Below are 57,671 nucleotides of genomic sequence, written 5' to 3'. Positions count from 1 at the left end.
CCAAAAACGGCTACTAATAAAGGTCCTACAAACTCTAATGTAACTCCTAAACCAACTGGAATTCTTTCTATCGCCAGATAAAAAATTAAGTTCATTGCTCCCAAAGACAAACCATAAGGAATTACAAGTTTCCATTGTGGAGGTGTAATCATTCGTAAGTTTGGTCTGTAAACTAAAAATAATATTATTGCAGAAATTCCTATACGTAATGATGCAGTTCCCGCTGCACCAATAACAGGGAATAAACTTTTTGCAATGGCCGCTCCACATTGTACACTTAATATAGCTAAGATAATTGCTGGTAGTGGAGGGATATTTATTAGTTTGTTTTTCATGAGAAGGATTCAAAATATGAGGGCGCGAAATTACAAAAAAACTAACGTACAATTTTGTAATAAAAGTTAAATGATTTGTAATCTTTTATTTAATATTTCACAGGAAAAAAGCTACAATAAATTTTAAATGTTTTTATACGAAAATATTTGCTAATCTTTTCTTCGGATTCTATTGATAGTTGTTAAAACTTAATTCGTCCTTGTAGCTAAGAGCCTCATTATTTGTAGTTCTCAATAAGACATTTACATAATAATTTGTGTAATAGGTAAGTGTTGCAACAGTTTTTTGTTGTTGAAGCTATGTGTTTCTAAATATATTTTTCAAACATAAAAGGAATAAGAAATTTATATAAATTAGTGGTATTATTTTGTTTATGAAGTAATTAGAGTATGTAAAGTTATCTAGTATTGTTTAATTCTTTATCCCAAAGTGCAAAATGAAAGCTAAGTTAAAAGATAAGATACCAGTTTTGTTGATGATTTTTCTACTAGTTAATTTAGGTTTTTCGCAATCTAAAACGAATGATTTAAAAACAGATAACCCGTTAAAAACTAGATTGGACTCGGTAGTACATAAAAAAGTATTGAGTTATTATGAAGATAATAGGGCAGTAGGACTTTCGATGGTAATACTCCAGAACGGAAAAAAGCATTATTATAATTATGGAGAAACACAATTTGGTAGTGGAATATTACCTACCAAAAAAACGATTTATGAATTAGGATCTATCACTAAAACTTTTACAGGTATACTTTTGGCTCAAGCCGTTTTAGATAAAAAAATTAATTTAGATGATGACATAAGAAAATATCTACCAGGAGAGTTTCCTAATTTAGAATATAAGGGAACGCCTATTCGAGTAGTAGATTTATCTAATCATACTGGAAGAATAACAAGAGTTTTTAAGAATTTGTGGCAGCGAGAAGCTTATGATTCTTTAAATCCATATACTAGTTATACTAAGAAATTACTTTACGAAGGATTACATGAAATGAAACTTGATAGCTTGGTCGGAAAAACTTCCTCTTATTCAAACATGGGTGTTGGACTTTTGGGAGTAATTTTAGAAGATGTGTACAAAGTACCATATTTTAATCTAGTAAATAAGTATGTTCTTTCTCCATTAAAAATGAATAATACGATTACTGATAATAATGTTTCGAGTGTTCCTTCTAGAGATTTGGCGATGCCACATAATGCTAAAAAGCAAGTTACACCAAGGTGGGACTCAGGGGAATTATTTGCAATAGGAAGTTTAGAATCTAATACTGAAGATATGATTAAATATGTTGTTGGAAATATTAGCAATGCAACTCCAGCAATTGCTTTATCTCATAAACTGACTTACGGAAGTTTAAATGAGGGCATGGGACTTAATTGGTATATTCATAAAACAAATAAAGGATCTCTTTTATTTGGACATAATGGGGGAGCAGGAGGTTCAAGAAGTACATTGCAATTCTTTCCAGAACTAAATTCGGGTTTTGTATTATTAACCAATAGTTTAGCTAATCGCAATATTCTTGAAAAGGAAATAAGTGAATTATTGGATGATAAAAAGTAAAAGATTAGTTGTTTAATAAAGGTATTGGAAATAGCCATGAAATAAATAATGACTACTTCCAATTTATATAATAATCAAAAAATTAATTCTCCAGTTTAGCTAAAAACTTATTTTTTGAAACAAATTTTTTGAGAGGCAAAACCAAGCAAGTTGCCAAAACAAAAGGTAGTGTAAATGCACCACCGGCATTTTGAAGAACTTCAATTTTAGCATTTACCAATCCTATATTAATCATTACACAAATTACTACTGATATTAAAACCAGAGCACCATCTATTTTTTTGTTTCCAGCAAAAACGATCGCGCATAATACTGCATTAAAACTAAATAACCCCATGTGTACATCGTTAATAGGTTCATGCCCATGAAATGAAATTGCAGAACTAACTGCCGAACCTAGCAACCCATATAAAGCTGCAATGGGCGAACTGATATAAACGCCAACAAAGAAAAGAAGTCCAGCCCAGATGTTTGCCTGAAAAATAACTTCTCCAAATCCATTTACTTCAGATGTAAAAGTATCGATATTAGATAAATCGGGAACTTTCATAAATGCTTCGGATGGAGGAATATTCGAAAAGTGATGCAGTAAAGTTACCAAGACCCACGTAACAAAAATAAAGGGGAAGGTAAAAACGGGAATTTTTCTTTTGATGAAAAAATGTTGAAGCATTGCAGCAGCAATAGATCCCACGATTACAAGTAGCCAAATGATAATTTCATTCTTAAATAAAAAGACTAATGCAACTCCTACTAAAGAGGCACTGAATCCGTATAAACCCATGCTGATTTCCTCTTTGTCATATTTTAAAACCTTGGCAGTAAGCGTACCAGTTAAAGAGGCAAGAAGTACTGCAATACCCATTGATGCTGATCCTATAAAAAGACCAATGGTAAAAAGCAATCCTGTATAGATGTTTTCTTGCAGCATTATTTGCCCAATACCTTTTAAAACTTCACTTAAAAAAGGAAATTTTTGTTCTATTATTTTGTTCATTTTTTCTTTTTTTAATCTAATTAACAGATTTTTGTTTGCTATAAAAAGTATTATTTATTTAGAGAACCGTAATTGTTTACCAGCCTAAAAAGACCATCCCAAAAGCGCAAGTTGTAATTACAAAACCACCTATTGCGTTAGAATAACGTTCTAGTTTTTCGGTTTGGATAAGACTATATCCATAACGACCTAAGACCACCATAAGTAGCATAGTTAGTACGGTAGAGACAGTAAAAACACTAATAAGTACAACAATTTCAGTAACAGATCGATGTGTTCCTGAGAAAAAAAGTAATGGTATCAATGGCTCGCTTGGCCCCATAACAAAAATTGCAAAAAGAACAAGAGGAGTAACTTTTACTCTTTTATCAGGCATAACAATTTCGCCATGTTTGTGTTCAAAAACATAAACATCTTCACCCAGAACATCAAAATGTTTATGAGGTTTGTTTTTATAAGCTTGCCATACTCCATAGATTAAATAAATGAGTCCAAAAATCAATAAAGCCCAACCAGAAATGTTTCCGCGTATATCCTGAAACCAGCTTATTTTATTCATTTGCCAGCCTAAAAACACAGCAATAAGACCAAGAATTACAGAGCTTAAAACATGTCCGAGTCCGCAAACTATTGTTAACATATAAGTTTTAAAAGCCGACCATTTTCTGGAACGGGATAAAACAATAAAAGGCAAATAATGATCTGGTCCCGACATTGTATGTATGGAACTGATAGAAATGGCGGTGAGCGATAATGTCCATAATGTTTCTGTCATGATAAAATAGTTTCGGTTTTAAAACTCCATACTTTTTCCTGTATTTTCTGGAAGCAATTAAACATTTGTTCCCCTCCATGACCTAATAATCGTACTACAAAACCATCATTTTGTAAAGAAGAAATTCCAAATTCTAACTCCTTTTCGGTAGTCATCATCTCGTAAATTTCTTCTATAAAATCATCAGTTTTAATGTTTTTAGTATTCAGATAAACCAAAGTGCCTTGATGAGTAAATGCTTCTAGACAACCTATAGAATCTAGTGGGATTATTTGGGGGCGTAATAAAATATTGTCTTTAAAAATTAATTTTTGCTTATGAAAAACTTCTGTTTTATTCTGAAAATGAGAATATTTAAAAACCTCTCCATGATGTTTTCTTCCACAAGTAATTATTTCACCCATCATTAAATCACAATTATCTTCTATGTAAATCGTATTTGTACTTATAAATGTTGAATTTTCATGTGGTACAATCGGATGTGGTACATAAAAGAAAGAAGTGTTGGCTTCCATTTTAGCAATAAGATTTTGCGTTGCATGCCCATCCATATTAAATAAACGCTGGTAGGATTGAGACAATAGTTGCAAACGTGCATTTTCTTCTACTAGAACATCGATATAATAGTTATCACCATTTAAAATCCCGGGTGATGAACTAGTTATCATTAAGTATGCGCCACCATCCTTTTTTAATTGTCCCACAGGAACAACGCGAAAAGGAGGTGTTACATACACATCTTTCATGTAAGAGTTTCCGTCTCTACAGCCTGTTACGATGTTTAATTTAGAATCCATTAACGGTATAGCTTAGGCTCTTCGATATCTTCTAAAAGGGCATATTTTTTAATCCAACCTATAACACTATCAAGACCTTCATCAGATCTTAGGTTACTAAAAACAAATGGTTTTCCCTGACGCATTCTGCGAGCGTCATTCTCCATTACTTCCAGGCTTGCACCAACCATGGGTGCTAAGTCAATTTTATTAATAAGTAATAAATCAGAACGAGTAATTCCTGGTCCACCTTTTCTTGGAATTTTTTCACCTCCAGATACATCGATAACAAAGATTGTTACATCGGCTAAATCTGGGCTAAAGGTTGCCGAAAGGTTATCACCACCACTTTCTATCAAAATGATTTCAATATCAGGGAAGCGTTTTGCTAATTCATCTACTGCCTCTAAATTCATACTTGCGTCTTCGCGAATGGCCGTGTGAGGGCATCCACCAGTTTCTACCCCGATGATTTTTTCTTTTGGCAGCAGACTGTTTTTAGTCATAAATTCTGCATCTTCTTTAGTATAGATATCATTGGTAATTACTCCGAGATCATAACTATCCATCATTTTTCTGGAAAGTCTTTCCAAAAGTGCTGTTTTTCCAGACCCAACTGGGCCAGCAACACCTATTTTTACATATTTTCTATCTTCCATTTTAGTTCTAAATATTATTATTTTAAGACATATATAGTCTCGAATATAATCTTTCATGTTGCATTGCTCTTATATCAAAAGCAATGCTGCACATTCCGATTAGGTTTTTATCTAAGCAAAGGGTTTCTGCTACCAATTGTGCAATTTTGGGTTGAAAACGAAACATCATATCTTGTCCGTCCAATTGACTCAGCGGAACTAATTTTACACTATTGGTAATCATTCCGATACAACTATTGTAAAAAAAGGCAAACAAAGATTCTTCAAGAGGAATTTCCATTAAGCAAGCATACATTCCGAACGCAATGGCGTAATGTCCAGTTGTATCGCCTTTATAAATACTTTGCTCATACTGTAATGCAAGATCAAATTCTTTATGACGCCTGAAAATTTTAATGAATCGCAGCCCTAATTTTTGGCTGGCATCCCGCATTTCTCTGGGAGATTTTAATGCGGTACATTCCTGATCCAGAAGAATCAGGGCTTGCAAATCATTGTTTAATGTTTTTTCATAAGCCAATCGCATAAAAGAAGCATCATTGAACTTGATGTTGTATTTAAGCATGTTCTCAATGAAAACCTCTGCAGAAGGGGTATCTTTTACGATATTGTTTTGCACATAAGTTTCTAATCCATTAGAATGCGAAAATCCTCCTATGGGCAATGTTGGGTCGGCTATATGCAGTAAACTGCCTAAAAATTTATTGGTCATTCTTAGCGGCGATATTAATAATTTTACTGAATAAAGAGGTACTTCCCGAATGCCCGTGAGGCTCTACGTTTGATTTTAATAAATTCAGTAATTGATGTTCTTCTTTTGTAGGTTGGTAACCTGCAGCTTCTAGCCATCTAAACATTGGCATTTCAAAAGGCATCATTACTTTGTCATCCTGAATAAAAAGAGGCATGTGTTTATTACCAATTTCATAACATACCGTTCCCATTTGCAACATCGTAGTAGGCTTTATTACAAGAGCTTCACAAGGTTTTATATACACAACTATAGCTGTATCATTATCCTGATAAAGGATGTCGCCATCACGTAAGCGTTGTCCTTCTTTTAAGAATTTTATAGACAATTCTGTACCGCCATTGCTAGTTTTTCGCTGGATGCGTTTGGTAGATTCATACCACTCAATTTCCAGTAAATCAACCTTTAGTTTGTCTAAAGGTTGCTGGGCTGTATTACCTAATATTTCTTTAATAAGCATGTGATAACTTTTTTAATTTAGTTCGGAATGACCACTTAAAACATAAAATACAATTGAGCCAAAGGCAATTTAGTAGCAGGTTCACACGTAATATGCACACCATCTACCAATACTTTGTAATTCTCAGGATTTACTTCAATATCAGGAGTTCCGTCATTATGAATCATATTTGCTTTAGAGATGTTACGGCAGTTTCTTACTGGTAAAACCATTTTTTGTAAACCATATTCTTCCACAATTCCTTTTTCTATAGAAACTTGAGATACAAAAGTGGCACAAGTACCATACTTCGCTTTTCCGTGAGAACCAAACATTGTTCTGTAAACAATAGGTTGTGGAGTAGGGATAGAAGCATTTGGATCTCCCATTTTTGCAGCAGCAATAAATCCGCCTTTATAAATTATTTCTGGTTTTACACCAAATAAAGCAGGTTTCCAAAGCACAAAATCGGCTATTTTTCCTATTTCGATAGATCCTACATAATCGGAGATACCATGAGCAATTGCTGGGTTAATCGTGTATTTAGAGATATATCTTTTTACACGGAAATTATCATTTTCAGTATCAGGGGCTAAATATCCTCTTTGAGAACGCATTTTGCTTGCTGTTTGCCAAGTTCTGGTAACAACTTCACCTACACGACCCATAGCTTGCGAGTCAGAACTCATGATGCTAAATACTCCCATATCTTGCAAAATATCTTCGGCAGCAATAGTTTCTGGACGAATTCTTGAATCGGCGAAAGCCACATCTTCAGGAATGTTTTTACTTAAGTGATGACAAACCATTAACATATCCATGTGCTCATCTATTGTATTTACAGTAAATGGTCTTGTAGGATTTGTAGATGCTGGCAAAACATTTTTATACATTGCCGCTTTAATAATATCTGGTGCGTGACCTCCTCCAGCTCCTTCGGTATGGAAAGTATGTATAACACGACCATTAATAGCAGTCATAGTATCTTCTAGAAAACCAGCCTCGTTTAAGGTATCTGTATGTATGGCAACTTGTACATCATATTCGTCAGCTACAGTAAGTGAAGCATCAATAACTGCAGGAGTTGCTCCCCAGTCTTCATGGATTTTTAATCCTAATGCACCCGCTTCAATTTGTTCAATTAAAGGTTTAGGTGTAGAACAGTTTCCTTTTCCGAAAAAACCTAAATTCATTGGATATTCTTCTGCAGCCTGAAGCATTTTTTCAAGATTCCATTTTCCAGGCGTAATTGTTGTAGCATTGGTTCCGTCATTTGGTCCAGTACCTCCACCAATCATTGTAGTAATACCGCTATACAAAGCAGTTTCTATTTGTTGCGGACAAATAAAATGAATGTGAGTATCGATTCCACCAGCAGTAAGAATATATCCGCTACCACCATGAACTTCGGTAGATGCGCTAATGATAAGGTTAGAGTCTACACCATCCATAATGTCTGGATTTCCTGCTTTACCAATACCTACGATTTTACCATCACGAACACCCACATCGGCTTTAATAATTCCCCAGTGATCAATGATGATAACACCTGTAATACAAAGGTCTAATGAACCTTGCTCACGTATAGAGGTTGTAGATTGTCCCATACCATCACGTACAGTTTTTCCTCCTCCAAAAATTACTTCGTCACCATATACTGCATAATCTTTTTCGATTTCTATTATTAAATCGGTATCTCCTAATCTAATTTTGTCTCCAGTTGTTGGTCCTGCTAGATTAGCATATTTATCTCTACTTATATTAAGACTCATTTGATGTATTTTTAAAATTTAATTGCTCTGCTAATTTTAATGCCATGTCTTTATTATGTGATGAATTGGCATCACCATTTACAAGATTATTTAGTCCCATAATTCTGCGATTACCACCAATTTTTACAAGACTAACCTCTTTTTCTTCGCCTGGTTCAAAACGAACCGCAGTGCCAGATGGAATGTTTAAACGCATACAGAATGCTTTTTCTCTGTTAAATTCCATTGCTCTGTTTACTTCAAAAAAATGAAAATGCGAACCTATCTGTATTGGTCTGTCTCCTGTATTAATGACTTTTATGCTAGTTGTTTCACGACCTTCATTTAAGACGATATCGCCTTCTTTTATGAATATTTCTCCTGGTATCATTTTTTGTTTTTTTTTAGTTAACGAATTGGATTGTGAACAGTTACCAGCTTAGTTCCGTCTGGGAAAGTCGCTTCTACCTGTATGTCATGAATCATCTCTGGGACTCCTGGCATTACATCGTCTCGTGTTAGTACTTTGGCACCACTTTGCATAAGTTCTGCAACAGTATTACCATCTCTGGCACCTTCCATAACATAAGCAGTTATGATGGCAATAGTTTCGGGATAATTAAGTTTTAATCCTCTTGCTTTTCTTTTTAAAGCGACCTCGGACGCTAAAAAGACCAATAATTTCTCGGTCTCTCTGGGAGTTAAGTGCATATTTTTTGTTTTTAAATTGTTTAAAGAATACAATGATTTGCTCTCGAAACATAGATGTATCGAAAGTAAAAAGGTGAAAAATAAATAGGTACTATGGTATTTTTATTGCGTGGTATTGTATGAATAAAGGCAAATGAAAATGCCTACTGTTTTGACTCTTTTTTAGAAGTGAAAATCTATTGTCAAATGAATTTATTTGTAAGTAAACCTGAATCTTATTAGGTATAAAATAGTGGTTTTCTATATCTGAATCCTCACTGGAAAATGCCGAATCAATATCATTATTTATTGCAGAAAGTTTTTTTTTAATTGAGATTTCCTTTTTGCAATTATCTTTTAATTGGGTAATATTATTTGCTATTTTCACTTCAAAAGTTGTATATCTTCCAATATTAAATTCTTTAAGAATATTAATAAATTTATCACTATACAACTCGTTCAAAAAAGTAATATTTGGCGTATACCCCATAATATCTGTAAGTATCGCATTTTTAAGTAATTTAGCAGGAACTGAAGGGATTTTAATAGAATTTACTTCATCTTGTCTTTTCCAAAAATGACTATTTTCGTAATCAAAAAAATCTAAAAAGAATCTGAATTTTTCATCTTTTTCAATTGCATTTTCATTAATCTCTACTTGATAAATTCCATTTTTTACCCCTACAATTTTTGGGTCAGCAGTTATTCCTATCTGATAATACTTCATTTTTATTTACGGATTAAATTTTCTAAAATATTCATTTAATTTCTCTCCTGATTCAAGTGCTTCATCTATCATACCTCTTAAATTTCCTTGTAATGATTCGATCGAACCTGAAGATAAAGCGCCTCTACTTTTTAAATCCCCTATAGCTTTACCAACATAAATATTGTATTGTGGGTGATTCCCATGAAATGGGACAGGCAAACTCATTAGGTTTTTAATGCCATCGCGTTTCATAATCTTACTTAAGTCTTTCTTAAATTCTTTAAAAACAGCTTTTGGTACAAGATGATGACTTTGTTTTATTGTTGTCGAAGCTATTCCTAGTACAGGAACCATTGCTGCCAAGCTTAGTGCAGCCCCACTATAATTACCTCTTAATGTTGATATACCAGCATTAGTAAAATCAACAGGTTCTCCAATAACAGGGATTGTACCTAAATAATCTAATCCATCTTGAAATTCATCAAATTTTTTACTGTATTGTTTATCTCTCCAGCCTTGGTAATACTCTCCATGCATATATGCATTTCCCCTGATTCTATCTCCATTTCTACTATCTCCAATACCGAGAATAATAGTAACCTCAGGTAAAACTTCACTATTTCCGCTACCTTCATGGTATTCTCCTCCATTATTAATGTATCCATTACTTCCCTTTTTATCAAAATTACCTGCTCCATCATTAGTCCAAACTGTAGACGAATTATTAGCACTATTTTGAAGTAATGAATTTACAAAACTTTGAGAAAGTAATCTACTTGGATCAGATTATGTGATTCGCTTTGTGGGCACGGAAAACATTTCCGCGCTATCGTTGCGCATATCCGAGCGGTCGGGTTTTAACAACGTTAGCAGCATTTTTTTTTTAGCTCTCACGAACATTTCCCAAATGGTCCGTATAATTAAATACACAACTGTAGTTATTTGCTCCATTTACAAGCGTATTTTTCACATACCCTTCGGCTGTTGGAAAATACTGTAACGTAGGCATTAATGGAACTTCTTGATTTACCGACTATCTTCTCAATGCATTATTCCTATTTACTCCAGCAGGCGAATTATTAGGAACATTCTACTCAATAATGAAACCTCGCCATTTCTGACGAGGTTTTATTGGTTTATGTGATTATCATTGAGGGCACGGAAAAGATTTCCGCGCTATCGTTGTGCATATCCGAGCGATCGGGTTTATTAAGAGCGTATGCAAATGACGACTTTCAAAAATTAACCTATTTAACTCTTAAATCAAAATATTTAAGTACGAAAGGAGGAATTGTATACAAATGCTCTCTTGCTTTTAAGATTCTTAAAATATCTTCCTCCTTTGAAATAAATTTGATTTCTTCTACTATTTTAGAATTAATAATGTTTCCCAATAATACCAATCTTTTTTCTGAATCAATATCATTTTCTAAATTTAGTAAATCTGTTATTAATTCTTGTTCGCTTTTATCTTTTGAGGCTAATCGGTTATCAACATGATAAGTAAAATTATCTAGAGGCAAACTATTTAAAACATATCCATAATTTATGTAATAAGAATTACTGTATTGAGACTTTTGAAGATTAACAATCTTATTAATTATATTACCATTTGACACCCAATTGTTGCCTTTTCTTTTAAAATCTAATGGAAGGAATATTTCATCAAGAAATTTAACTAAATCTTTTTTATTCATTTTTTATTATTTTTTAATAAGTATCTAAAACCGTCTTCCAAACTGTACCTGGGTAAGCTTCCTCAAAAGCTGCTTTATAATTAGTTAATTGCTTTTTGCCTGCTTTCATAGCTCTAGGATTAAAAGGCTTTAGTTCATAAATTGTTTTAGTACTAAAATCAACAAAATCTGGTTTTCATCATGAGTACAGCAACTTATCCCCACGCATTCCATTCTAATGAATCATCTTCACGCCATAATCCTTTTCCAACTTTAACATTTAATGCCTCAATAAGGGTGGCGTCAATTCCTAAAAGAACACCAAACGGGACTATTTTTATATTAGCTTTGTCAATTTCATCACTATTTTCTGTAAACATTTCCCATTCATCTTCTTCCCACCTCATTAGTTCTGTAATTTTTTCTCCAAATAGTGCCTCAGTATTAGTAAAAACTAATGTTCCTTCAGCTATAGGATAAGTCCATTCATTAATTAACCACTGCCAAATTTTATTCCTTTCAGCATTGAATTCAATGGACATATCTGGAACATCTAGAGTCTTGTTCTTTTGATCAGGTATGATTTGTAAAACAATTATTTTTTTTCCCTTATAATAATCTACTATACCATCTAACATTAATGAAATCCATGACTCATTAACTTTTGAAAGTGTATAAGACTTTAAGTCCTCGAGTCTAAAAGTCTTGTTTTCCCAATCCGAATCAATTTTTAGCTTTTCGATTATATTTTTTATAATCTCAGAGACTTCCTTTAGGTTAAATATTTCACCTCCTGCAAAGACTAGTTCAAAGCCAACAGTATCTTCAAGACCAATTGAATAAGAATACCTTGGTAACGCACTTTTACCAGCAACAGTAGTAACATGATACCCTAAATTTTTAATATGAGAGTCAATGATTAATTTAAATTCTTCTTTTTCCATTATTTATGAATTGTTTTATGACAGTCTTTACACAAAATGGTAGTGTTTTCTTTTGTCGTTTTCCCACCATCTGCATGTCTTTTAGTATGATGGGCATCAGCTGTTGTAGTTGTTACTTCTTTATTACATCCTTCACATGTGCCCCCTCTTTCTTTAATGGCTTCTGTTTTTTCTTTTTTTGTTAAAGTTCGTTTTGGATCTCTATCTGCTCTAGCTACTGATCCCTTTCCTTTACCAGGTTTTGGTAATGTATTTTCACTTGCTTTAGCAGCTTTGGTTTCAACTTTAGTTAATCGCTCAACAACTTCATTATCAGCTTTAGTATTCTTTCCTTTTGAAACAATAACAATTGCCAAACTTGTGGCAAATTGAAAATTTTCAGAAGCTTCTTTAGAAACATCGCTACCCGAAATTTGTTTCCCTAGCCATTGTAGACCTGCTGTCACAAGTTCATCCAATCCTTGTCCTGGATAACCACCAGTAGATGCTACGGGTCTATCAAGACTTTTTACAGCTTCTGCGGATACACCTGATTTTTTCTTTTCAGGTGGATCATTTTCACCTAATCTATCCTGTGGTGCATTTCCATCCGGATCTATGTGTCTAACTGGATCATTATATGTGTATACATATGGAGAATATTCTGCAAACTCTTCTGATAAAGCATCTAGGTTAATCCAACGCCCTAATGCAGGGTCATAATTACGTGCTCCATAATCATAAACATTTAAGTCTAATTCGGTCTGTAATTCCTTCCCATTATACTTTCGTAAATAATCGGGTTGTAAATTCACGCTATTATACCCTTGATGTTTTAAACCAAAAGGATAATAATTACTTTCTTCAAGAATTTCAAGAACGTTTTGAGCATTCTTTTGGTAGCTCACACGAACATTTCCTAAATGATCGGTATAATTAAATATATAATTATAGCTGTTTGTTCCATTTACAAAGGTATTTTTTACATACCCCTCTGCCGTAGGGAAAAATTGTAACGTAGGCGTAGATGGAACTTCTTGATTAACGAGTTGTCCCCTTAACGCATTATTCCTATTGTTTTCTATAGGCGGAGGATCTGTACCATCAATAGGAGGGTCTTTAGGACCTTGCGGATCATCAGGTGTAGGAAAATCTCCTCCGCCTTGATTTTCTCTATAGTAGTACTGAAACCCTCCCAAGTAATTGGTGTAGGTTGTAGTCGTTCCCTCCGTAACAATTTTTTCTAGCTTTTGCCCTGCTGCGTTGTAAATATAAGCAATTGAATTTCCAGTTCCAAAAGTTATTTGGGTTGGCAAATTAAGATGATTATAGCGTATTTCGGTAATATTTTTATTTTCATCTTTGATCAAATTACCATTAGTATCATAGGCATAATCATCCGAACTATCATTGTAACCATTGCTATCATCCTTAAATCCTTGCGGAGAATTAGATGTATCGCTTACTTTCATCAACTGGTTTGAGTTGTCAGTATAAAAATAGCCTAAGTTATCCATGTCTCCAGCATAAGGATTGCTTGATACTCCAGCCATGAACTTACGTTGTAGTCGGATAATGTTTCCGTTTTTATCATAATCCAGATTCTCTCCAAAATAATTCTTGTTATCTGTAAGATTTGGAGTTTGATAGGTAGCGTCTTTTAAACGGTTTAGTTGGTCGTATTTATACCCATACCCTCGTGTAACCCCTGTCATATCATTTCCAGTTATCCAGGAAGTTTCTGCAATATTACCGTTATACAGTTTTTGAGCGACTCCTGCATCCCAATCAACCTTATTATAATTAATCTTAAAAGCAAATAAATCTTTTGAATCTGTATCTTGCTGTAGATTATCCGTTTTATTTATTCCGGTAAGCCAGCCTCTTATGTTATAACTATAATCAATTTTTTGAAGAGGATTTTCAGTGCTTTCACCTACTTTTTTTGCTTTAAGCTGCCCTAAATCATCATAAATATTCTCAGCTAGGAGTTGTACTGCACCTCCATTAATTTGATGGGTATGAGTCAGTAAGCGGTCTTGTGCTGAATACGTGAATTCTTCTCTTATTGTAAGCTCTACGTCTCCTGTCGTACGCTTGTGTTTGGTTATGGTATATAATGCTTTTCCTGAAAAATCCAGTTTACTATCTGTACTCGTATATCCCCCTTGATAATTTTGAGAATAGTTGCGTATTGGCCTAGCTTTACTGTCATAAAAAGTACTTGTAGTTTCTCCCGAAATTGTAGAAGCCAATATAAGTGCTCTTACCCAGCTACCTGTTGCCAATCCTTTAGCATTAGATAAAACTGCTTGCCCTTCAATACTTGTAGCAACAGTTGATACATTAGGATAGTTATAAGTATCATAATAGTTTACTGTTAAAAGCTTGAAACTTGTTGGTGAAGTAAGATTACTATAATTAGCAGCAACTCCATCAATTGTGCCTGAAGTTTGCTTAGTTTCGAATAATAGTGTAGCTGAATTTTGTGCATCCTGCATGGTTTTTCTGCTCGAACTGTTTGAGGTTGAATTTAGCCATCCAGTATAAACAGGTCTACCAAAAGCATCGTATTTCGTAATTAACCAACCGATTGTTGTTTCTCCTTTAAAAGGTGAATTGGCTGGACCTGTAGCCACGGGGCGATCCAGTTTATCATACACAATAAACTCCCATTGCTTTTCTGGTAGTTTCTTCTCGACCAAACGGTTACGATAATCATATTTATATTGATAACACAATCCATTTAAAACTTCGTTACTAATAGCTCCATCGGCTTTTGGAGGGATTACATACGTTAGATTTCCGTAATCGTCATAAACATAATACGTATCGTGTTTTTGTTGCGATTCATAGGTTCTCTTTAAAATTACCTTACCTTCTCTATCTTTAAATTCTACGGTACTTCCCGAAGTTTCAGAAGGATTAGCCGATGAATTCTCATCATAAGTTACCGTCTTGGATAACTCATTAGCATCGTAATAGCCATTTTCCGAAAAAGAAATATCAAATATTCCTGCTGAAGCATTCCAACTTGTAGCTGCTTTATATAATTTTACTTCACTGCCTGAATTCGTTTGGTAATCCAATTTAATTTCATGTCCTCCATTCATAGCCCAATCTGTTCCTGGAGCAGCCTGTTTTAAAATTCTGCTAAGTGGAGACGATTCTAGTTCCTTTTCAGAAAAAGGATTTGCTGTATTTTCATATTTTTCTGTACTATAAAAATTTATGGTATTTACTTTTGCATTTGCTTCATAAGCCATATTTACTGATGTTGCTGCATAAGGCAGGTATTCCTGTGTTTGTCGTCCAAAATCATCGTAACCTATATGTGTTATAATGTCTTTACCCGAATTCGATTGTTGATTAGCAATTTGTTGTATGGGTCTGCCCAATCCATCAAAATAAGTAATACTAGTTTGAGCTTGATTTGGTGATGGATTCGATAAAACAGTTTTAACTGGCTCTTTGTAATTTGTCGTTATGACATAATTATGATCTGATGAAGGATTTTTAATACTAGAGCAATCTGGATCTGAGCCATAAAGCAATGGACAATTATCGGAGAAATTATCTACATAATTCCCAGCCGGTTTGGCACATTGTTGCACAAAATTAGACGGATCTCCTAAACCATCTCCTTCATTGTCTGCATACCATTTTGTATTGGGATTTATCAGTGTAGCTCTATCATCGCAATCTGAAGCATTGGCAACATAACCTATGGGTTGAATACTATAATACAGACTAACATTTAGATTCCCAAAGGTATCTTTGTCAAAATCCTCATAAAATGTTTGCGGAGGAATATTAGTAATATTTCCAGTTCTATCATTATAGTCTGAATTATTGGCTACATATCCAGTCGGTTGAACACTACGATATACACTTACATTAGGATTCCCAAAGGTATCTTTGTCAAAATCCTCATAAAAAGTTTGTGGAGCAATATTAGTAATAAACCCATCTCTATCATCATAATCAGAATTGTTTAGTACATATCCAGTAGGCTGAATACTGTAATACACGCTTACATTTGGATTCCCAAAAGTATCTTTATCAAAGTCTTCATAAAAAGTTCGCGGAGGAATATTAATAATATTTCCTGTCCTATCATCATAATCGGAATTATTGGTTACATACCCATCTGGCAGATGACTACAGCTCACACTCACATTAGGATTCCCATAAGTATCTTTATCAAAATCTTCATAAAAAGTTTGTGGAGGAGTATTAGTGATACATCTTGACTCATCATCATAATCACTGGCATTGTCTACATAATTAGCAGGTGGAATACATCTGGCTATTGTAGTTGTGCTTCGTCCGTAACCATCTCCGTCTTTGTCATAGTACCAAGTCCTAACGTACTTATATGTCGGGTTATAATCATCACAATCGTCGAAATTTTGAACATACCTATCTGGTTTTGTACAACTTTGGATAAATGTAGATGCATCGCCTGCACCATCTCCATCATTATCATAATACCAAATATTATCAGGATGTATTGCTACATTTCCATCATCACAATCCCCATATTTATCGGTATAACCCTCAGGTCTTGTACAATTCAATACAAAATTAGCAGTCACACCAAATCCATCACCATCCACATCGCGATACCATATTGTATATTTATCTATTTCTCGATTATCATCATCACAATCGCCGCCTCTTCTAACATATTTACGAGGTGCAGCACATCCTCTAACGGTTATATTATCGTTTCCACCTCCATCGTCATCGTTATCATAGTACCAAACGGTGTCAGGATTTAAATCTGTAGCTGCATCATTACAATCATTTCCATTATCTACATAATCTGTAGGTTGGATACAGCTTACTACCGTTACTGCGCGGTTTCCAAAACTATCGTGATCTCCATCAAAATACCAAACGGTCTTAGGATTTATTAATTTTTCTCTATCATTACAATCTGAATTATTGGTTACGTAACCATCAGGCATTACACTACAATATATTGTTTCAATAGCACTACCATAAGTATCCTTATCGAAATCTCTGTAAAAAATCTGTGGTGTAATATTGGTAATGCATCCATTACCATCATCAAGATCCCATGGATTTAAAACATAGTCTGCTGGTTGTAAACAACTGGTTGTTGTAATTAATCGGTTACCAAAACTATCGTGATCACCATCAAAATACCAAACCGTAGTAGGTTTTATAGCGCCATTATTATCATTACAATCCTCATTATTGGTTACATAGCCAGGTGGTTGTAAAGTATAAAACACACTGGAATTGGGATTCCCGTAAGTATCACCATCTATATCCTGATAAAAATATTGGGTAGGAGGCCTATTGGTAATATATTGATTGTTATCATCTAAATCATTACCCTGAGACACATATCCCTCCATTGGTTCGGTACTCATATAATATTTAGCGGGATCTCCATATCCATCTTCATCTACGTCTCTATACATTTTAACAGGTCGGTCACCGCCTCCGCCTCCGCCTGGGGGAGCAGCTCTAAGACTTCTATCCTGTGCATATGCAAATGAAACAATTGATAGTAATAAGAAACTGTATATATATTTTTTCATCGCTCTCCTACTAGTTTTTATAATGATATTGGTTTTCTGATAAAATGTTTCCCTGACTGTCTTTTACTACTTTCAAACGATTAAATTCGTCATATTCATAATAGGTAGTTAATCCTTTAGGATCGGTTACAGTACTTACTCCTATTAATGGTTTATAAGTATAGGTGGTAATCATTGCATTGGGTAAATTATTTCTAAAGGTGTTCTCGTTTGTTGCGTATGCTGCACTTGCCTGATCGTAGGTTGCATTTTCAACCTTAGCAATGGGTTTTGTTTTATTATATCCCCAAATAATTGCTACTGGTGTACCATCCTCTAAAGTGTATTGGAGTATATTCCCTACATCGTCATACTTATCGTAAGTAATTTTTTTCTCTAATGAATTTGCTGTAGAAAGGGAATTAGGAAATTTGGCAGCATAGATAAATTTTGGTAGCAACAAATTACCTGTTGTGGCATCCTTTGCATATTCCGTTTTTTGTTCTGATTGTTTTATGCCACTTCTAAAAATTTCTGTTTTCAGTGGCGTATCAATTCTATTAGTTGTGATCATCTCAGAAACAAAAGGTTCGGTACTTAAATCCTGAGGATAATAATACTTGGTTTCCAGATTTTCTTTTAAGGAAGATTTGGTACTTTGTGAAGTCAGCTGAAGATGAACAGGATTGTTATATACATAATTCGTAACAGTTGTTATAGGATTCCCTCCCATAGGATCATATTTTATGGATAGGGATGATTCCATATAAAACCAGTATGCTATTGTTTTATATTCTGCTATACTCAAATTATCAACAGATGTAACATCGGCGCAGAGTTCTTCAAAATCTTTTCTAACTGTATACCCCTTTATCTCCTTATTATAAGAAGGATCTAACTTGTACATATTTTCATTCTCGGCTACAACTATAAACGGAGCACCTGCAACTTTTTTCTTTAATACCTTTGATTTTCTTTCCAAGCCGTTATCCCATCCAGTATTAGTAAGCGGCGCGCTTTTAAGTTCGCTTCCTAAAATAGGATTACTAAAATAGTCTCTATGAACAATAAATTCTTTCATTTCTCCACCATTTTCAAAAGCATCACCACCTTCACTAACAGTTACATACTTATAAAAACAATTGCTGCTACCGGTATCAAATAAAGAAATTAAACTACTGGAGCTAATTGTAAGATTGCTATTGTTTACAAAAGCACATGCTACTCCCATTTGTCCATCTGATATTGGGCACCTAGTCCTTTGAGTAGATATATCCGCATAAAAAGGAGTTCTCCCTTTATCTCCCGAAGAATGATTAATATCATTCATATTAGCATAGTAATAGCGTTTGTAATTCGCTTTAGCCAATGGTTCAGCAAAATCCTTAGTAGCTTTAATTCGTACACCTCCTGTTTCTATATTTGTATTTGTCGTTACTGAAGTGGTAGCATAATAGCTAATATCTGCCCTTGCTGAAGCTTTGATTCCATCTTTAGAAAGATGAAGTGTATATGTCTTACCCGCTTTTGCATTAAAATAAAATTGATTGTCTACAACATGATGATCACCATTACTGGCTGTTATAAAAACAAAACCATCATCATGAGTAAAATCACCGTGATCAGTCTCTTCATAAAATCTAGGGCAATCTTCTGAAGGATCTATGCAGGTTATTTGCATTGCGGCACTATAATGTCCTGTATTTCCAGGGTCTGGTATTAAGTTACCATACTGATCATAACGAGGTTCTTGTTCACTTACATAAACAACTCTACCCATAAGCTTAATTTTTTGATCAATAGGTGAAGTGATATTTATAGTTTTTGCTTCATGGTTTGTTTCTGTTTCGTCTTTTTCTAAGGTTAGTGTCGTTTTTTTAGGATAAGTTGTTTTCTCTCCCCAATAGGTATTGCTCTCATAATCAAATTCGGTATATCCTTTGGTAGGATAAATAATTTTATTAAGCAGTCCTATTTTAGCAAGATTTCCATCAGGTTCTTTATCAGCTCCATTGTACTCTATATTGTCTAAGCCTATACCAAAATCTTTTATGTTTTTAGGCACTAAATTGGTATTTTCCTTACCATTATAATACCCCCAGTGGTCCTGACTTGTAGAGAGTCTTCTAGGAAAACCAGCTTGATTTATATACTCAAATGAATATTTTTTACTTGGATCGTTGAACGTGATATTTTGCAAAAAAATACGTTCGTTAGCAGTTTTTAAATAATTGAAGTTTATTTTTTCAATCACAAGCCCATCGGCATTGTATTGGATAATGGTTTCGATTTTGCTATTTCCATTAACTTCCTCATTAATCCCCGAAGCAGTATAAGCAAAAGTTACATAGCCATCACTACTATTATTACTGCTTATTTTGTTTACTCGTTTCCCAATAACTTTCATATTATACGATACAATACCACTAAGAGTTGGAGCACTACTGTATGGAGAACTACCCTCACAACTATTTTGCGTTCTTGGATATGACATAGTGAGTGTTTGAGAATTGGAAGCCGTATAATCCATATTCGCGCCGTCATAAATAAGATAAATCTCTGATCCGTTTGGGTGTACTATCTTGCTTAAATACCAAGCTGTTACACTGGCATTAATTACTGAATGTCCCTCTCCCTGACTTCTAAAAGAAGTTGTTTCCTTATCGGTAAAATAATATTTAACTCCATTGGTGGTGGTTAATAAGAAATCGCTATTATTATTATTGATTCTTTCTATTTTAATTTTTTGATTGTTTATTAAAACTGGTATATTATTTTTATCATATACAAATTTCCCTGAGTTACCATTAAAATTAAAAGAATATAAATCTTTTTCTGTATCGGCATTTCCTTGTCCAGCAGCTCTATAAAATGCAACTCTTTCGGCATTGGTTGCATTAGGCATATCATCTGGAGGATAAATCATCGTTTGTGTATCATCATTTTTATCTCTTACGGTTCGGGTAATAACGCCTCCGAAATTAAGGTTCCAACCCAATCCCACATTCGAAGCAACTTCATCCACCTTGATTCCGTTAGATCCATAAAAAAGCGACATAGGAGATTCTAAATCTTTTGTTTTAAAACTGATCAATGGAACTGATATGTTTGCTGTTCCGGTAAACATTCCAACGGGAACATTACCATATTTACCTAATTCCCCTGCTACAGGCGATGGTGGCGTTATATTAGGCATGAATTTACTATCATCTGACTGTGCTACACTATGTAAGGTTGTAAAAATGAGCAACAAGAAAAATAGATGTTTAATCCTGTTGTTTGTATATATTGTATTCATTATAGTTCTTTTAATTTTTTCCTCTTCTTATTACTTTCACACCATCGCTCTGTACATTAGTTTTTATGTTTATCACATAAATACCTTCGGGATAACGGCTTAAATCTACAGGAACAGTTCGTTCTGTAATACTAAATTGTTGTAGGATGCGACCCGCCATGTCTACAACCGTAGCAGTACCAGTCTCATATTCATATCCTATAATAATATTGGTAAATGTTACAACTGGATTAGGAATGGCTTCTACACTTGTTTTAACTTTTTCAAGTTTGGTTTTATCTTTTAGTTTGACCACCCAAAAGTCATTGCCGCCTATACTTCCGTTTTTATCCTTAGATGCGCTTGAATTTGAAGTTCCTGCCATAAGATATCCGCCGTCACGGGTTTCTATCAGTTTGCGAAGAATATCTTCTCCTGCACTTCCTACTGTTTTCTTCCAAAGTTCTTCGCCTTTATCATCTATTTTTAAAGCGATATAATCATTGATGCCTTCCTTATCTTTATCTATCAAACCAGTTACTTTACCGACAAGCCCTTCTTTAGTAGATTTTTTTTCGCTTTGGGCATAACCGCCAATCAAATAGGTATTGTCTTTATTTTCAACCAATGATGTTAAGATATCTACTTTGCCAAAATCGTAGGTTTTACTCCAGATCACTTCTCCTTTTTCATCCAGTCTTAATACCCAATAATCCGTGCCATTCCCAACTGTGCCTCCTAAAGTCGTTAGTGGTTGGGTACTATTAGAGTTTCCTCCCGCTATATACCCTCCATCAGCTGTTTGATGAATTACATACAATTGATCATCACCATTGCTACCATAGGTATTTTGCCATTCTATAACTCCAGTGTCATTGATCTTAATGACCCAGTAATCTCCAATCCCTTTATTAGGTGCAGTTTTGTCTCCTGATTGTGGCGAATTAGAATATCCTCCTAAAATGTATCCTCCATCTTGAGTTTGCTCCATACTTCTTAATAAATCGGCATATTGCCCCCCGTAGGTTTTTTGCCACTCTACCACTCCGGCTTTATCCAATTTCACAATCCAATAATCCATGTTTCCACGACTTTTCTCAGACTTAGCATATATATCAATTTTAATATCTTGAGGCAAAGATTTTGAAGTTGTTAATGCCGGACTCGAGCTTGATGAACCTCCAAGCATGTACCCACCATCTTTAGTCTGGAAGGCACACAACAGTTCATTCTGCCCGCTACCGCCAATAGTTCGTTGCCATAGCTCTTCGCCTTTGGCATCTAGTTTTATTACCCAAAAATCGCTAATCCCTTTGCAAGGATCTTTCTTTTGGAAATCATTTGGGGAGCTAGAAGTTCCAGCAAGAATAAAACCGCCGTCTCTGGTGTTTTTTATGCTTTGTAGTAAATCAAAACCGCTTCCTCCAATGCTTTTTTGCCAATCGAGGTCGCCTTTTTCATCCATTTTCCAAATCCAATAGTCCAAATCACCATGATTATTATCGGTTTTGTTTCCTGTTTTATCAGACAAAGAACTGCCTGCCAATATAAAACCATAATCGGCTGTAGGTTGCGCATCAAAAAGATAATCGGCATGTTTGCCTCCATACGATTTTTCCCAAAGGATGTCTTGGGAGTGCATGAATAGAGGATAAAAAAATATAAATAGTAAGTAGCTTTTTTTCATATATAGGATAGCATTTTAAGAAAACAAGTTGTGTTTTTCTTCATTAAAAGGTTAAATAGATATAATTTGCGCAATGATAGGCTCTCTTTGCTCCATATACAATACCCACTTTTAGTGATTTTAAAAGTTAAATTGTCGACTAAACACATAAATTGTCGTTTAAGTGCAAATGACATAGAATTGTATAAATAGTGATGTAGTTTATTCGCCACAACCTTAGTGATATAGCAAAGCACATGATTCAATTATCCTAATGTATATCTATTACTATGTAAATAGTAATACAAAGTAATAACTGGGAGGGGCGGTGTAAAATCAGGATGGTTTATAGTGTATAAAGTAATAAGATATGCGACTAGCCATTTTGGCATTTGATGCTGATAGTCTTTTTTTATCTCGTATCAAATCCTCCAACTGCTAAACGAACATATTATAATAGCATTACAACTCTTACCTTGCGATGAAAGATAATATTCTTGAAAATAAAGCCGTCTAAGGTAGTTTGATAGTAAGTAAAATGCAGATTCTCATTATAAAAGCTAGGAAGCAAGACGCTTTAGGTAAGCAAATTTACCTCATCTAATAAAAAGATAGCCCTTTATCTTTGCATAGAAGTGTGAATTTGTGCAGAATTTGCGAAAGATTATTAATACGATCTTTCAAGTAGTTAAATAAGAATGTGAAAAATGGGAAATGGAAAAAGAGAAGAATCACACCTGAGAAAGCCTTGAAAATGGTACTAGGATTGCTCCTTCTTTATTTCTTCGATAAAGTACATAGTAGGCATGCCTGTTCTGGCAAAAAAGGCATTTGCAAAACGTTGTGTACTGCTAAATCCAACTTCCTCTGCCAACGCTTTATTTGTGTATTTTCTTAGTTGCTTGTTTATCTTAAGCTGACTAATTAAATAATCAACCTTAAGGTCATTAATATATTCTACAAATTTTTTGCTTCTGTAGTGCTGTATTATTTTTGATAGATACTTAGCGTTAGAATCAAAAGCAACAGCAAGTTTTATTGATGTTAAATCTTTTTCAAGAAATTTTTTTTCTCTTTCAAATTTTTCTAATTGATTAAGAACTGAATTGACCGTTTCTTGATTTATATCCAGTATATTAGGTTCTATACTTTTTGTTACAGCTTTGCTCGTTTCATTTTTTCCCATTAGTTCATCAAACTTTCGCTTATAAACTCGCTTATTTCTGACATATCGATATACAATAAATAATAGTAATGAAAATAAAACAATAATTACACTTGTTAGAATAACATCATTGTGTTTTCTAATCTCAAGAGAAGTTTCAATTTGTTTTTTTTCTGCTAACAATTGTTTTGTATCATATTCTTTATGAATTCTTCCGGATAAATATCTATATCTTTTATTTAAAATACTGTCAGCCTTAATCAATTTCCTTATATAATGCAATTGTAATTTAAGGTCGTTTTTAGATTTATAATGATCAATGAGAATCTCAAAATTCTGTCGTAAGTCTGGTCGGATATATCCTTTCTTTTCAAATATATTATCAACTCTTTTAAAATACGATAATGCTAAGTTTAGCTTCTTGAGATCCCAATAACTTTTACCAATATAAAAATATCCGACAGCTTCATTTCCAAAATCTTTATTTTCTACTAATGTTGGAAGGGCAAAAGTTATCTTTTTAATAGATGCTGTCAAATTGTTCTTAAAATATTCATTCACTCCTTCTGAATGAATAAAATAATCCTTCATTTCTTCATTCTTAAGTCGCTTTCCTTCCTGTAGTCCCAGATTATTAGTTTCGGTACATAAACCATAATTGCCTATTTTATTATAACATAAACCCAGAGAATGAATTGAGTTCAGATAGGCTCGGTCATTTTCTTTGTCTGTTTTAAAGAAGTCAATACATTCCTTAAACAATGATATGGCTTCATTATAAAATCCGAGATAGTATTTTATACTGGCAATGTTGTATTTAACTTTATAAATCAGATACTGATCGTTGGTTTGGGATATAAAATTATTTGCAACCAAATAATTATCTAAAGCTCTTCTGTGCTTCTTCTGTCCATAATAGACAATTCCTTTCGATAAATAGGCAGATCCTATTAATGCATTATCTTTTGATTTGATAGCTGTTGAGATCATACTATCAGCATACACAAGCTTCAAATCGTCGGGTAGATAAAGTAGATAGTTTCTATATCCACTTACAATTTCTTTAGCATTTTTCTCTGACTTAGCCTTGTGCAAATATGATTTAAGATATAAGGACTGCTTAGTACTATCTTCGGTTAGATTTTCTATTTGTTCATACAGATAGTCAAAATCCTTATTGCGAAGCGTATCAGAAAAACTGAACCCAGTTTTCTGTGCCCAAATTTGTTCTCCCAGGCAAAGGGATAGTATTAATAAAATTATTTTGATCATTAGTACAATTAAAATTGAGGGATTTTCCTATACAATTTCTATTTTTTTTATGGCTAAAGCCTTTAGAAATAGCGTAAGGTTTTATTTGCAACAAATTCCGTCAAATATACCATAAACAATTGATTATAAGCCATTAATTCTAAAAAAGAGATATGGATTTTCGGAAAATCCATACCATTATTCTCGAAAATCCATACCTGTTGTGTTGTGAAGCTGAAATGCTCCTTTTAGCTTTGCCCTGAATTCAAAAGCAAAAAAATTAGCAAGGCGCTAATTTAAAGTTCTGCTTACCCGGGTAAAATGAACTGACTTTATAAGTCAGCCACATTTAACACATCTTAATTATGAAAACAATTTCATTATGGGTAGTGATTTTATCATCACTACTAATCTCATGTACTAATGATGAGGTTAGTACTACCAACGAAAATGCATCGGAAGAAGTTGACCAAATTTCAACTGGTTTAAGTCCTACTGATGTTGCGAATCCAGTAAATCCTTATGACAAGTTAGGAGTAGCTTATGAAGACATACTTACTATTTATGAGACTTTAGACACTAATTCTGACACTACAATTCTAAGAATAAGTGAACGGGTTAGTAAAATAGCTTTACAAAATAAAGATTTAATGAGTTTAAACATGGGAAATAACACTTCGGTTGTTAGCCCCCAAGAAATAGAAGTACTCTTAAAAAACCCTATGTCCTGCTTACAGGAAACATTAGCAAAATCCTCTATGACTATTGAAGCAAAACGTTGCTTATTTGATTTCATAAACTCACTTCTTTTACAAGAGAAAGAAGAGTACGATATCATTTATCAACACATCCTAAGGTTCGAAATATCAGTCATGAATAACAGCACTTTCACCATTAGTGATAAGAAAATAATTCTATCATCATCATCCCTAGCCAAATACATTCTTCGTATCATCAAAAAACGGAAAGATCCAGATTGGAAAACATCTATCGGAAATTTTGAGGGAGCTGTAAAAGGTGTGATTTACAGTCCTCTCCAGGGAGTGACTACAGCAGTTGTACTAGATATTATTAAACAAAAAAATATCCTCAGCAGATGATGAGCCAAATATTTTTGATTGAAAAACAATTAATCTGCATTTTTTGTGTCCTGTTAATTGTCTTCAATCTTATCAGCCTTTATTTCATCATGGACTTGCTAAGCTATGATGAAATAATTGCCTATCTCGCCGATGGTGAGTTGAAGGGTAGTAATCCGAGGAATCTAGCATTTCTTTTCTTCGGAACTACGGCCTCTAATATGTTTTTTGTCTCTGTTTTCCTTATGGTAAAATTCTCAAACATACATGAAGCATCTATAAAGTAATGTAATATCAAAAATAGTAAAGCTGAAAACTAAACAAAGAACACAGTCTTGGCAAATATAAAATCGATATCTCTTCCACTAGGTTTAAAAATTCACTTACTCGAAAATTCGGTATCGAAATTTTCAGTGACGGAGCTTTTTAATGAAAATTATTTTTCGATTATACTGGTCAAATCGGGTTCTGTTAACCTTCAAATTAATGAAAATAAAATTCACCTGTTTACTAATGAGATTATTACTATTCCACTGAGTAGATTCTGTAAAGTGCTATATATAAACGAGCCATCAGAGATCTGCGTGTTGTCATTCACTTTAGAATTTGCCTATATAAATAGTTTAAAGCATCCACACATTGGGTATTTTGAATTATATATTGCTAAGTACCCTGCAAAAATAGCGCTAAAAAATAAAGATTTTTTACATCTGCTTGATTTATTCAGATTACTATTCAGTAAAGCAAAACGGTACCGCAAACACGTATTCAAAGAAGAAACACTGATGCTAGGTTTTAATTTATTGATCTACGATCTTGCGGAGCGATATTATCAGTTTTATAAAGAACTAAATATTGATAATACCCTAAAAGAAAAAATACTACTACAGTTTTTCAGAACCCTAGAGTTAAACTATAAAAAACAGCATGGTGTAAAATTTTATGCAGACGTCTTATGCATTACTGCTGATCATCTAACGAAAATTGTTAAGGAAAGTACACAAAAGACAGCCAAGGAATTTATTGTAGATGCAATAATATTGGAGTCAAAGTACTTACTTCAAAATCAAGACTTAACAATTATCAATATAACAGAAGAATTGCAATTTGGCAATTCTTCTTTGTTTAGTAATTTTTTTAAAAAACATACTTTCCTTTCTCCAAGTGAATATCGTTTAAGTTTAAATATACCGAATACTATGAAATAATTGTTTTGGCTGGGTTAGTAATGTTCTGCAACTATTGATTTAGAATACTGTCGATTAAAAGTCGATAGCAATATTTACTAATTAAAAGTAAAAAGAATGACTCAAACCTATCTTTTAGAATGGATGGATTTAATGGTGACTTCAACCCTTGATCCCAATAAAACAGACCTTACTATGATTACTCCAGTTCAATCAAAAGAGATTATTGAAAAAGCAACTCAACAAACACTAATTATCCAATCACAGTTCACTATCCAGGTATTTTCTCTTACTAAGGAAAAAAAAATCAAAATTTTAGTTGGGAATTACTATTCCACATTGATTTTTCTTCAGGATAAAATCAGTGAAATTAATAGTGATAACACCTTTTGTACTGATAATCTGAAGGAAGTTACAACTACCTTAATCGCTTGTTTGGGTGAATTAATCGCTTTCGTTGAATCTAGATTTGCAAATTACCTGAGTGCGCCTTTCCAAATAACAGAAGGTAGGACAGCTAGACCTCTTGCAGCAAATTATCCTTCTGGAAAAGTCTTATGCAAACTTTCAACCGATCAGACAGCATTAATATTACGTGCCTCCGATGAACTCAAAATTCTAATGTCAAAATCAATGAACCATTTATTTAAAACAATAGTCCCGTTTTTATCGACTCCCAACAGGACAGATCTCTCTTATGATTCTATGCGTAGTAAGGCATACGTTGCCGAAGAACGCGATAAAGAGATAGCTATTGACACGTTGGAACGCATGATTAAACAGATTAAAGAATATTAATCGAACAATAACCCATTTAAAATTTAATGACATGAAAAAACTACCTCAAATTTTAACAATGACAATCCTCCTGATAACGATTGGATGCCATACTGAAGAATTGGACAAGACTACAGCAGCAGAACTTATTAAAAAAGAATATGACTACCCAAAGGTAGTGGATTATGATATTTTTTGTAGTGATCCCGAGCATGCCCAAGAGGTGATAAAGTCCGGATTAGAGTATAAAGGAATGGTGATTGTGCAGCGTACCCAAAAACTACGGGACGCAGGAAAACCATTAATCACATTTACAGAAAAAGCAAAACCTTATGTTATGTCCACTTCCGAGGAGGATAAAAAATACAATATTCAAAAAGTAAAGATTGCCGATGAAGCATTTGAAAATATTAAAGACATAACAAGTAACAGCACCGGTGAAAAAGCAATTGTATCTTATACAACAATAAGAAATAATACTGTTTTTAATTCATTGTTTAATAAAGACCTAACAACAGTAAAAAAACATAAAGCCTATTTTATACGAACAAAAGAAGGATGGCAAATTACAAGGAAATCACATTTTGAACTTATTAATTTTTAAAAGCTAGCCTGCTACTAGTTGTCTTCAACTAGTAGGCATAAATTATTTTTTTATCGATTCATTCATAGTTATACCATTCAATTAGCCTCCCACTGGGAGGCTTTTTTATTTTTTCTCATTTTTTCTATTTTTTTTCTCCCTGATTTTACTGGGGGTCCAACGGGGTACAACTGAGGTACAACAAAAAGTTGGACTTGTAGCAGTTGATTCACTAGTATTTCTTTGCCCTATAATTACGAACATCCGGATTTGAAAATAACCCAAGAATTCGGATTGTAAAGAACTAATGTAGAACGATAAAATGAGGAGCGTATGTTTACAAACATTTCATGGGGCAATTACATAGTTGTAATTGTTCTTTTATTAGCAAGCTGGTATTTATTTATAGGATTCCGATTTTACTTTGGTGATATCAAAGATCTTCTAAATGGCAAGCGGAGACTTCAATTCCGTTCACCACAGCATACCAGTTCTTATGAACCTGATCCATTGTTGCATTCTCAGGAATCGACAGAACGTAATTCCGTACCATCTCCGTTTGGAGAATTTGACACCACTTTTCAAGATGTTGATCATTTAATAGAGCGCTTAAAAACTGTTATCACGGATTCAACCAAAAAGAAAATTCCAAAGCAAGAATTTATCGATTATCTCAGATCAATTCTTGTTGAATACCCCTCAATCAAAAACTCTTCTTTTAGTTCTTCTGTGAGTGAACTAATTGTTTCAGAATGCACGAAAATCGATGCTATAGTTCTTACTCAGGAGGAAGCGGAAGCGTTATGGATCTGAAAAAAATTGAATTTTTTATACGGAGGAAATGCCCTGTCCGTCCCGATGCGGTATGGCAGATGTGACAAGAAAGTGGAATTGTGACAGCGGCAGCCTCCTTCGTTTTTTTACCTAATTATTTGAACTTTAAAATAATGTGTCATGAAAAAATGCGAATGGAATTTTAGAAAGTTTAACCCTCAAAAATTAGCTATTGTTGCTATCATCCTTGCACTGCTGGTATTTAATTATCAGAGCTACGGTCAAGATGGTCTTGCGGGAATCAATGAAGCCAATCAACAAGTAAGAAGTTATTTCGATGCTGGTACAGATCTAATGTATGCCATCGGAGCGCTGTTAGGATTAATTGGAGCTGTCAAAGTATATCAGAAGTGGAATGCGGGAGATCCAGATACAGGGAAAGTAGCAGCAGCCTGGTTTGGTAGTTGTGTATTTCTGGTTGTAGTTGCTACAGTGATTCAATCCTTCTTTGGTATTTAAAACCAATAGATATGGAAGATCTACTCAAAGAAAAGCTATGGTTCTATATCATTCATAATAATCCTGACTTAATGTTTACCCTGCAGGAAGAGTATGATGTATTGGGTTATCTGAATGAAAAAGTAGGTAGTGTAAAATCCTTATTGGAAGATATGTTATCCGAGGATACACCTCAATATATCATCGAAGAAATTTGTCTCAACATACTTACGGAAGATCTAAAACCTTCCCGGTTTATCTATCTCCGATCTCTACTTTCTGAAGAGTTTGAGAAAACCTATGCCGCTTTTCAGGAATCCGGTATTCTCACTTATGAGGTAATCAACCTTATAGAAAGTTGCCAGCCAATTTTTGAAGCTATCGGTTTTACAAAAGAAAATGAAGAAGATCCTACTTTGAGGAATGCCCTTATTGGTCAGATTGCTGACTATCTGAGTTGAGCTATTTATAGCAATATGTAGTATGAAAATAAGTAATTATGGCGTACAATCTATCTCAAAAACTAAGCACCAACATCGAGGCGATTACCATTGCAATGCAATGGCAGCAAGGTGATGTTTTATCGGAAGAAGCTATTGCGACACTTAAGGCATATGCTGGCTTTGGAGGTATCAAGGCTGTATTATACCCTAATGGTACTGCCGAAGACTGGATAAAATCGGGAGCGACTAGCGAAGATTTGAAACTACATTCAGAGATGATTCGTCTGCACGAATTATTACAGGAACACTATACTGAAAAGGATTATAATGCGATTGTTTCTTCGCTACGCAACAGTGTACTAACGGCATTTTACACTCCAGAGATTGTACCCAAAACCCTGTACACTGTTTTGCAAGAAGAAGGCATTAGTCCAAAAAAAATATACGAACCATCAGCAGGTTCAGGTATTTTTATTACGGAAGCAGACAAGACATTTCCAAATTTGGAACAAATTACAGCTGTCGAGAAAGACAGATTGAGCGGTTTGGTTCTTTCGGTATTAAACAGTACGCTGACAACAAAAAGTACCACTCATATCATAGGATTGGAGGAAGCACCCACAAATGATAATGGCAGTTATGATCTTGTGGTGAGCAACATTCCCTTTGGTAATTTTTCAGTTTATGATCCGGCTTATCCCGACAAAGCAATCTCCGGAAAAATCCATAACTATTTCTTTGCAAAAGGACTCGATAAACTCGCTGATGGTGGTCTTATGGCGTACATCACAACAGACGCTTTTTTAAACAGTCCTTCGAATCAGAGTGTACGGGAGTATCTTTTTCAACATGCAGATTTTGTGAGTGTGGCTGTCATGCCTGATAACCTGATGAAAGAAACAGGTAATACAGACGCTCCCAATCACTTGCTTATTGTTCAGAAAAATGAGCACAAGGAAAAGTTGTTTGACGATGAAAATGAACTGCTGCAAACCGTTGAACTGGAAAATGAATTTGGAAAATACAATATCAATAAATACCTGCACCATAGATCTGAGCTTATAATTGCAAATGAAATCTTCGCTGGTAAAAACCAATATGGTCAGGCGCATCAAAGTGTTAGACAAAGTGGTGATATTAATTCTATTGCAAATCCTTTGGCACAAAATATTAGAGGTGGACTAAAAGATAATTTCAGTTTAGAGCGTTTTGTGTTGGCTCAAAAAGCAGGTATCATTCAGCAACCTGAAATATCTGGTAAAAAATTCACCTACTTACCCATGCCAGAAAGTAAAGCAAGTGGTATTTCCGTTCAGCTGGGATTGTTTGATACTGTACCTGCGGAGAATATCAACCGCGCAATGGATTATATCAATCCGCTTGATGAAACTGTAGTGGATAAAAAAACGGCAAGAATACTTAGTACGATCCGTACAACAGATAATCCGACACATGAAAATGTAGTGCTGATTACCGCCAAACAAAACAAGTCTAATCGGTACTTATATAAATTATATTCTAATGTAAAAGAAATCGATGGCTTTTCAGCCAACTGGATGAATGGTGGGTTATTGCCGCATGAATTATTGGGGTTGTCCAATACACTACAGCACTACGACCATACCTATGTGTATGAAGGAGACAGAACCCTGGAATCTGCCTTTAATTTGGAAAGGCAAGTATATGAAGAAATAGCTTCATTCAAACCGTTCTACAAAGAAGGGACACTGGTTCGGCTTGGAGAAGCTATTGGAATTATAAGTGACATCCATAGCGAACATAAACAGGCTTTTTTTCAGCCCTTAGCATCACAGGGCAATCTTAAATTTTACGATGCCTATATTGTCATTCGTGATAATTATCTGGATTTATTTGAAAAAGAACAATCAGATAAAGCTGCAAGTAAAGAAATTCGGGAAAATCTGGATCAGCACTATACCAAGTTTGTTTCTCACTATGGTATTCTTAACAGTGCTGAGAATCGCAGGTTAATTATGCAGGATTCTGCTTTCGGTTTCACCATCCTTTCTTCACTGGAACGCAAGGAAGGGGAACGATATGTAAAGTCCGATATCCTAAGTGAATCTGTAGTACAACAACAGGAACGCTACTATACAGATGATCCCGCTGAAGCACTAGCTCGTAGTCTGAATGAAAAAGGAACTGTCGATTTAGGATTTATAACCGCTGCAACTGGTCTTGAAGAAAATGAGGTTATAGAAAGTCTGAACCAACTTATTTATCTAAATCCGATGCGTAAGGATTGGGAGACTTCAGATTTATATCTCAGTGGTAATGTGGTAGAAAAATTACAACAGGTTAAACAAGCAGTACAACAATATCCTGAAAACACTCAGTATTATAAAGGAATGCAGGCGTTAGAAAAGGTACAACCAGAACGCATCCCCTTTGAATTACTCGACTTTAACCTTGGCGAACGATGGATACCGATGCATTACTATGAAAATTTTGCTGGGCAATTATTTGATCAGGCAACAGAAATTAGTTATTTCCCATCACTAGATACCTTTAAAGTAAGTTCGGGGCATAATACCAAGATCGACAGGGAATTTGCAGTAACTCCGAAAAGTGGACGAACCACTTATGGTTACACGATATTAGAGCATGCACTTGAAAACACGGCTCCTTTTTTCACTTATGAAGTAGATGGACCAACAGGCAAACCAATCCGATTACCGGACAATGAAGCCATTCAACTGGCACATCAAAAAATCGAGAACATCCGTAGTGGGTTTATTGAATGGCTACAGGAATTGCCCGTGAGTGATAAGAATGAATTAGAAAGCCTCTATAACAATACATTCAATTGTTATGTACTACGCGAGTATGACGGAAGCCATTTGAGTTTTCCTGGTTTAGACAAAAAAGCACTTGAAATCGAAGATTTATACAGTTCTCAAAAAAATGCTGCATGGCGGATTATTCAAAATCGTGGTGCTCTAATTGATCATGAGGTGGGACTTGGTAAGACACTGACCATGATTGTCGCTGCCAATGAAATGAAACGATTGGGCATTATTCATAAACCTGCGATACTGGCGCTACATGCCAACGTAGACCAAATTGCTACAACCTATCGCAAGGCGTATCCTAATGCCCGAATTCTGGCTCCTGGAGAAAATGATTTTACTCCGGCTAAAAGAGTACGCCTGTTCCATGAAATCAAAAATAACAATTGGGATTGTATCATTTTAACGCACGATCAGTTCGGTAAAATTCCACAATCACCGGAAATCCAAAAAGAGATTTTACAAAATGAACTGGACAATGTAGAACGGGATCTTGATACGGTAAGAGATTTGGGAGGTGATATCTCCAAAAAAATATTAAAAGGTCTTGAGATACGAAAAAACAATCTCGATGGGAAACTAAAAAAAGTACTCAGCGATATAGAAGACAAGAAAGACAGCGGCATCAACTTTAAAGAAATGGGTATCGATCATCTTTTTGTAGATGAATCACATAAATTCAAGAATCTGACTTTTACTACCCGCCATGATCGTGTTGCCGGAATTGGAAATATGCAGGGAAGCCAAAAGGCGCTTAATATGTTATTTGCTGTTAGGACTCTTCAAGAGAAATTTGATTCCGATCTGTGCGTGACCTTTCTCTCGGGAACTCCTATTTCTAATAGCCTTACCGAGATGTATTTACTATTTAAATACTTACGCCCCAAAGAAATGGAACGCCAGCGTATAGAAAACTTTGATGGATGGGCATCCGTATTTGCCAGAAAAACAACTGACTTTGAATTTTCAGTCACCAACGAGATTATTGCCAAAGAGCGTTTTCGCCATTTTATTAAAGTTCCGGAACTGGCATTATTCTATAATGAGATTACGGACTATAAAACAGCGAAGCATATTCATCTGGATAAACCTGAAATTGACGAGCAGCTGGTCAATATTAGTCCAACGCCCCAGCAAAGCGAATTTATTATAAAGCTTATGCAATTTGCAAAAACCGGTAATGCCACACTTATCGGAAGAGCACCTCTTACTAGAGAGGAAGATCGCGGAAGAATGCTAATTGCTACCAATTACGCTAAAAAAATGGCTGCCGATATGAGACTCATAGATGAGAGGTATGCAGATCATCCCGACAACAAAGTCAATACCTGCGCCAGAAATGTAGCTGAAATGTATACTGCTTCGGCTATACACAAAGGAACACAGATCGTTTTTTCTGATATCGGAACTCCTAAACTGGATGCTTTCAATATGTACGATGCCCTTAAAGATAAACTGGTAGCGGATTTTAATATCCCTGCCCATGAAATTACCTATATCCACGACTGGAGTGACAAAAAGAAGGCACAACTGTTCTACAAAATGAATACCGGTGAAATACGCATTCTTTTGGGTAGCACCGAAAAAGCGGGTACTGGACTAAATGTACAAAAACGTGTGGTTGCCATGCATCATCTAGATATTCCCTGGAGACCTTCGGATTTGGGGCAGCGTAATGGACGAGGTGGCAGACAAGGTAACGAAATCGCCAAACAGCATTACAACAATAAAGTAACCAATTTCATCTATGCCACCGAGCAGTCCTTAGACAATTACAAATTTAATCTACTCAAGAATAAACAGACTTTTATCAGTCAGATGAAAAACTGTGAACTGAATGTCCGATCTATTGATGAAGGTGCAATGGATGAACAAAGCGGAATGAATTTCTCAGAATATATCGCAGTATTATCAGGTGATACTTCTTTACTGGAAAAATCGAAATTGGAGAAGAAAGTAGCAGTAATGGAAAGCCTCAAAAAAGCACATTATAAGGAAATTTCCAGAACTAAATATCAGGTTGAATATCTGCTTGAAGAAAAAGCAGTCACTTTTAAAACATTGGATAAACTAATTACCGACGACAGCTTTTACAAAAAGAATCTAAAATATGAACCTGATGGATCTAAAGCGAATCCGATACAATTATATGATTGTAAAGTAACCGATCCCGAGAATATTGGCAAACAAATTATCGAACTCTATAAACATTGGAAACCTCCTGAAGGAGAAAATGAATCCAAACAGATTGGGAAATTATATGATTTTGGGCTCTATATAAAAAGAGAACGCGAAGCGTATCAAAATGACGGTCTGTACCAATACCGCTACTCCAACAGTTTTTATGCACAACGTTTAGAGGATGGGATTAAATATACTTTCAATGGCGGCACTCCGAATGTAGACAATCCAAAACTGGCATCTCGTCATTTTCTAAATGCTATTGACCGGTTGGAACACCTCAGGGAAAAGTACCAAAAGTCCCTGAATGAAATTGAAAATCAATTGCCGGAATTGCAACAATTAAGTACAAAAGCTTTTAGCAAAGAGCATGAGTTGCAACAAATGAAAAGCGACCTCTCCAGTTTGGAAAGGGAAATAGCCTTAAAAATTCAGGAGAACCAACTCAAACAGAGCAATCCACAAGATAGCAATGAAGAAACAGTAGAATCTGGAGTAGCATCAGTAATTCAGTTACCAGTACAGAATAATGAAGAATCAAAACATTTTACTACGACAGAAAGTGATAGTGCTAAATGGCAGCATCGGACATTTTCCGAAATAAGACGTAGCAACAGGATGAAATTTTAAATGTATAGTATGTCAAATAGTGTATATCAGATTAATAAAGGAATTAACCAGAGTATTGAATTTCGTGGACTTAAAGCACAATACATATGGTATCTGGGTGGCGGTGTTATTGTTCTTATGATTCTTTTTGCGGGAATGTATATAGCGGGATTACCCTCATTTGTCTGCATAGGAATTATCGGGATATCAGGTACGCTATTGGTTTTGAAAATCTATAAAATGAGTCACAAATATGGGGAGTTTGGTATGATGAAGTCGCTTGCAAAACGGCAGGTACCAAAGGCTGTAAAATCTCAAAGCAGAAAAGTATTTATGATGCAGAAATGAAACTTGCTCAAATGAAATGAATGGTAAATAAAGAGGATGATGGAAAAGATGATAGATGATATTTTACCGATTATGGATGTAGAGCACGATTGCATCCTGTCCAAACAAGGAGATGTGACAGTCGTATTCAAAGCAGAACTGCCAGAGATATTTACGTTGTCGGATCAGGAATATGAGGCATTCCATCAGACATGGCTTAAGGCTATAAAGTTGCTTCCGAAATTTAGTGTGTTTCACAAACAAGACTGGTTTATAGATAGTAAGTTTGAACCGGATTTTAGTAATGAAGACAATAGTTTTCTTACCCGAAGCAGCGAACGTTTTTTTAACGAGCGTCCATTTTTGGATCATTCGTGTTACCTATTCCTTACTAAGAAACCATTGGGGAGAAAAACGTCAAGCTCCTTATTTTCTAATTTACTTCGCACTACAATAGTGCCTGAAGAAACTATGAAAGAGCAACTGCGTCAGGAATTCATTGATAGTACCGGACAGTTCCGACGCATATTGGAAGATAGCGGCTTTGTGAAATTAACTCGTCTTAAAGATGATGAACTCAGAAGCCATAACAGGAAGATTGGTCTTATCGAACGGTATTGCTTTTTGTCTGAAAAGCAAAACTCCTTTGTTTTTAAAGACATTGCTTTCAATGATGGTTTACAGGTTGGAGATAAACATTGCCAGATATATACTCTGGGAGATGCTGCCGACTTACCTGCTCTGTGTGGTTCGAGAATTAACTATGATCGTTATTCTACGGATAAGACCAAATTTAGTATTGGATTTGCTTCAACACTGGGTCAATTACTTTCCTGCAACCACATTTACAATCAGTATATCTTCATTGAAGATTTTCAAAAGACCTTGCAAAAACTGGAAAGTAAAAGACTACGATTACAGTCCTTGTCCGCATACAGCAGAGAGAATCTTATCGCTCGTGATGCCACTAATGATTTTTTGAATGAAGCGTTTAGTCAGCAGCGTTTACCAGTAAAAGCACATTTTAATGTTTTAGTATGGACTCAGGATAAAGAAGAGCTAAAAGATCTGAAGAATAAAGTTTCTTCTGCATTGGCTCAGATGGATGCTGCCGCTAAACAAGAAACCGTAGGTGCTGCACAGATTTTCTGGGCAGGTATTCCCGGAAACTCAGCAGACTTTCCTATGAACGATACCTTCGACACATTCGCAGAACAAGCGACCTGTTTCCTGAATATGGAAACTGGTTATCGTTCTTCACTTAGTCCAATTGGTATTCGATTAGGGGACCGCTTAACAGGAAAACCGGTTCATGTAGATATTAGTGACGAGCCTGTAAAAATAGGTATTTGCACTAACCGTAATAAGTTCATATTGGGTCCTTCGGGAAGCGGAAAGTCCTTTTTTACCAATCATATGGTTAGAAGTTATTATGAACAGGGAACTCATGTTGTTCTGGTCGATGTGGGACACAGTTACAAAGGATTATGTGATATGGTAGGTGGCTATTATTTTACCTATGATGAAAAGAACCCAATCCGGTTTAATCCTTTCTATATCAGTGATGGGGATACGTTGGACACTGAAAAAAAAGAAAGTATCAAAACACTATTGCTGGCTTTATGGAAGAAAGACAACGAAACATTCAATAGAAGTGAATACGTAGCACTGTCCAATGCATTGCAATTGTACTATGAAAAGCTGGATAGTGATTCCAATTTATTTCCATGCTTCAATACTTTTTATGATTTCCTGAAGGATGATTTTGTAAAAATCCTGCAGGGTGATAACGTAAAAGAAAAGGATTTTGATGTGAATAATTTTCTATATGTACTACGACCATATTATCAGGGAGGTGAATTTGACTACCTGCTTAATGCTACCGAAAATCTCGATTTATTAAAAGAACGTTTTATTGTTTTTGAGTTAGATAACATTAAGGATCATCCGATACTCTTTCCTGTAGTAACCATTATCATCATGGAAGTATTCATAAGCAAAATGCGCAAGTTAAAAGGCATTCGAAAAATGATTCTAATTGAAGAAGCCTGGAAAGCAATTGCCAAGGAAGGTATGGCCGAATACATAAAGTATTTGTTCAAGACTGTGCGTAAATTCTTTGGTGAAGCCATTGTAGTCACTCAGGAAGTAGAAGATATTATTTCGTCACCTGTAGTAAAACAGGCTATCATCAATAATAGCGACTGCAAGATATTACTGGATCAAAGTAAGTACCAAAATAAGTTTGAGCAAATTCAGGAACTACTCGGACTTACTGAAAAAGAAAAAGCTCTTGTCCTTTCAGTGAACAAGGCAAATGATCCCGATAGAAAGTATAAGGAAGTATTTATCTCTTTAGGTGGAATGCTTTCTAAAGTTTATCGTACTGAAGTATCCCTTGAAGAATACTTAGCCTACACTACTGAGGAAACCGAAAAAGTAAAAGTGCAGGCATACGCCAAAAAATTTGATGGAGACATTAGAAAAGGTATTGTAGCACTGGCAATAGATATGAGAAATGGAATTTAAATGAAACATTATGAAAACAAAGAGTAAGATTTTGGTATGCCTGCTTTGCCTGTTGCTGGTAGGCACACCTGCAAGACCAGCGGAAACGGTTGCTGCCTTACCCATTATTGGTGCAATAAAGACAGCCATCAAAAAAGCAATTAAGGCGATTGACCTTCGGATTCAGCGTTTACAGAACAAAACAATCTGGCTACAGAATGCACAGAAAAAATTGGAAACCGTCTTGTCCAAACTGAAACTCGATGAGATTTCCGATTGGACACAAAAACAAAAAGACTTATACAAGAATTATTATGATGAACTGATAAAGGTCAAATCCATCATTACCTATTACCAGCGTATTAGAGATATTAGTGAGAAACAGGTTCGTTTGGTAGCTGAGTATGAAAGAGCCTGGGACTTGTTTCAAAAGGATGCTCATTTCAATGCCTCTGAACTGGATTATATGCAGAGGGTCTATTCCGGCATATTGAATGAAAGTTTAAAAAATATAGATCAGATTTTTTTAGTGCTTGATTCTTTTACCACGCAAATGAGTGATGCTAAGAGATTGGAAATTATAAATAATGCTGCGGATCAGATTGACACCAACTACGATGACCTCATGCAATTCAACAGACAAAATGTATTGCTGAGTATCCAGAGAGCCAAAACACAACGTGATGTAAATGCGGTTAAGAAATTTTACGGGATACCGTAATAAAACTATAAAAGATGAAAAAGATATTTTTATTGCTGCTTTTTGCAGCAGTTGCAATAGGAAACCTGTATGCGCAGGCAAGTCAACAAAAAGTAATGTTTCAACAAATTGCAGCTCTTAAAATGTACATAGGCTATGCACAAAAGGGCTATTCGGTGGCAAAAAAAGGGCTAAATGCTATCGGGGACTTCAAACGAGGAGAATTTAATCTTCATGCCGATTATTTTACTTCGTTGGCTCATGTTAACCCAAAAATTAAAAAGTACACTAGAGTTGCAGAAATTATAGCACTTCAGGTAAAAATCCTGAAAGGTTATAATCGGATTTATGAGCAGGTCCAACAGGATGATTTGTTTCATGGAGATGAAGTCGATTATATAAAAAGAGTATTTGAACGCCTGATAGAAAACTGCGATGACAACATGGACGATCTTTTGACCATTATAACCGATGGAGACCTTGAAATGAAAGACGATGAGCGAATCAAACGCATCGACGGGATCTACCAAAATATGCTAGAGAATCTATCTTTTTGTGAAGGATTTAGCAATCAAACAAGGGTGCTGACTATATCAAGAATGAAGGAATTAAATGATGTAAAAACCAGCCGCTCATTAGGCGGTTTTAAAACTGTTTTACCATGAAAAAGTTAGTTATTACCGGAATTGTATTTGTTGTTTTTTTGTTCCCGCTTCGAGCCACTGCGCAAATGCAGGAAATGCAACAACTTATCCTGAACATAGAAAAACTGGCTCAATTCAGACAGATCCTTAAGGATATGAAAAAAGGTTATGAAATGCTAACTGGTGGTTACAACACGGTGAAAGATTTATCTCAGGGAAATTTTAACCTTCATGAAACATTTCTTGATGCGCTCATGCAGGTAAGTCCAACGGTACGGAATTACAAGCGTGTTGGTGATATCGTTAATTATCAGGTGATTTTGGTAAAGGAATATAAAACAGCATTTGAACGCTTCAGAAACAGTGGCAATTTCAATCCGGATGAGATTGCCTACCTCGAAAAAGTCTATGCCAATCTATTTAAACAAAGTCTTAGGAATATTGACGAACTCACCACAGTGATTACCGCTAATAAAATGCGCATGTCAGATGATGAACGATTGGCTTCAATTGATAAAATTTATACGGATATGCAGGATAAATTATTGTTTTTAAGAAACTTCAACAATACTACTTCAGTCCTGGCTATACAGCGAGCAAAGGAACGTAATGATGTAAATGCAATGCGTCACATCTACAAAGCAAATAACTAAAAAGATACTGATATGAAAACGATAAAAAAGGGGGCAATACTTGCCATCCTAGGATTTGCATTGCCCTTTACGAGCCACGCACAGGGAATGGCAGATGATATGAATAGTCTTCATAGTGTCCTGGAACAATTATATGATGAGATGATGCCTTTATGTAGTAATCTTCTGGGAGTTGGACAGGGAATTGCTGGGTTTGGAGCTATCTGGTATATCGCATCCAGGGTTTGGAGACATATTGCCAGTGCAGAACCCATAGACTTTTACCCACTGTTTCGTCCTTTTGTGATTGGATTTTGCATTATGATTTTTCCTTCTGTATTGTATATGATTAATGGCGTTATGAAACCTACCGTCACAGCGACAGCGGCAATGGTTGAAGGATCAAACAAAGCCATTGAAGTATTGCTTAAGGAGAAAGAAGATGCAATCAAGACTAGTAAAACCTGGCAAATGTATGTAGGTGCAACCGGAAGTGGAGATCAGGATAAATGGTATAAATATACCAATGACAATGCAGATCCGAATGATCAGGGAATGTTGGAGGGTATTGGAAACGATATCAAATTTGCTATGTCCAAAGCTTCTTACAACTTTCGAAATTCTGTAAAGGAGTGGATGAGCGAGATATTACGAGTTTTATTTGAAGCTGCTTCGCTTTGTATTGATACCCTTCGAACTTTTCAATTGGTAGTACTTTCTATTCTTGGGCCACTCGTCTTTGGTATTGCTGTTTTTGATGGTTTTCAGCATACCCTTACGGTCTGGTTGGCACGTTACATTAATATCTACTTATGGCTTCCTGTTGCCAATATATTCGGCAGTATCATTGGAAAAATTCAAGAAAACATGCTAAAAATTGACATCGCTCAGGTTGATGAATATGGTGATACCTTCTTTTCCAGTACTGATATTGCCTATTTAGTATTTATGATTATTGGGATTGTGGGCTATTTTACCGTTCCCTCTGTTGCTAACTATATTGTTCATGCCGGCGGTGGCGGCGCACTCGGTCAAAAAGTGACCAGCATTTTCAGTAATTCAACAACGTCCGCGGTTAATACAGCGTCACAAGGCGCAGGCATGGCTGTCGATGCGATGGGTAATGCCGCAGGACGCATGTCTCAAAGTATGTCAGGTTCTGGTAATTCTGCTCCTTATTTTAAGGATAAAGACAGCTATATGGGCGATAAGTTAAAAGGCAATTCTTAATCCCTAAATACAAGTATCATGTTTAGCAAAATGAAAAATATTGACACTGCTTTTCGACATGTTCGAGGCTTTACGATGCTGATCATTGCAGGCTGCATTATAATTTGTTGTTTTTCACTTTATAAAAGTTTCAGTTTAGTATCACAAATGCAGGACAAAGTATACATACTGGCTAATGGAAAAGCACTTGAAGCCTATGCTTCTGATCGAAAAGATAATATCCCTATCGAGGCACGAGATCATGTAAAGACCTTTCACCAATTCTTCTTTACCCTTGATCCTGATGATAAAGTAATTAAAAGTAACGTTACCAAGGCACTTTATTTGGCGGACGAAAGTGCCAAACGAATCTATGATGATCTTAAAGAAAATGGCTATTACTCTGGTATCATATCTGGAAACATCAGTCAGACGATACAGATTGATAGTGTGACTATTGATATCAATACTTATCCATACGGATTCCGATGTTATGCTTCTCAGAAAATTATTCGCACTACAAGCATTGCACATCGAAACCTGATAACCGAAGGTAATCTTCGCAATGTATCGCGAAGCGACAACAATCCTCACGGTTTTTTAATAGAGCGATGGAATACTATTGAGAACCGAGATTTAAGTACGGAAAACAGAAAATAATAAATTACGGATTATGAAATTCACCTTTAAAAGAAATAGCAAAAAGAATCCTATTACAGAAGCTAATAAAAGTAGCCTGTGGCAACGATTTGATGAAGCAAATCTTAGACTGCAACATAAGTGTGCTGATTGGCTCGAGCGCAAGACCTCACATTTTTCACGGCTGAACTGGATTATAACCCTGTTTTGTTTTACAATTGGCACAGGTGCTTGTAGCATTTACTTAATTGTGAGTAGTATCAGTGGCACTGCTATTAAAAATATCTCGATAACACCAATTAGTAAGCCTGCTAATACAGTATCATTCGAGCATGAAACTATGAAGATAAATCCAGTAATCAGTACAATCGAATTTGAAAATATTATTCTCTTCCGCAAGCATATGGATAGTCTGGGGCGTAGTCCGACAGGAAAAAAGACCTACGATAGTATAGTCAGAGTTCGTCCCGGACTTTTGGACAGTCTCCAACAGGTAGAGCATTATTATAAATAACAATTAAAAATATAATATCATGGAACAAAAAACAAAATCACTAAAAGTGTTGAAACAGCGTAAAATGCTATTGGTATTGCCATTATTAATATTGCCTTTTATAACTACTATGTTTTGGGCATTGGGCGGCGGAAAAATGGATGCGGCTAATTTAGCTACACCACAACAAAAAGGTTTTAATATAAAACTTCCTAATGCCAATCTTAAAGAAGGTATTGCTCTGGATAAAATGAACTATTACGATCAGGCTGCTCTAGATTCTGCGAAACTTGATGAACTCATAAAAAAAGATCCCAACTATTTAAGTCGATCTTTTCCCATTGATTCTGCTCAGGATGGTAATGAATCCAACTACAAAAAAAATCGAACCGGTTTGAATACATCTGTGTATCATGACTCGAACGAACAAAAAGTACATCAAAAATTGGAAGCATTACAAAAAGCAATAAATGCACCTGTTACACCACCAACACAAAACAGAGATTTAAATAGGTATGCAAAATCAAGTGAATCTTCAATGCATTCCAGTGATGTAGACCGATTAGAACAGATGATGCAATCCATGAATAGCCAAACCAGCGATCAGGATCCTGAAATGCAACAACTCAGTGGAATGCTCGAAAGCATACTGGATATCCAGCATCCCGACAGGGTTCAGGAAAAATTAAGGAAAGCTTCAGAACAGCAGCGGGGTCAGGTATTTGCAATTGCCACTAAAACCAAAGAAGATAATATTTCTTCATTGCAAAATACCCCAGCAAAAACGGCAACTTTCGGTGGAAAAGCTACACACAATGGATTTTATTCCTTTGATCAAGCCGAAACTATTGATCACGTACAAAATGCGGTTGAAGCTGTCATTCACCAAACACAGACCGTTGTCAATGGTGCTACAATTAAATTACGTCTTGTCAATGATATTTTTATCAATGGTGTACAGATCCCAAAAGATAACTTCCTTTTTGGCACCGCATCTCTAAAAGGAGAAAGACTGGCAATTAAAATCAATAGTATTAGGTACAACAACTCACTTTTTCCAGTTGATTTATCTGTTTACGACATGGATGGACTCTCTGGAATTTATATACCAGGTGCTATCAATCGTGATGTTGCCAAAGCATCCGCTGACCGCTCCATGCAAACACTGGGTGTTGCCTCACTAGATGATTCCTGGGGATCTCAAGCTGCTGGTGCTGGTATTGAAGCTGCCAAAAGTCTTCTCAGTAAAAAAGTAAAATTGATTAAAGTAGTTGTAAAAGCTGGTTATCAGGTACTACTTCGTGACGAAAAACAGAAACAAAAAGATTCCAATTAAAAACTAAAAATTAATACTATGAAAAACTTTAATCTATGGATGATTGGGTATGTATTCCTTATCACTATTAGTGCATTTGCACAACAATCAACTAAAAATCGTCTTTCCAAGATTGAACCTGATTCACTTTTGATCGCCTATTCAAAAACTACCAACATCGTATTTCCTTTTGCAATTAAAAGCGTAGATAAGGGAAGTCAGGACATATTGGTTCAAAAAGCCAAAGGGCTTGAGAACATACTTCAGATCAAGGCTGCCCAAAGGGGATTTTTTCAAACCAACCTTACAGTGGTTACAGCCGACGGAAAACTCTATTCGTTTGTTTTGAATTATGATGAGCAGTCACCACAGTTGAATCTCACTTTAAATAAAAGTAAACCTAAAGAACAAGAAATTTACTTTTCTGAAGAGAATATCAATGATCAGGATGTTGAGGAATATTCCAAACTGGCTTACTATGATAAGAAAAAAGTATACGGTGAAAGAGAAAGTAAATACAACATCGCATTTGCACTCAATGGAATTTTTATTCGCGATGATGTTATGTATTACAGGATAAATGTAACGAACACTTCTAAAATCAATTACGACATTGATCAGCTTCGCTTCTATATTAGAGACACTAAAAAAGTCAAGAGAACCGCCTCACAGGAGATCGAAATTACGCCAATTTATGTTCTCAACAATGAACCAAAAATAGAGGGAGAAGCGGAAAATACATTTGTTTTTGCCTTGCCAAAATTTACTATTCCTGAGAAAAAATACCTTGCCATACAACTTATGGAAAAAAACGGTGGCAGGCATTTGGAACTTCATGTCAAAAATACAAAGCTGGTCAAGGTAACCGTATTGCCAAAATTGTAGACTATTAATCATTTAAAGAATGTAATCATGAACGAGAAAAATTTTGAATACTTAAAAGACCAAATTAAGTACACCGGTTTCGGTGAAGGATTGGAAAGCGAGTTAAAGGAAAAAATGCAAAAAGAAGAACCAAATTTCACTTTGAATTATACTGCTAAGTACGGTGATGATACTACTCAGGCGACATTAAATTTCAAGAAGTCGAACGAAAGTGATATGTATTTCTTTAATTCTTACAAAGTTGAGCTTCATAAAGAGAACTCGAAAGAGGCTTTAGAACAAACTTTTTATATCAATAAAGGGAACAACATCACTATGAAGGAAGCGTACAATCTTTTGGAAGGAAGAGCTGTAAATAAAGATCTTACCAACAAAGAAGGGGAAATATACAATTCTTGGTTGCAGCTCGATTTTAAACAGGCTGATACCAATGGAAACTTTAAATTGAACCAATACCATCAGAATTATGGTTATGATCTTGAAGCAACATTAGGTAAGCATTCTATCAAAGAACTGGAAAATCCAAAGTACAAAGAAGACCTAATGGATTCTATGAAAAAAGGAAATCTCCAATCCGCAACATTTTTGAAAGATGGTAACGAAATCAAACAATACATCGAAGCCAGTCCACAATTCAAGACTATCAATGTGTATGATACAAACATGAATCGTATCAATAATCGCCATGCTAAAGAGGAAAAACAATCTGAAGGTGAAGAAGTTTCCGTAAAACAAAATAACAGAAAACAAAGTCAAAGCACGGATGATGACGGACCTGAAGTACCTAAGGAAGCAAAGAAAAAAAGGAAAAGCCAATCCAGTTCCATTTAGTAGCTAATAAATAAATTCTTAGTGATGAAAGATCAAATTCCTAATAACAGAGTGGAGATGGAATTAAGCCAATGGCGCTCAAGGGAGGAACGTTTCAGTAAACTTTTTAATTTCAGTCTTTCAAAAAATAGAGCACTACTTAAAGAAAAGTTATATCACTACGAACGTATTGCTACAAAATATAAGGGAACCAATAATATTGAAGAACGGATCGCTTTACAGCTTCTAAGGCAGGAAAGAAACAAGATTCTAAAACAACTTTATCCGAACTTATTAGTGCGCCTTATTCGTAAGCTGATCATTGCGCCACTCATAAATCAAATTGCAGTGCGCAAAGATGCAAAAGAAGAGGAACAAAATAACCAAGCGCTGCATGAACAGGTGCAGCGTATTGGTTTCACTAATCTCTCAAGTGCAATTGATCAAAACGTGCGACAGGGATACCCGGAGTTCAGCATACCTGTTTCGCACTACGTTAATGAAAAAGAAAGGCTTAATCATGAGTTGTCTTTTAGAAAAGATGAATCTGGAAAGTATCAATTTGAAGGCTATAAGACTACTTTACAAAATGAATTAAAACCCAATGAAAACAGACAACAGTTCTTTAAAATGCAAGAAGGAAATTCTGTTACTACAACACAGGCTTATAATTTACTTGCCGGGAGAGCCATTCAGAAAGAAGGAACCTGGATTCAGTTGGATCTTAATGACAAGGATTCCTCTGGCAGCCACCGTATCAAAGAATTTCACTCAGGATACGGATATAATCTTCAAAAAGCAATAGAGCAGTTACCTGGGCAGGAACTTTTGAATAAAGCGGAATCAGATAAATTACTGGATAATTTAAAACAAGGAAACAGGCAATGCGTGACCTTAACAAAAAACGGAAACGAACATCGGTTTTATATTGAAGCCAATCCGCAATTTAAATCTGTAAATATTTATGATAAGAATTCCAAAAAGATTACGCTTTCAAGTGCTTTAGGAAACAATACAATGGAAAGCGTAAAGCAACTGCAAAAGACAAATGAAACTCAACAAGAAAATCATTCCAAACGTACTGGTATGCACATAAGCTAAAAATTCTGCTCCAATGGAAACTTTAAAACCCTTATCCGATTTCTTTGAAGCCATAAAAAAAGATGAGCGAATTAGTATCGTCCATATTGGTATGTATGCTGCTCTTCTTCAATTTAGGGTTGGCAAAGGTTTTATTAATCCCATTTTGGTGTACAGATCTGAAATTATAGCTATTGCTAAAATCTACTCTCCAAAGACGTATCATAAATGTATGCGACAATTAAATGAGTACGGCTATATCAGGTATGAGCCAACCCATAATAAATACAAGAGAAGTAAAGTGTTTTTTCTTTCTCCTGAAGCTGAGCTAGGTGTAAAATTACAAAAGTGACAATACTATGAAAAAATTCACATTTGAAGAGCTTCCCGATGCTGTTGCCGACTTGTACGGAAAAATGGAGGGAATGGAACGGTTCTTAGATAACAGTTCCAACAAAAAGGGCTTATCATTCAATCATTTAACAAAAGAAAAATGTTGTACTTACTTAAACAAAAGTGATTTGGCACAACTTTTCTATATTCTCATGGATGAAAAAATTTTCTTTTTTGATTACCATAGTCAAAAGCGCAACAGAAATAAAATTCAGGTTTTTATAGAAGATAATTTTACATATGCTGGAGATGGCGGACTTCAAACCGACATCGATACGATAAGTAAACAGTTTTCTGAAGCAAAAGGTTTTACCTATAAAGACAAACAGATCCGATTCCTTGAAAATATAATCTGTACACTTCAAAAACGTCGAGAGAAACTAATTTGTTGGTAGTCTGCATCATTTCATAAACTAAAAACTATCGCTTATGTCTAAAGAAACAAAAACTTCCTATATCGTAGCAATTAAGCAATTACTGGATCCCTTATATGCCAGACTGGAAAAAATAGATGCTAAAATTAAAGGAAACGATACGAAGCAGACCTTACGATATTACAGAAATGAAGATCTAAAAAAAATCTTTGGATTGTCAAACAATACTATTGTTAAGTACCGGCAAACAGGGATACTCCCCTATACCAAAATGGGTGATATCTTCTTATATGAAGCCAGTAAAATAGAAAAGATCCTGAATGAGAATCGGCATTAAGAATAAGTAACCTGTGATGATACATAAAGGCACAGCAAAAAGGCAAGTAATTCATAACTGAATAACTTGCCTTTTGTATTAAATAGGTTCATGTAACCTTCCTTACCAATTAACTATACTTCTGTTTTAATTTGGACATATCTTCCATCACGTTTACATCCAAAACCTTAGCATAATGCTGCGTCTGCTTAATATTTGTATGTCCCATCATTGCAGAAACATTCTCTATCCTGACTCCGTTTCCTAATGTTACTGTTGTTGCAAATGTGTGTCTGGCTACATACCAGGTAAGATGTTTATCTATGTCACAAAGGTCAGCTATCTCTTTAAGATAGGCATTCATCTTCTGATTTGATATTTGTGGTATTAATCCAATTTGCAGATTTCGGTATTTATTAATAATTGTTTGGGTGGGGGCAAGAACAGGAACATTTGCACGAATTGTAGTTTTTGCTCTATTGGTTATGATCCAAAGATTCCCATAACTATCTTCCGATATGTTATTTGAGGTAAGATTTGCAGCATCTACCGGAGCATACCCTGTATAACAACTAAACAGAAAAACATCTTTAACTCGCTCTAGTCGTTTAATTGAGAAATTTTTACTTTCAATTCGATCTAATTCTTCCTGAGTAAGAAATATAGCGTCAGTCACATATATTTTACCATCATAAACACTAAATGGATCTTTATCTATTAACCCCATTCTAACACTGTATTTACAGGCTGTCTTATACATTCTAATGTATTTGACTACAGAATTGTTTTGAATGCCTGTTTTGCCCTTAAAATGGCTATCGTATTTAAGAAATGATTCAAGATTATAAACATAGGAATTGGTCACGTCATTTAAAGACATATCCGTCATTCCATACTGTTTCGTCATGAAGGACACCAGTAAATCTTTTGCACGCTCATATTTTTGATGTGATGCGATGGATCGTTCACCTGCATCGACCTTTCTTTGAAAGAACTCATTGTGTCTTTCCATGATTTCTACTATGCTAATGTCGTTCACCTTTGTAGTGCTTTCTCCCTTAAATTCATCTTTAAGTAATTGCAACGAAAAATCGGAATCGATTTTAAGGAGTTCATTGAACTTCTTTTCCATATTTAGAAGAAACAAATCCAAGGCGTTTTTGATCACCTTTTCTTTTTCAAGTTTAAGGACACTTCTTAGGTTGTCCGTAAATTGCCACCTTTCTTTTAAGATTGATTTACCAACGGCCATTGTAGAGGATTGCTTCTTGAAGGAGATACGGGCATAAATAGGAGATTCCCCATTTTTATTGAATTTACCCGCTTTGAGATAAAAAATTACTTTTAACATAACTCACGATTTTAAATTAATATTCAAATTGATTTAAAAGCGCTGAAAGTTTGTAGTGTTTTCAGGGAATTCCCGAGGAATCCATTGTTTTTTAGTGACCCTTTTTTCACTTTTTTCGTAAAAAAAAAAGAGGGTCACCTATAGGGTCACCGTGCTTTGATAATATATGTGTTCTTTGACAAAGTACAAAAAACAAAAAAGCCTTTAAATACTAGTATTTAAAGGCTTTTGACTTTTAAAGTTTCTTTTGAAACTCTATATGGCGGAGAAAGAGGGATTCGAACCCCCGGACCTGTTACAGTCAACAGTTTTCAAGACTGCCGCATTCGACCGCTCTGCCATTTCTCCAGTATGTCGCTTTCGTTTTCTGATTGCGAGTGCAAATATAAGACGCTTTTTTGATTATTACTAATCAAATTTAAAAATAAAAGTAAATTAATTTTTCATCAGAATTTGGCTACCACAAAATAAAGAAAGCCATAAAAACAAAAAACCCGAAACTTTCGTTTCGGGTTTAAATACTGGCGGAGAAAGAGGGATTCGAACCCCCGGACCTGTTACAGTCAACAGTTTTCAAGACTGCCGCATTCGACCGCTCTGCCATTTCTCCAGTATGTCGCTTTCGTTTTCTGATTGCGAGTGCAAATATAAGACGCTTTTTCGGTTATCAAAACTTTTTTAAAGCTTTTTTGACGATTATTTTAAATTAATTTTCAACTATCTAATTATCAGTATTTATTTTTTTAAAATATTTTTGCGCTTATTTGCAAATTAGTCCATAATCGGGATTGGTTTTTTATTTTCATCAACTGCAACAAACGAAAAAGTCCCTGAAACTACCGTCTCACGAAGCTCCGAATACATTTGTTCCATGAAAATATCTACATGAATTTTACAACTTGTTCTCCCAACGCTATCAACTTTTGCAACTAATTCAATCAAAGTTCCTGCTGGAATTGCTTTTTTAAAGTCAATTTGTCCAGTTGAAATCGTAACAACTTTTTTTCGGCTGAATCTTGTCGCACATATAAAAGCAACTTCATCCATAAGATGAAGTGCAGTTCCTCCAAACAAAGTATCGTAATGATTCGTCGTACTCGGAAAAACAGCTTTAAAAATACGTGTTTCAGATTTTTCTATTCTTTCTTCAAATGTGTCCATATCTCTTAATAGCTTACGTATTCTGTTATTTCAAGTCCGTAACCTATCATACCAACACGTTTAGTTTGCTCAGTATTTGATACCAATCTAATTTTAGAAATATCAATATCATGCAAGATCTGTGCTCCTATTCCGTAATCTTTGCTATCAATAATTACTTTTGGTGCTTTCATCACACCTTGAGATTGTAAAGTTTTAAGCTCAGCAATACGGTTTAATAAATTTACAGCTTGCATATCTTGATTAATAAACAATACAGCACCTTTTCCGTTCTCATTAATCACCTTAAACATATCGTCCAGTTGTTGCTCTGGATTATTAGTTAACGTTCCTAATAAGTCATTATTTACCTGAGATGAATTAATTCTGGTAAGAATAGATTCGCCCAAACTCCACGTTCCTTTTGTTAAAGCAATATGAATTTGTTTATTAGTAGTTTGCTCGTATGCTCTTAAACGGAAAGTTCCGAAACGAGTCTCTATATCAAAATCTTCTTTTTTCACAATCAAACTATCGTGTTGCATTCTATAAGCAACCAAATCTTCGATAGAAACCAATTTTAAGTTGAATTTTTTAGCAACTTCTACAAGTTGAGGTAAACGAGACATAGTTCCGTCTTCATTTAAAATTTCACAAATTACACCTGCTGGTTTAAAACCTGCTAATCTTGCAAAATCAATAGCTGCTTCAGTATGTCCTGTTCTTCTTAAAACACCACCTTGTTTAGCTACCAAAGGAAAAATATGCCCAGGCCTTGCTAATTCATATGGTTTTGTATTAGGGTCTGTTAATGCAAATACTGTCAAAGATCTATCGGCAGCAGAAATTCCTGTAGTTACTCCATTACCTTTTAAATCTACCGAAACTGTAAAAGCAGTTTCCATATGATCTGTATTATTGGTAACCATTGGTTTTAAATCCAACTCCTTGCAACGGCTTTCTGTTAATGGCGCGCAGATTAATCCACGTCCGTGTGTTGCCATGAAATTAATCATTTCTGGTGTTACCTTTTCGGCAGCAGCAAGAAAATCACCTTCATTTTCGCGATCCTCATCATCTACTACAATGATTACTTCCCCCTGACGAATAGCTTCAATAGCCTCTTCAATGGTGTTGAGTTGTATTTTATTTGTTGACATAGTTAGGTTTTGTTTTGAGAAGGGATAAACTTCTCAGAGAGTTTTTTAAATAACTTGTTCAATGGAGCCAAAATAGTATCCATATTAATTAAACCAATATCGTTTGTAGCACGATAAGTTAACAAAACGGCTAATGGTGTAAGTATAAAAGTAGACATCCAAGCTCCCATAAAAGGAGTCAATCCATCTTCTTGTGAAATTCTTTTTCCAAAAGTATTGATAAAGTGAAAAGTAATAAATATCAAAACTGCAAAAACAATTGGCAATCCAAGTCCTCCTTTTCGGATAATCGCACCAAGTGGTGCACCAATAAAAAACATTAAGAAACAAGCAAAAGCAATTACAAATTTCTCATAAAGTGCTGTAAGGTGTCGGTTAATATTTCGTTGTTTTTCTTTTAGTTCGTTTTTAGTAGTGTCAATAGAATACATTGCACTAGTAAGATTGCTACTTGCCACTTTTAGTATTTCCGACTTTTTATCATTGGCATACAGTGATAAAATATCGTTTGGCAAAGCTTTTTTCTTTTTATCTAATTTGGCAGTTGGTATCCCTTTGGCAATACCTACTTTTTGATTGATATTTTCTGAGAAAGAAAGTATTTCGGTATCTAAATTTTTAGTTAATGAATCTAGCGTATAACGCAATTCACTAGCATTTAGCATTCCGTTTGTATTACCTATATCCTGATTATCATCTACCTTATTTAGTTCAGATAAATCGATATTGATAATTTGTTTTTTAAATGCACCTTTTATAAAAGGCATTTTGCTTCTATCTTCGTATTTCTTAGGTGTTACATCTTGGTAATAGTAACCATCATTAAGTACTAACTGAAGAATACTAGATTTATCATTACTTATTAATTCTCCCGTTTTAGATTTAATAACGGTTTTATTTTCACCGCTATTATTTGCTTTTTCATGTATGGTTACATCTGTAAGCTTATTTCCGTTTTTGCCTGATTTTTTATTTACCTTAATATTATAGAAACCAACATCACTAAATTGTCCTTCAGCTATAGCCATTGCAGGCTTAGCTTGAGCGATGCTTTTTCTAAAATTAATGAATTTATATTCAGCGTATGGAATTACATTGTTTGCAAAGAAAAAAGCGACAATACTTAAAAAACATATAAACACAATTAAACCTCTCATAGCTCGCTGAAGCGAAATACCCGAAGCTTTCATTGCTGCAAACTCATAGTTCTCTGCCAAATTACCGAATGTCATAATCGAAGCCAGCAAAACCGACAACGGTAATACCAACGGAATAATTCGAGGCATCGAGAACAATAAGAATTTAAGAACTAGAAATAAATCCAAATCTTTACCCGCCAACTCAGCTATAAATAGCCAAACTGTTTGAAGAATGAATATAAAGAATAGAATTACAAATACAGTAGTAAATGTAAGTAGAAACGTTTTTAGTAAGTATTTGTCTAATATTTTCAACCCGTAATTAATCTAGTTTATTGATGTAGTAATTTGGATATTTACTTTGCGCAAAGGTAAACTGATTTTTTGATAATGGCTGATTGGTTTTAAAAGAATTAACGGTTAATGTCGTTTTTGTTCCGTTCTTACCCATTTCGATTAAGTTATAAATATGCTTTGTTTGCACATCTATTCCCAAAAGAATCTCTTTACGTTGGTCTTTGGCGCTAGTTGGATTTAATTTTATGTATTGTATTTTTCTTCCTTTTACATTCTGAACAATATCCATTGCATATTTATATCCAGAATTAAAGAATGTCAACATCTTTGATGGCGTGATAGCATTATCATCTTTTTCGTTGACTTTAGAAATCGTAATCTCTTCGTCTTCAGGAACAATTGTATATGTTTTTTGTCCGTCGAATATTTTAGTAACACCCATAAAATTCAATACAAACTGATTTCCTTTTATAGTTACATTACCTTTGCTATCCTGATTAATGTTTTCTTTAGCATTATTCAAGGTATATTTAAAATCGATTACGATATTATCGTAACTTTTTACTTTTGCAGTTACTTGATCCAATAATTCTTTGGCTTTTTTATCTTGGGCCTGAACAGAAAAAGTGACAAGGAATAAAAAAACAATTTGAAAAACCTTTTTTGCAAGGCTGTTTACATTATTTTTTTTGAAGTTTTGAATCGTTGATTTCATGATTTAATTAGTTTTGTTCATTGTTAAAAAATTGATCAAGAGAACTTAAATCTAAAATATTTACACTTCTGGCTTTACTACCTTCAAATGGACCTACAATTCCTGCAGCTTCTAATTGATCTATCAATCGACCTGCGCGGTTGTAACCTAGTTTTAATTTTCTTTGTAATAATGAGGCCGAACCTTGTTGGGCATTCACGATTATCTCGGCAGCCTCTCTAAATAAAGTATCTCTTTCGGAAATATCCATATCAAGATTAATGCCAGTTTCTTCTCCTACAAACTCTGGGAGCAAATAAGCAGTAGAATATGCTTTTTGCGAACCTATAAAATCAGTAATTTTTTCTACCTCTGGTGTATCGATGAAAGCACATTGCACACGTACAACATCATTTCCGTTAGTATACAATAAATCTCCTCGTCCTATTAATTGATCTGCTCCTTGCGTATCAAGAATAGTTCGAGAATCGATTTTTGAGGTAACTCTAAAAGCTATTCTCGCAGGGAAATTCGCTTTTATCAAACCTGTAATTACATTTACAGAAGGTCTTTGAGTTGCGATTATTAAGTGTATACCAATAGCACGCGCCAATTGAGCCAAACGAGCAATAGGAACCTCAACTTCTTTTCCTGCTGTCATAATTAAATCGGCAAACTCATCGACTACCAAAATAATATAAGGTAAAAATCTATGTCCTGCTTCTGGATTTAATTTTCTAGCTTTAAATTTATCGTTGTATTCTTTGATATTTCTAACCATGGCATCTTTTAATAAAGAATAACGGTTATCCATTTCAACACAAAGTGAATTTAATGTATTTACAACTTTTGCATTATCGGTAATAATTGCATCTTCAGTATCTGGAAGTTTTGCCAGATAATGTCTTTCGATTTTATTAAATAATGTTAGCTCTACTTTTTTAGGATCCACCAAAACAAATTTTACTTCGGCTGGATGTTTCTTATATAATAACGAAGTAAGAACAGCATTTAATCCTACAGATTTTCCTTGTCCTGTAGCTCCCGCCATCAATAAGTGAGGCATCTTAGCTAAATCGACAACAAATGTTTCGTTAGAAATTGTTTTACCTAAAGCAATTGGTAATTCCATTTCAGCCTCTTGAAATTTAGCTGATCCAATAACGCTTTTCATCGAAACCATTGTTGGGTTCTTATTAGGAACCTCGATACCAATTGTTCCTTTTCCTGGAATTGGCGCAATAATACGAATTCCTAATGCCGATAATGACAATGCAATATCGTCTTCTAAGCTTTTAATTTTCGAAATTCTGATTCCGGCTTCTGGTACAATCTCATACAGTGTTACCGATGGACCTACCGTAGCTTTTATCTGTGCAATTTCGATTTTATAGTTTCGAAGTGTATCTACAATTCTATTTTTATTTTCTTCTAATTCTTCCTGATTGATTGTAATTCCTCCAGTAGAATATTCTTTTAATAAATCGATTGTAGGGAATTTATAATTAGATAAATCCAACGTAGGATCAAACATACCAAAATCAGCAACTAAACGCGATGCCAAATTTTCTTCGATTATATCTTCTTCTGGTGCTTGCTCAATTACAAAAGACTCATCATGCGAAACAACTGGCTCTTTTGTTGTAGATGCTACATCCATTTTTATAGGCTTTAAAACCGGATCCAAATTAATCTCAGACGAGTGAGCAATGGTTGGTTTTAAGGCTTCTTTATTAATTTCGAATTGAGAATCAGGAGTTTTTAAATGTATATTATCTAACTCTTCATTTTCATCAATCGCAAATTCTTCTAAATTATAAGCGCCTTTATCTGTATTTAATGAAGATGCAGCATTTAAATCTGAACGTAGTTCTTTTTTGGTATTATCAAAAAATGCTTGAATTTTATCTGGTGATATTTTTATTTTGAAAATTAAATAAATAATCAATCCAAAAAGTAAACTCAATAAAGTTCCTGTTTTACCTATATAATCTTGTAAAAATAAATTAAGCTCATACCCTATCGTTCCACCTAATTCTGGTGCCGAAGTGGCAAAAAAACCAAATAATACGGATATTATAATAATGACAAATAAATCCCAAAACCAAATGTTCTTGAGTTTTCTTAGCGAAAGCTCTAAAATCAAAAACATTCCCGTTAAGAAAAACAAACGAACAAATATAAATGATGCTAATCCGAATCCTTGGTAAACCAATAAATCAGCTAGAAAAGCACCAAATTTTCCGAGCCAGTTTTGCACAGGTTCGCTTCGATCAGTAATTGCAGTTAATGCACTCTGATCTGTTTGTCCGTATATATAAAAGGAAATAAAAGCAACCAATAATGCAACTGAAAATAATACCAAAAGGCATCCCAAGACAATTTTTTGCTGCTTGGTCATTTTCCGAGGCTCAACTGCCTCAGATTTGGATTTATTTTTATTGTCTACAGTTTCTTTTTTTGTTGTTTTTGCCATTCTTATTTTGGGTACTAACCGCTTAAATATTTTGTATATATGGTATATATATTGTTAATCCGATTGCTATTGCTGTTATTGCTGCAAAAAATACTGCACCTGCAGCAATATCTTTAATAAAACCTATTCTTTCGTGATAATTAGGATGAATAAAATCGGCTACTTTTTCTACAGCCGTATTCAATCCTTCTACACTTAATACTAAACCGATGGCTAATATTTGAAAAAGCCATTCGGTACTAGTTATATGAAAATAAAACCCTGCAATTGTCATTATAATTCCTAATGAAAATTGCACCATTACGCTATGCTCTGTACTTATAAGCTTTGCAGCTCCTTTATAGGCATAGGTAACGCTTTTTAATCTTCCTTTAAAAAAAGTATTATCTTTTTTAAATTCCATCCTTTAGGATTTTATAGTGCAGCTAATGCAGCTTCGTAATTAGGCTCGTTTGCAATTTCTGCAACTTGTTCTGTATGTGTTACTTTTCCATTTTCATCAACAACAATAATCGCTCTTGAATGTAAACCTGTTAACGGTCCGTCTACGATTTCTAATCCATTTGCTTTACCAAAAGCTCCTTCTTGAAAATCTGATAAATTAACTACATTCTCTAATCCTTCGGCACCACAAAAACGTTTTTGAGCAAATGGTAAATCTCTAGAAATACATAAAACTGTTGTGTTCTCAAGATTACTTGCATTCTCATTAAACTTTCTAACTGAAGTTGCACAAGTTCCTGTATCGATACTTGGGAATATATTTAAAACTAATTTTTTACCTGCAAAATTGCTCAATGAAGCAACTGAAAGGTCATTTTGTACTAATTTAAAATCAGCTAGTTGCGAACCTACTTTTGGTAATTCACCAGATGTATGAACTGGATTTCCTCCTAATGTTATTGATGCCATGTTGTTTGTTTTTTTATGAGGTTCAAAAGTAAGGATTAAAATTTGAATCTAAAAGAATTTGTTATCGGTTTAGAGATTGTTTACTAGGACACATTCGTCATTGCGAGGTACGAAGCAATCTCATTTAATCTGTTCGTTTCAATGTTCTACAAAGTTTACTTTTTATTAGTGTGGCTACTTTGTTCTTCGCAATGACTTTGCTTGTCTAGAGCTTTAAAACTTTGCTGATTTTGATTGCGGATTAAGATTGTGGAGACGCACTGCGGTGCGTCTCTA

The 57,671-nt window shown here is 34.8% G+C and carries 52 protein-coding genes, 2 tRNA genes and 1 pseudogene (1 of these 55 running past the window's edge); 25 read left to right on the top strand and 30 right to left on the bottom strand.

The genetic code is table 11. The features are described 5' to 3' along the window. Positions 1 to 335, bottom strand: partial view of an EamA family transporter gene (locus IW20_RS16510; RefSeq protein ID WP_035624733.1) — the start only. 511 nt of this gene lie to the left of the window's left edge; the window shows 335 of its 846 coding nt (coding positions 1–335); the start codon lies at positions 333 to 335; its stop codon lies off the left edge, out of view. 437 nt (positions 336 to 772) lie between these two features. On the opposite strand from IW20_RS16510, the gene IW20_RS16505 reads away from it, so the two are divergent. Continuing rightward, positions 773 to 1,900 (top strand): serine hydrolase domain-containing protein, encoded by a 1,128-nt coding sequence (locus tag IW20_RS16505; protein ID WP_035624722.1) that lies wholly within the window; start codon positions 773 to 775, stop codon positions 1,898 to 1,900. 82 nt (positions 1,901 to 1,982) lie between these two features. On the opposite strand, the gene IW20_RS16500 is transcribed toward IW20_RS16505, so the two are convergent. The 19 genes and pseudogenes from IW20_RS16500 to IW20_RS16420 all read right to left on the bottom strand — a co-directional run bounded on the left by IW20_RS16500 (position 1,983) and on the right by IW20_RS16420 (position 24,981). Further along, positions 1,983 to 2,897: an urea transporter gene (locus IW20_RS16500; protein ID WP_035624718.1), complete on the bottom strand. Its 915-nt coding sequence runs from the start codon at positions 2,895 to 2,897 to the stop codon at positions 1,983 to 1,985. Positions 2,898 to 2,973: 76 nt separating this feature from the next. Next, the gene (locus IW20_RS16495; RefSeq protein ID WP_035624715.1) at positions 2,974 to 3,672 is read right to left on the bottom strand and encodes an urease accessory protein UreH domain-containing protein; all 699 of its coding nucleotides are present in this window, start codon (positions 3,670 to 3,672) and stop codon (positions 2,974 to 2,976) included. Beyond that, positions 3,669 to 4,469 carry an urease accessory protein UreD gene (locus tag IW20_RS16490; RefSeq protein ID WP_035624712.1) on the bottom strand — a complete coding sequence of 267 codons (801 nt, stop codon included), beginning with the start codon at positions 4,467 to 4,469 and terminating at the stop codon, positions 3,669 to 3,671. Before IW20_RS16490 ends, IW20_RS16495 begins: the two co-directional genes overlap by 4 nt. Beyond that, positions 4,469 to 5,107, bottom strand: a complete 639-nt coding sequence (ureG, locus tag IW20_RS16485; protein ID WP_035624996.1) for an urease accessory protein UreG — start codon at positions 5,105 to 5,107, stop codon at positions 4,469 to 4,471. The genes IW20_RS16490 and ureG overlap by 1 nt, the downstream gene beginning before the upstream one ends. Positions 5,108 to 5,129: 22 nt before the next feature. Continuing rightward, on the bottom strand, positions 5,130 to 5,819 hold the full coding sequence (locus tag IW20_RS16480) for an urease accessory protein UreF (RefSeq protein WP_035624709.1): 690 nt from the start codon (positions 5,817 to 5,819) through the stop codon (positions 5,130 to 5,132). Continuing rightward, positions 5,809 to 6,318 carry an urease accessory protein UreE gene (gene ureE / locus IW20_RS16475; protein WP_035624705.1) on the bottom strand — a complete coding sequence of 170 codons (510 nt, stop codon included), beginning with the start codon at positions 6,316 to 6,318 and terminating at the stop codon, positions 5,809 to 5,811. Before ureE ends, IW20_RS16480 begins: the two co-directional genes overlap by 11 nt. A gap of 35 nt (positions 6,319 to 6,353) precedes the next feature. Then, on the bottom strand, positions 6,354 to 8,069 hold the full coding sequence (ureC, locus tag IW20_RS16470; RefSeq protein ID WP_035624703.1) for an urease subunit alpha: 1,716 nt from the start codon (positions 8,067 to 8,069) through the stop codon (positions 6,354 to 6,356). Next, positions 8,059 to 8,439 (bottom strand): urease subunit beta, encoded by a 381-nt coding sequence (ureB, locus tag IW20_RS16465; protein WP_035624700.1) that lies wholly within the window; start codon positions 8,437 to 8,439, stop codon positions 8,059 to 8,061. Before ureB ends, ureC begins: the two co-directional genes overlap by 11 nt. A gap of 17 nt (positions 8,440 to 8,456) precedes the next feature. Beyond that, a complete protein-coding gene (ureA, locus tag IW20_RS16460) occupies positions 8,457 to 8,759 on the bottom strand; it encodes an urease subunit gamma (RefSeq protein WP_035624994.1) in 303 nt (100 codons plus the stop codon). Positions 8,760 to 8,850: 91 nt separating this feature from the next. Next, entirely contained in the window at positions 8,851 to 9,465 is a 615-nt protein-coding gene (locus IW20_RS16455) for a hypothetical protein (RefSeq protein WP_035624697.1), read from the bottom strand. A 6-nt stretch (positions 9,466 to 9,471) separates the two neighbouring features. Then, positions 9,472 to 9,984 carry an AHH domain-containing protein gene (locus IW20_RS25425; protein WP_051885823.1) on the bottom strand — a complete coding sequence of 171 codons (513 nt, stop codon included), beginning with the start codon at positions 9,982 to 9,984 and terminating at the stop codon, positions 9,472 to 9,474. A 346-nt stretch (positions 9,985 to 10,330) separates the two neighbouring features. Then, complete coding sequence (locus IW20_RS26865; protein WP_262488119.1) at positions 10,331 to 10,456, bottom strand: hypothetical protein; 126 nt, start codon at positions 10,454 to 10,456, stop codon at positions 10,331 to 10,333. A 238-nt stretch (positions 10,457 to 10,694) separates the two neighbouring features. Then, a complete protein-coding gene (locus tag IW20_RS16445) occupies positions 10,695 to 11,144 on the bottom strand; it encodes a DUF4304 domain-containing protein (RefSeq protein WP_035624694.1) in 450 nt (149 codons plus the stop codon). 13 nt (positions 11,145 to 11,157) lie between these two features. Continuing rightward, positions 11,158 to 11,304 (bottom strand): annotated as a pseudogene (locus IW20_RS25790) (hypothetical protein); the annotation flags it as partial. A gap of 34 nt (positions 11,305 to 11,338) precedes the next feature. Continuing rightward, positions 11,339 to 12,067: a DUF4262 domain-containing protein gene (locus IW20_RS16440; protein ID WP_035624692.1), complete on the bottom strand. Its 729-nt coding sequence runs from the start codon at positions 12,065 to 12,067 to the stop codon at positions 11,339 to 11,341. Beyond that, positions 12,067 to 17,622, bottom strand: coding sequence for a DUF6443 domain-containing protein (locus IW20_RS26910; RefSeq protein ID WP_051885821.1), 5,556 nt, complete (start codon positions 17,620 to 17,622; stop codon positions 12,067 to 12,069). Before IW20_RS26910 ends, IW20_RS16440 begins: the two co-directional genes overlap by 1 nt. Before the next feature lie 10 nt (positions 17,623 to 17,632). Then, complete coding sequence (locus IW20_RS16430; RefSeq protein WP_123869411.1) at positions 17,633 to 20,899, bottom strand: RHS repeat domain-containing protein; 3,267 nt, start codon at positions 20,897 to 20,899, stop codon at positions 17,633 to 17,635. A gap of 10 nt (positions 20,900 to 20,909) precedes the next feature. Beyond that, on the bottom strand, positions 20,910 to 22,565 hold the full coding sequence (locus tag IW20_RS16425; RefSeq protein ID WP_035624688.1) for a T9SS type A sorting domain-containing protein: 1,656 nt from the start codon (positions 22,563 to 22,565) through the stop codon (positions 20,910 to 20,912). Between the two features lie 739 nt (positions 22,566 to 23,304). Next, positions 23,305 to 24,981, bottom strand: coding sequence for an AraC family transcriptional regulator (locus IW20_RS16420; protein WP_035624685.1), 1,677 nt, complete (start codon positions 24,979 to 24,981; stop codon positions 23,305 to 23,307). 344 nt (positions 24,982 to 25,325) lie between these two features. Between IW20_RS16420 and IW20_RS16415 the strand changes: the two genes are divergently transcribed. The 24 genes from IW20_RS16415 (at position 25,326) to IW20_RS16305 (ending at position 48,247) form a co-directional block, all read left to right on the top strand. Then, positions 25,326 to 26,060 (top strand): hypothetical protein, encoded by a 735-nt coding sequence (locus tag IW20_RS16415; protein WP_035624683.1) that lies wholly within the window; start codon positions 25,326 to 25,328, stop codon positions 26,058 to 26,060. Between the two features lie 89 nt (positions 26,061 to 26,149). Then, on the top strand, positions 26,150 to 26,326 hold the full coding sequence (locus IW20_RS26375) for a hypothetical protein (protein WP_165571454.1): 177 nt from the start codon (positions 26,150 to 26,152) through the stop codon (positions 26,324 to 26,326). Between the two features lie 48 nt (positions 26,327 to 26,374). After that, the gene (locus IW20_RS16410; RefSeq protein ID WP_123869409.1) at positions 26,375 to 27,247 is read left to right on the top strand and encodes a helix-turn-helix domain-containing protein; all 873 of its coding nucleotides are present in this window, start codon (positions 26,375 to 26,377) and stop codon (positions 27,245 to 27,247) included. 96 nt (positions 27,248 to 27,343) lie between these two features. Next, the gene (locus IW20_RS16405) at positions 27,344 to 28,024 is read left to right on the top strand and encodes a hypothetical protein (protein ID WP_035624678.1); all 681 of its coding nucleotides are present in this window, start codon (positions 27,344 to 27,346) and stop codon (positions 28,022 to 28,024) included. A 31-nt stretch (positions 28,025 to 28,055) separates the two neighbouring features. Then, positions 28,056 to 28,607 carry a hypothetical protein gene (locus tag IW20_RS16400; protein ID WP_035624675.1) on the top strand — a complete coding sequence of 184 codons (552 nt, stop codon included), beginning with the start codon at positions 28,056 to 28,058 and terminating at the stop codon, positions 28,605 to 28,607. Positions 28,608 to 28,919: 312 nt separating this feature from the next. Then, complete coding sequence (locus IW20_RS16395; protein WP_035624671.1) at positions 28,920 to 29,399, top strand: hypothetical protein; 480 nt, start codon at positions 28,920 to 28,922, stop codon at positions 29,397 to 29,399. A 141-nt stretch (positions 29,400 to 29,540) separates the two neighbouring features. Continuing rightward, positions 29,541 to 29,879, top strand: a complete 339-nt coding sequence (locus IW20_RS16390; protein ID WP_035624669.1) for a DUF4134 domain-containing protein — start codon at positions 29,541 to 29,543, stop codon at positions 29,877 to 29,879. Positions 29,880 to 29,890: 11 nt separating this feature from the next. Next, a complete protein-coding gene (locus tag IW20_RS16385) occupies positions 29,891 to 30,319 on the top strand; it encodes a DUF1896 family protein (RefSeq protein WP_035624666.1) in 429 nt (142 codons plus the stop codon). Positions 30,320 to 30,357: 38 nt separating this feature from the next. Beyond that, entirely contained in the window at positions 30,358 to 35,922 is a 5,565-nt protein-coding gene (locus tag IW20_RS16380) for a helicase-related protein (RefSeq protein WP_081912496.1), read from the top strand. Positions 35,923 to 35,931: 9 nt separating this feature from the next. Then, positions 35,932 to 36,249: a DUF4133 domain-containing protein gene (locus IW20_RS16375; protein WP_035624986.1), complete on the top strand. Its 318-nt coding sequence runs from the start codon at positions 35,932 to 35,934 to the stop codon at positions 36,247 to 36,249. A 39-nt stretch (positions 36,250 to 36,288) separates the two neighbouring features. Beyond that, a complete protein-coding gene (locus IW20_RS16370) occupies positions 36,289 to 38,757 on the top strand; it encodes a TraG family conjugative transposon ATPase (RefSeq protein WP_035624984.1) in 2,469 nt (822 codons plus the stop codon). Between the two features lie 10 nt (positions 38,758 to 38,767). Beyond that, entirely contained in the window at positions 38,768 to 39,457 is a 690-nt protein-coding gene (locus IW20_RS16365; protein WP_035624664.1) for a hypothetical protein, read from the top strand. A gap of 14 nt (positions 39,458 to 39,471) precedes the next feature. After that, positions 39,472 to 40,101 carry a hypothetical protein gene (locus IW20_RS16360; protein WP_035624662.1) on the top strand — a complete coding sequence of 210 codons (630 nt, stop codon included), beginning with the start codon at positions 39,472 to 39,474 and terminating at the stop codon, positions 40,099 to 40,101. Further along, a complete protein-coding gene (locus tag IW20_RS16355) occupies positions 40,098 to 40,733 on the top strand; it encodes a hypothetical protein (RefSeq protein WP_035624659.1) in 636 nt (211 codons plus the stop codon). The genes IW20_RS16360 and IW20_RS16355 overlap by 4 nt, the downstream gene beginning before the upstream one ends. 12 nt (positions 40,734 to 40,745) lie before the next feature. Further along, the gene (gene traJ, locus IW20_RS16350; protein ID WP_035624656.1) at positions 40,746 to 41,942 is read left to right on the top strand and encodes a conjugative transposon protein TraJ; all 1,197 of its coding nucleotides are present in this window, start codon (positions 40,746 to 40,748) and stop codon (positions 41,940 to 41,942) included. A gap of 18 nt (positions 41,943 to 41,960) precedes the next feature. After that, positions 41,961 to 42,581, top strand: a complete 621-nt coding sequence (gene traK / locus IW20_RS16345; RefSeq protein WP_035624653.1) for a conjugative transposon protein TraK — start codon at positions 41,961 to 41,963, stop codon at positions 42,579 to 42,581. 229 nt (positions 42,582 to 42,810) lie between these two features. Next, positions 42,811 to 43,074 (top strand): hypothetical protein, encoded by a 264-nt coding sequence (locus tag IW20_RS26125; RefSeq protein ID WP_123869407.1) that lies wholly within the window; start codon positions 42,811 to 42,813, stop codon positions 43,072 to 43,074. A 46-nt stretch (positions 43,075 to 43,120) separates the two neighbouring features. Further along, positions 43,121 to 44,389, top strand: coding sequence for a conjugative transposon protein TraM (traM, locus tag IW20_RS16335; protein ID WP_316930707.1), 1,269 nt, complete (start codon positions 43,121 to 43,123; stop codon positions 44,387 to 44,389). A gap of 18 nt (positions 44,390 to 44,407) precedes the next feature. Continuing rightward, positions 44,408 to 45,253 carry a conjugative transposon protein TraN gene (gene traN, locus IW20_RS16330; RefSeq protein WP_035624644.1) on the top strand — a complete coding sequence of 282 codons (846 nt, stop codon included), beginning with the start codon at positions 44,408 to 44,410 and terminating at the stop codon, positions 45,251 to 45,253. Positions 45,254 to 45,280: 27 nt separating this feature from the next. After that, a complete protein-coding gene (locus IW20_RS16325; protein ID WP_035624641.1) occupies positions 45,281 to 46,084 on the top strand; it encodes a hypothetical protein in 804 nt (267 codons plus the stop codon). A 24-nt stretch (positions 46,085 to 46,108) separates the two neighbouring features. Then, positions 46,109 to 47,164 (top strand): hypothetical protein, encoded by a 1,056-nt coding sequence (locus IW20_RS16320; RefSeq protein WP_035624638.1) that lies wholly within the window; start codon positions 46,109 to 46,111, stop codon positions 47,162 to 47,164. A gap of 13 nt (positions 47,165 to 47,177) precedes the next feature. Then, a complete protein-coding gene (locus tag IW20_RS16315; RefSeq protein WP_035624635.1) occupies positions 47,178 to 47,495 on the top strand; it encodes a hypothetical protein in 318 nt (105 codons plus the stop codon). Positions 47,496 to 47,502: 7 nt separating this feature from the next. Then, positions 47,503 to 47,931 carry a hypothetical protein gene (locus tag IW20_RS16310; protein WP_035624632.1) on the top strand — a complete coding sequence of 143 codons (429 nt, stop codon included), beginning with the start codon at positions 47,503 to 47,505 and terminating at the stop codon, positions 47,929 to 47,931. A 34-nt stretch (positions 47,932 to 47,965) separates the two neighbouring features. Next, positions 47,966 to 48,247 carry a helix-turn-helix domain-containing protein gene (locus tag IW20_RS16305; RefSeq protein ID WP_035624629.1) on the top strand — a complete coding sequence of 94 codons (282 nt, stop codon included), beginning with the start codon at positions 47,966 to 47,968 and terminating at the stop codon, positions 48,245 to 48,247. Positions 48,248 to 48,356: 109 nt separating this feature from the next. On the opposite strand, the gene IW20_RS16300 is transcribed toward IW20_RS16305, so the two are convergent. From IW20_RS16300 to tpx, 10 genes are all read right to left on the bottom strand, one after another. Further along, positions 48,357 to 49,577, bottom strand: a complete 1,221-nt coding sequence (locus tag IW20_RS16300; protein ID WP_035624628.1) for a site-specific integrase — start codon at positions 49,575 to 49,577, stop codon at positions 48,357 to 48,359. A 260-nt stretch (positions 49,578 to 49,837) separates the two neighbouring features. Continuing rightward, positions 49,838 to 49,925 (bottom strand) — tRNA-Ser (locus IW20_RS16295). A gap of 174 nt (positions 49,926 to 50,099) precedes the next feature. Continuing rightward, a tRNA-Ser gene (locus tag IW20_RS16290) sits at positions 50,100 to 50,187 on the bottom strand. 161 nt (positions 50,188 to 50,348) lie between these two features. Then, positions 50,349 to 50,738 (bottom strand): acyl-CoA thioesterase, encoded by a 390-nt coding sequence (locus tag IW20_RS16285; protein WP_035624625.1) that lies wholly within the window; start codon positions 50,736 to 50,738, stop codon positions 50,349 to 50,351. A 5-nt stretch (positions 50,739 to 50,743) separates the two neighbouring features. Beyond that, on the bottom strand, positions 50,744 to 51,877 hold the full coding sequence (gene ribB, locus IW20_RS16280; protein WP_035624622.1) for a 3,4-dihydroxy-2-butanone-4-phosphate synthase: 1,134 nt from the start codon (positions 51,875 to 51,877) through the stop codon (positions 50,744 to 50,746). Positions 51,878 to 51,879: 2 nt separating this feature from the next. Then, positions 51,880 to 53,331, bottom strand: coding sequence for an LptF/LptG family permease (locus IW20_RS16275; protein ID WP_035624619.1), 1,452 nt, complete (start codon positions 53,329 to 53,331; stop codon positions 51,880 to 51,882). 7 nt (positions 53,332 to 53,338) lie between these two features. Next, positions 53,339 to 54,028, bottom strand: a complete 690-nt coding sequence (locus IW20_RS16270; RefSeq protein WP_035624616.1) for a LolA family protein — start codon at positions 54,026 to 54,028, stop codon at positions 53,339 to 53,341. Positions 54,029 to 54,035: 7 nt separating this feature from the next. Then, the gene (locus IW20_RS16265) at positions 54,036 to 56,483 is read right to left on the bottom strand and encodes a DNA translocase FtsK (RefSeq protein ID WP_035624614.1); all 2,448 of its coding nucleotides are present in this window, start codon (positions 56,481 to 56,483) and stop codon (positions 54,036 to 54,038) included. Between the two features lie 22 nt (positions 56,484 to 56,505). Continuing rightward, positions 56,506 to 56,886 (bottom strand): diacylglycerol kinase, encoded by a 381-nt coding sequence (locus tag IW20_RS16260; protein ID WP_035624611.1) that lies wholly within the window; start codon positions 56,884 to 56,886, stop codon positions 56,506 to 56,508. Between the two features lie 11 nt (positions 56,887 to 56,897). Further along, a complete protein-coding gene (tpx, locus tag IW20_RS16255; RefSeq protein ID WP_035624607.1) occupies positions 56,898 to 57,395 on the bottom strand; it encodes a thiol peroxidase in 498 nt (165 codons plus the stop codon). Positions 57,396 to 57,671 lie beyond the last annotated feature (276 nt).

Source organism: Flavobacterium hydatis, from assembly GCF_000737695.1.
Classification (GTDB): domain Bacteria; phylum Bacteroidota; class Bacteroidia; order Flavobacteriales; family Flavobacteriaceae; genus Flavobacterium; species Flavobacterium hydatis.
This window is presented reverse-complemented; position numbering and strand designations above follow the sequence as displayed.

Coding starts and splice junctions, on each gene's coding strand:
- IW20_RS16505 (WP_035624722.1), top strand. CDS start 773: ATGAAAGCTAAGTTAAAAGATAAGATACCAGTTTTGTTGATGATTTTT.
- IW20_RS16500 (WP_035624718.1), bottom strand. CDS start 2,897: ATGAACAAAATAATAGAACAAAAATTTCCTTTTTTAAGTGAAGTTTTA.
- IW20_RS16495 (WP_035624715.1), bottom strand. CDS start 3,672: ATGACAGAAACATTATGGACATTATCGCTCACCGCCATTTCTATCAGT.
- IW20_RS16490 (WP_035624712.1), bottom strand. CDS start 4,469: ATGGATTCTAAATTAAACATCGTAACAGGCTGTAGAGACGGAAACTCT.
- ureG (WP_035624996.1), bottom strand. CDS start 5,107: ATGGAAGATAGAAAATATGTAAAAATAGGTGTTGCTGGCCCAGTTGGG.
- IW20_RS16480 (WP_035624709.1), bottom strand. CDS start 5,819: ATGACCAATAAATTTTTAGGCAGTTTACTGCATATAGCCGACCCAACA.
- ureE (WP_035624705.1), bottom strand. CDS start 6,318: ATGCTTATTAAAGAAATATTAGGTAATACAGCCCAGCAACCTTTAGAC.
- ureC (WP_035624703.1), bottom strand. CDS start 8,069: ATGAGTCTTAATATAAGTAGAGATAAATATGCTAATCTAGCAGGACCA.
- ureB (WP_035624700.1), bottom strand. CDS start 8,439: ATGATACCAGGAGAAATATTCATAAAAGAAGGCGATATCGTCTTAAAT.
- ureA (WP_035624994.1), bottom strand. CDS start 8,759: ATGCACTTAACTCCCAGAGAGACCGAGAAATTATTGGTCTTTTTAGCG.
- IW20_RS16455 (WP_035624697.1), bottom strand. CDS start 9,465: ATGAAGTATTATCAGATAGGAATAACTGCTGACCCAAAAATTGTAGGG.
- IW20_RS25425 (WP_051885823.1), bottom strand. CDS start 9,984: ATGCATGGAGAGTATTACCAAGGCTGGAGAGATAAACAATACAGTAAA.
- IW20_RS26865 (WP_262488119.1), bottom strand. CDS start 10,456: ATGCCTACGTTACAGTATTTTCCAACAGCCGAAGGGTATGTGAAAAAT.
- IW20_RS16445 (WP_035624694.1), bottom strand. CDS start 11,144: ATGAATAAAAAAGATTTAGTTAAATTTCTTGATGAAATATTCCTTCCA.
- IW20_RS16440 (WP_035624692.1), bottom strand. CDS start 12,067: ATGGAAAAAGAAGAATTTAAATTAATCATTGACTCTCATATTAAAAAT.
- IW20_RS26910 (WP_051885821.1), bottom strand. CDS start 17,622: ATGAAAAAATATATATACAGTTTCTTATTACTATCAATTGTTTCATTT.
- IW20_RS16430 (WP_123869411.1), bottom strand. CDS start 20,899: ATGAATACAATATATACAAACAACAGGATTAAACATCTATTTTTCTTG.
- IW20_RS16425 (WP_035624688.1), bottom strand. CDS start 22,565: ATGAAAAAAAGCTACTTACTATTTATATTTTTTTATCCTCTATTCATG.
- IW20_RS16420 (WP_035624685.1), bottom strand. CDS start 24,981: ATGATCAAAATAATTTTATTAATACTATCCCTTTGCCTGGGAGAACAA.
- IW20_RS16415 (WP_035624683.1), top strand. CDS start 25,326: ATGAAAACAATTTCATTATGGGTAGTGATTTTATCATCACTACTAATC.
- IW20_RS26375 (WP_165571454.1), top strand. CDS start 26,150: ATGGACTTGCTAAGCTATGATGAAATAATTGCCTATCTCGCCGATGGT.
- IW20_RS16405 (WP_035624678.1), top strand. CDS start 27,344: ATGACTCAAACCTATCTTTTAGAATGGATGGATTTAATGGTGACTTCA.
- IW20_RS16400 (WP_035624675.1), top strand. CDS start 28,056: ATGAAAAAACTACCTCAAATTTTAACAATGACAATCCTCCTGATAACG.
- IW20_RS16395 (WP_035624671.1), top strand. CDS start 28,920: ATGTTTACAAACATTTCATGGGGCAATTACATAGTTGTAATTGTTCTT.
- IW20_RS16390 (WP_035624669.1), top strand. CDS start 29,541: ATGAAAAAATGCGAATGGAATTTTAGAAAGTTTAACCCTCAAAAATTA.
- IW20_RS16385 (WP_035624666.1), top strand. CDS start 29,891: ATGGAAGATCTACTCAAAGAAAAGCTATGGTTCTATATCATTCATAAT.
- IW20_RS16380 (WP_081912496.1), top strand. CDS start 30,358: ATGGCGTACAATCTATCTCAAAAACTAAGCACCAACATCGAGGCGATT.
- IW20_RS16375 (WP_035624986.1), top strand. CDS start 35,932: ATGTCAAATAGTGTATATCAGATTAATAAAGGAATTAACCAGAGTATT.
- IW20_RS16370 (WP_035624984.1), top strand. CDS start 36,289: ATGGAAAAGATGATAGATGATATTTTACCGATTATGGATGTAGAGCAC.
- IW20_RS16365 (WP_035624664.1), top strand. CDS start 38,768: ATGAAAACAAAGAGTAAGATTTTGGTATGCCTGCTTTGCCTGTTGCTG.
- IW20_RS16360 (WP_035624662.1), top strand. CDS start 39,472: ATGAAAAAGATATTTTTATTGCTGCTTTTTGCAGCAGTTGCAATAGGA.
- IW20_RS16355 (WP_035624659.1), top strand. CDS start 40,098: ATGAAAAAGTTAGTTATTACCGGAATTGTATTTGTTGTTTTTTTGTTC.
- traJ (WP_035624656.1), top strand. CDS start 40,746: ATGAAAACGATAAAAAAGGGGGCAATACTTGCCATCCTAGGATTTGCA.
- traK (WP_035624653.1), top strand. CDS start 41,961: ATGTTTAGCAAAATGAAAAATATTGACACTGCTTTTCGACATGTTCGA.
- traN (WP_035624644.1), top strand. CDS start 44,408: ATGAAAAACTTTAATCTATGGATGATTGGGTATGTATTCCTTATCACT.
- IW20_RS16325 (WP_035624641.1), top strand. CDS start 45,281: ATGAACGAGAAAAATTTTGAATACTTAAAAGACCAAATTAAGTACACC.
- IW20_RS16320 (WP_035624638.1), top strand. CDS start 46,109: ATGAAAGATCAAATTCCTAATAACAGAGTGGAGATGGAATTAAGCCAA.
- IW20_RS16315 (WP_035624635.1), top strand. CDS start 47,178: ATGGAAACTTTAAAACCCTTATCCGATTTCTTTGAAGCCATAAAAAAA.
- IW20_RS16310 (WP_035624632.1), top strand. CDS start 47,503: ATGAAAAAATTCACATTTGAAGAGCTTCCCGATGCTGTTGCCGACTTG.
- IW20_RS16305 (WP_035624629.1), top strand. CDS start 47,966: ATGTCTAAAGAAACAAAAACTTCCTATATCGTAGCAATTAAGCAATTA.
- IW20_RS16300 (WP_035624628.1), bottom strand. CDS start 49,577: ATGTTAAAAGTAATTTTTTATCTCAAAGCGGGTAAATTCAATAAAAAT.
- IW20_RS16285 (WP_035624625.1), bottom strand. CDS start 50,738: ATGGACACATTTGAAGAAAGAATAGAAAAATCTGAAACACGTATTTTT.
- ribB (WP_035624622.1), bottom strand. CDS start 51,877: ATGTCAACAAATAAAATACAACTCAACACCATTGAAGAGGCTATTGAA.
- IW20_RS16270 (WP_035624616.1), bottom strand. CDS start 54,028: ATGAAATCAACGATTCAAAACTTCAAAAAAAATAATGTAAACAGCCTT.
- IW20_RS16265 (WP_035624614.1), bottom strand. CDS start 56,483: ATGGCAAAAACAACAAAAAAAGAAACTGTAGACAATAAAAATAAATCC.
- IW20_RS16260 (WP_035624611.1), bottom strand. CDS start 56,886: ATGGAATTTAAAAAAGATAATACTTTTTTTAAAGGAAGATTAAAAAGC.
- tpx (WP_035624607.1), bottom strand. CDS start 57,395: ATGGCATCAATAACATTAGGAGGAAATCCAGTTCATACATCTGGTGAA.